The organism is Lactobacillus sp. B4015, from assembly GCF_026536055.1.
GTDB lineage: Bacteria > Bacillota > Bacilli > Lactobacillales > Lactobacillaceae > Lactobacillus > Lactobacillus panisapium.
The window spans coordinates 90,372-148,042 of record NZ_JAFNOY010000001.1 but is presented as its reverse complement, the minus strand read 5'-3'; the positions used below and the strand labels follow the sequence as shown (position 1 = coordinate 148,042).

Here is a 57,671-nt window from a genome sequence, read left to right as displayed (position 1 = left end):
CCGATGATGTTGTTGGACGTGTTAAGGCTTATGAGGCAATTGTTAAGGGCGATAGAATTCCTAAGCCAGGTGTGCCAGAGTCATTCCGCGTTTTAGTCAAGGAATTGCAATCTTTAGGATTAGATATTCGTGTTCTTGACATGGACCACAAGGAAATTGAATTGCGCGACATGGATGATGATTCAAATGAACATTTGAATATTGATACTTTGTCGAAGATGGCCGAAGAACAACAAAAGAAGAAGTTAGCCGAAGAAACCACAAAATCTGAAGATGAAGAAACTGAGGAATCAACACCGGTTGATACTCCTGTGGATGAATCTGATGACGATAATAAGATTTCTAAATAAGTAGGGGGTTAAACTTTTGATCGACGTAAATAAATTTGAAAGCATGCAAATTGGTCTTGCTTCGCCAAACAAAATTCGGAGCTGGTCGTATGGTGAAGTTAAGAAGCCAGAAACGATTAACTACCGTACTTTAAAGCCAGAAAAGGATGGTCTGTTTGACGAAAGAATCTTTGGACCAACCAAGGATTGGGCCTGTGCATGTGGCAAATACAAGGGTGTAAGATACCGCGGGATCGTTTGTGATCGCTGTGGGGTCGAAGTTACTTCCTCTAAAGTTAGACGGGAACGGATGGGTCACATTGAGTTGGCCGCTCCAGTTACTCATATTTGGTACTTTAAGGGTATTCCATCACGGATGGGATTAATTCTTGATATGTCACCAAGATTGCTGGAAGAAGTTATCTACTTTGCAGCATATATCGTGATTGATCCAGGCGATACAGACCTTGAATTTAAACAATTGCTGACGGAAGCTGAATACCGTGAGCAAAAAGCTAAGTTTGGTAGTCGCTTTGAAGCAAAAATGGGTGCCGAAGCAATCCGTGACTTATTGCGCAAGGTTGACCTTGAAAAAGAAGTTAAAGATTTAAAGAAAGAATTGGAAACTGCTACAGGTCAAAAACGGACTCGTGCAATCAGAAGATTAGATATCTTGGATGCGTTTAAAGATTCTGGCAATAAGCCTGAATGGATGGTGATTGACGCTGTTCCAGTCATCCCACCAGACTTGCGTCCAATGGTACAACTTGAAGGTGGCCGTTTTGCCACTTCAGACCTAAACGACTTGTACCGTCGGGTTATTAACCGTAATAACCGTTTGAAGAGATTACTTGACCTGAATGCACCAAACATTATCGTTCAAAACGAAAAGCGGATGTTGCAAGAAGCAGTCGACGCTTTAATTGATAACGGTCGTCGTGGTCGTTCAGTTGTTGGGCCTGGTAACCGTCCACTTAAGTCACTTTCACACATGCTTAAGGGTAAGCAAGGACGTTTCCGTCAAAACTTGCTTGGTAAGCGTGTTGACTACTCTGGTCGTTCAGTTATCGATGTTTCACCAAAATTGAAGTTCTATCAATGTGGTGTTCCTCGTCCAATGGCACTAGAATTATTCAAGCCATTCGTTATGCATGAATTGGTTAAACGCAAGATTGCTTCTAACATTAAGAGCGCTAAGCGTAAGATTGATCGTGAAGACGATGATGTCTGGGATGTACTTGAAGATGTAATTAAGGAAAGAACGGTTTTACTAAACCGTGCGCCAACATTACACCGTTTGAGTATCCAAGCCTTTGAACCAGTTTTAGTTCCTGGTAAATCAATTCGTTTGCATCCACTTGCCTGTGAAGCTTACAACGCTGACTTCGATGGTGACCAGATGGCCATTCACGTACCTTTGTCAGATGAAGCTGTTGCAGAATCACGCTTGTTAATGCTTGCAGCTCATCATATTCTTGCTCCAAAAGATGGTAAGCCAATCGTTACTCCTTCTCAGGATATCGTTTTAGGTAACTACTGGTTGACTCAAGCTGAAAAGGGTCGTGAAGGTGAGGGAATGATCTTTAATTCACCTGACGAAGCAACTGTTGCATACAATAATGGTGATATTCACTATCACTCTATTATTGGAATGTCTGCGGACTCAATGCCAAAGAAAGCATGGCCTAAAGGTTACGAACACGGCATTTTCATTACTACCTATGGTCGTGTGATTTTCAACCAAATCTTCCCAGAAGATTACTTCTACGTTAACGAACCAACTGAAGAGAACCTGAATAATCCACTAGCTGCTAAGTACTTCTTGGAGCCAGGTGAGGATATTCATGAAAAAATTGATAATGTTGCTGGTGATCTAATTGCTACGCCATTTAAGAAATCATTCTTATCTGACTCAATTGCCACAATTTACAAGTACTACAAGGTTCAAAGAACTTCAGAATACCTTGATGACTTGAAGACACTTGGTTACACAAGTTCAACTACTTCTGGTATTACAATCGGAATGACCGATGTTCCAGAAATTGATGACAAAGATGAAAAAGTAGCTAAGGCCCACAAGCAAGTTGATGTCGTTTCTAAGCAGTTTAGACGTGGTTTAATTACTGAGCAAGAACGTCACGATCGAGTAATTAGTATTTGGAATGAGTGTAAGGACCAGGTTCAAAATGAGATTGCACAGATCTATGATCCACGTAATCCTATTACAATCATGGCTGACTCTGGTGCTCGTGGTAATATTTCTAACTTTACTCAGCTTGCCGGAATGCGTGGTTTGATGGCCACTCCTAACGGTGGTTTGTTCGAAATTCCAGTTACTTCAAACTTCAAGGAAGGTTTGTCAGTTCTAGAATTATTCATGTCCACTCACGGTGCACGTAAGGGAATGACTGATACGGCCTTGAAGACTGCTCAGTCAGGTTACTTAACTCGTCGTTTGGTTGATGTTGCTCAAGATGTTATTATCCGGGAAGATGACTGTGGAACTGATCGTGGTATCAATGTTCACTCAATCATGGAAGGTGACGAATTAATTGAGCCATTATACGATCGTTTACTTGGTCGGTTCACTGCTGAAACTGTTAAGGATCCACAAACCGGTGAGGCGATCGTTGGACCAAACGTAATGCTTGATGAAAATCTGTCACATAAAATTTGTGATGCCGGTGTTACAGACGTGAAGATTCGGTCAATTTTAACTTGTGATACCCCTCACGGTGTCTGCCGTAAATGTTATGGTATGAACCTGGCTACAGGTGAAGAAGTTGAAGTTGGTGAAGCAGTTGGTACTGTTGCCGCTCAATCCATTGGTGAACCTGGTACGCAGCTTACTTTACGTACTTTCCACAACGGTGGGGTTGCCGGTGCTGAAGATATTACTCAGGGTCTTCCTCGTGTGCAAGAATTGTTTGAAGCTCGTAACCCTAAGGGTCGTGCTATTATTTCTGAAGTTGATGGTGTTATTGACTCAATTCAGGAAAACCCAGCAGAACACACACGTGAAATTACTGTTAAGGGTAAGATTGATACTAGAAGCTACAGTGTTCCTTATACTGCTTCAGTTGCAGTCAGTGAAGGTGATGAAGTTCGCCGTGGTAACAAGCTGACTCTGGGTTCAATCGATCCTAAGGAATTAATTCAAGTAACTGATACGTTGACAACCGAAGAATACATCTTGGTTGAAGTACAAAAGGCTTACCGGATGCAGGGTGTTGACATTTCAGATAAGCACGTTGAGGTCTTAACTAGACAAATGTTGCAAAAAGTTCGTGTTCTTGATCCTGGTGAGACTAACTTGCTTCCAGGTGAAATCATGGATATTGGTGAATTCAAGGAACGCAACACTTCTGTAATTATTTCAGGTGGAATCCCTGCAACTGCTCAAAGTGTAATTCTTGGTATTACTAAGGCTGCCCTTGAAACTAATAGTTTCTTGTCAGCTGCTTCATTCCAGGAAACTACTCGTGTGCTGACTGATGCTTCAATCAGAGGCAAGAACGATCCACTTCTTGGTTTGAAAGAAAATGTTATTATCGGTAAGATTATTCCAGCCGGTACAGGTCTTCCAATTTACCGTGATATGGAACCTGAAGCTGATGTGAAGAAGCCTAAGTCTGTTTACTCAATAGCTGATATTGAGAAAAAGATGAAGGAAGCTGAACAAGCTGGGGAACCACAAGGATAAGTAAAATTTATTAATAAAAATAGCTTTTCTACTAATTAAAGTAGGAAAGCTATTTTTTTGCTATTGCAGAAGTAATTGAATGATTAGTCCAACAAAAATATATGGTACAAAGGCAATTTGCTTTTGCAAGGACCAAGTTTTTCTTTTTAGAAAGAATTGAAAGAGAAGTAGAAAAGAGCCAAAAAGAAAAACCAGGTTAGCAAAGTGAGGGGTAAAGAAAAAGGCTAAAATTAAGTAGATAATTAAATCACCCGAACCCAACTTCTTTTGCATAGTATAAAAAAGCAAGACTAGCAAAATGGGAATTAGTTCAATTAAATCGCCTAATTGCAACTTAAAGAGATGTTTGAACCTAAGTAGTGTTAATAAAAGTGCGGGAAGAATCATTGTTAGGTGAAATTCTAGCCTGTCATAATCGCAGATTGCGGCCAATAGTAAACAAAAAATGACAATCGCAGTGGCAATTCCGGTCATCTGACTAAAATCAATCTTAAGATATGCTAAACCACCCAAAAATTCGATTAACGGTAATTTAATGGGGATACTGCGCTGGCAGTAGCGACATTTTCCGTGTAAAAAACAATAGGACAAAATTGGCAACTCGTCCACCAAAGTAAGTTTAGTCAAACAGAAATCACAGCGAGAACGTCCCCAAATGAAGTCATCAGTATCAAAGCGGTCGCAAACAACACAGGCGTGGGATGCTAAGCAGGTTCCAATTAAAAAGTTAGTAAGTTGATAAATCCAAGCCATTTTTTACCTCCCATAATTAGTTACGCTAAAAATAAAAAACTTTTTTGCCAAAATAATTTTGCTTTTTGGTAAAAAGGGAGTACAATGTCAATTGTGCATTTTGAAGATAGATTCAGGACTAAAAAAGAAACTCCTGGATGTGTGAACAAGATAATCAAATTTTAGGAGGAACAATTTAATGCCAACCATTAACCAATTGGTAAGAAAAGGCCGTCACTCAAAGACGACTAAATCAAAATCACCAGCCTTAAGCTACGGCTACAACAGTATGAAGAAAGAATTAGTATCAAACCCAGCACCACAAATGCGTGGAGTTGCAACTCGTGTTGGTACTATGACTCCAAAGAAGCCAAACTCAGCTTTACGTAAGTATGCTCGTGTTCGTCTTTCAAACTTAATTGAAGTTACTGCTTATATTCCAGGTGAAGGCCACAACTTACAAGAACACTCCGTTGTTTTAATTCGTGGTGGTCGTGTAAAGGACCTTCCTGGTGTACGTTACCACATCATCCGTGGTGCACTTGATACTGCCGGTGTTGACGGCAGAAAGCAAGGCCGTTCTAAGTACGGTGCCAAGAAAGATTAAGGAGGAGATAAATAATGCCTAGAAAAGGACACGTAACTAAAAGAGATATTTTAGCGGATCCAGTTTACAATTCAAAGCTTGTTACTAAGTTGATCAACCACTTGATGATTGATGGTAAGAGAGCTAAGGCATCTTCAATCCTTTATGATGCTTTTGACATTGTGAAAGAAAAGACTGATAAGGAGCCACTTGAAGTCTTTGAAGAAGCTATGAACAACATTATGCCAGTTTTGGAAGTTAGAGCTCGCCGTATCGGTGGTTCAAACTACCAAATTCCAGTTGAAGTTCGTCCAGAAAGAAGAACTACTTTGGGCTTAAGATGGCTTGTTTCATATGCTCGTTTACGTAATGAGCACACAATGGATGAGCGTTTAGCTAACGAAATCATTGATGCTTCTAACAACACCGGTTCAGCAGTTAAGAAGCGTGAAGATGTACACCGTATGGCTGAAGCTAACCGTGCATTTGCTCACTATCGTTTCTAATTTTTTAAGGAGAGAAATAATTTATGGCTAATAAGCGTGAATTTCCATTAGAAAAAACACGTAATATTGGTATCATGGCCCACATTGATGCGGGTAAGACTACCACTACTGAGCGTATTCTTTACTATACTGGTAAGATTCATAAAATCGGTGAAACCCACGAGGGTGACTCACAGATGGACTGGATGGACGAAGAAAAAGAACGTGGTATTACCATTACGTCAGCTGCTACTACAGCTCAATGGAATGACTACAGAATTAATATCATTGATACACCTGGACACGTTGACTTCACAATCGAAGTTGAACGTTCACTCCGTGTTCTTGATGGTGCCGTAACTGTTCTTGATGCTCAAGCAGGTGTAGAGCCACAGACTGAAAATGTTTGGCGCCAAGCTGAAACTTACGGTGTTCCTCGAATTGTTTTTGTTAACAAGATGGACAAGATTGGTGCAGATTTTGATAAGTCTGTTAAATCTTTACATGAACGTTTAAACGCCAATGCTTTAGCTGTTCAAATGCCAATTGGTTCTGCTGATACCTTTGAAGGTGTTATCGACTTGATCAACATGGTTGCCGATGTTTATGATGAAGACAAGCTTGGTTCAAAATGGGATACTATACCAGTTCCTGACGAATATAAAGAAGAAGCAGAAAAGCGTCGTAACGACTTAATTGAACAAGTTGCAGACGTTAACGATGACATTATGGAAAAATACCTAAACGGTGATGAAATTTCCATTGATGAATTAAAAGCTGCTATCCGTAAAGCAACTTTGGAATTGAAGGCATTCCCAGTATTTGCTGGTTCTGCTTTCAAGAACAAAGGTGTTCAAATGATGCTTGATGGTGTTGTTGATTACCTACCATCACCATTAGATGTTAAGCCTTACGTTGCTCATGATCCTAAAACTGGCGAAGAAGTTGAATTGATTGCCGGTGACGACAAGCCATTCTCAGCTTTAGCATTTAAGATCGCAACTGACCCATTCGTTGGTCGTTTAACTTATATCCGTGTTTATACTGGTTCTCTTGAATCAGGTTCATACGTATTGAATGCTTCTAAGAACAGTCGTGAACGTGTTGGTCGTTTGCTTCAAATGCACGCTAACTCAAGAAGCGAAATTTCAGAAGTATTTTCAGGTGATATCGCTGGTGCGATTGGTTTGAAAAACACTACAACTGGTGACTCATTAACTGATCCAGATCACCCATTAATTTTGGAAAGTTTGGAAGTTCCAGATCCAGTTATTCAAGTTTCAATTGAGCCAGAATCAAAGGCTGACCGTGACAAACTTGATGTTGCTTTGCAGAAGTTAACTGAAGAAGACCCAACTTTCAGAGCTGAAACTAATGCTGAAACAGGTCAAACTTTGATTTCCGGAATGGGTGAATTACACCTTCAAATCATGGTTGAACGTATGAAACGTGAATTCCACGTTGAAGCTAAGATCGGTGAACCACAAGTTGCTTACCGTGAAACCTTCACTAAAACTGCTAAGGCACAAGGTAAATTTGTTCGTCAATCAGGTGGTAAGGGTCAATACGGTGACGTTTGGATTGAATTCACACCAAACGAAAGAGGTAAAGGTTACGAATTTGAAGATGCCATCGTCGGTGGTGTTGTTCCTCGTGAATTTATCCCTTCAGTAGATGCTGGTTTGCAAGAATCAATGAAGAACGGTATCCTTGCTGGCTACCCATTGATCGATGTTAAGGCTAAGCTTTACGATGGTAGTTACCACGAGGTCGACTCTTCAGAAGCTGCCTTCAAGGTTGCTGCTTCACTTGCTTTGAGGAATGCAGCTCCTAAAGCTGGTGCTGTTATTCTTGAACCAATTATGAAGGTACAAGTTATCACACCTGAAGAATACTTGGGTGATGTAATGGGTTCAATTACCGCTCGTCGTGGTACAATGGACAACATGGTTGACCGTTCAGGTGCTAAGGTCTTGAACTCAATGGTTCCACTTGCTGAAATGTTTGGTTACGCAACTACTTTGCGTTCATCAACTCAGGGACGTGGTACTTTCACAATGGTATTTGACCACTATGAAGCAACTCCTAAGTCAATTCAAGAAGAAATTATTAAGAGCCGTGGCGGCAACAACGCTGACTAGTTTTTAATAACTGACAATAAAAATTAACAACAATTTTAATCGAGCTATTGGTAAATCCGATAGCTCTTTTTTATTTAAAAATGAGTCTATTAGCGACCATAAAAAATTAAGAATGGCATTGCTCAAATTCTAAGCAAAAAAATTTACAAAATATATTTGGTAGAGTAAATTTTTATTTTGCCATTGCTTGTTTTCAGAAAATCATGAAAAAATTAAAGAAAAAGTCCTAAAACCCTTGATATTTAGGCTTAAAGTAAGTATACTAGTTTTTGTGCGCTTAGGGCATAGTATGCTCTATTGCACATATTTGTTGTAAAGCGTTGATGCAAAAGGTTGCGGCACACCAGGCTGCATTGCCACAGAGGTGGCGCCGGGAATTTTTGCGGAAGCTAGTCATCTTTTAAAAGAAGACGTTGAGGAGGTAATTCAATGGCAAGTCAATCAATTCGTATCAGACTTAAGTCTTACGAACATGGTATTCTCGATGAATCGGCTGCTAAAATTGTAGAAACAGCTAAGAGAACTGGTGCTGAAATTTCAGGTCCAGTTCCTCTACCAACAGAACGGGTATTATTCACTGTTCTTCGTTCACCACACAAGAACAAGGACTCACGTGAACAGTTTGAAATGCGTACGCACAAGCGTTTAATCGATATTTTAAGCCCTACACCTAAAACTGTTGATTCTTTAATGAAGCTTGATCTACCAAGCGGCGTTGACATCGAAATCAAATTATAATTTTTAAAGAGAAAGAGGTGTAATCATGACCAAAGGAATCTTAGGAAGAAAAGTCGGTATGACTCAAGTCTTCACCAAAGATGGCATCCTTGTTCCTGTAACTGTTGTCGAAGCAACTCCTAACGTTGTTATGCAAGTTAAGACTGTTGAATCAGACGGTTACGAAGCAGTTCAATTGGGATACCAAGACAAGCGTGAAGTTTTGAGCAACAAACCAGAAAAAGGTCATGCTGCAAAAGCAAAGACTTCGCCTAAGCGCTTCATACGTGAAATCCGCGGAGTTGAGCTTAAGGACTACGAAGTCGGCTCAGAAGTTACTGTGGACACATTTAAGGAAGGTGACGTCGTAGACGTTACTGGTACTACAAGAGGTCATGGATACCAAGGTAACATTAAGCGTTGGGGCCAATCACGTGGACCTGAAACTCACGGATCAAGATACCACAGAGTTCCTGGCTCAATGGGTTCCATCATTAACCGTGTACCAAAGGGCAAGCGTTTGCCAGGTCACATGGGTATGAAGAAAGTTACCATTGAAAACTTAGTAATTGAAAAGGTTGTAGCTGACAAGAACGTATTACTTATCAAAGGTAATGTTCCAGGTGCTAAGAACTCATTAATTACTGTTAAATCTGCTGTTAAGAATAATAAATAGGAAGGAGGACTAGAATGGCTAATTTAAAAGTTATCGATCAAAAAGGTAAAGATGCTGGTGAAGTTACTTTAAAAGATGAAGTATTTGGTATTGAACCAAACGAGAGCGTTGTTTTCGATGCAATCATCAGACAAAGAGCTGGCAAGCGTCAAGGTACCTCAAAGGTTAAAAATAGATCTGCTGTTCGTGGTGGTGGTAAGAAGCCTTGGAAGCAAAAGGGTACAGGACGTGCTCGTCAAGGTTCAATCAGATCACCTCAATGGCGCGGCGGTGGTGTAGTCTTTGGACCAACTCCACGTTCTTACGCATACTCAATGCCAAGAAAGCAACGTCGTTTGGCTATCAAGTCAGTTCTTTCCCAAAAATTGATTGATCAAGATTTAATCGTTTTAGACCAGTTGACATTGTCAGCTCCTAAGACTAAAGAATTTAAGTCAATATTAGACAGCTTAAATATTGAAGGTAAAGTACTTGTTGTTTCAGAAGACAAGAATGTACAACTTTCAGCAAGAAACTTGCCAAAAGTTAAGGTTATTACAATTAACGGCTTAAACGTTGAAGATGTAGTAAACTATGACAAGTTAATCTTGACTAAAGACGCTATTGAGAAGATTGAAGAGAATGTTGAGGGGGCTTCGAAGAAATGAGTGCACATGATATCATTTTAAGACCTATCATTACTGAAAAGTCAACGAACTTAATGGATGATAAGAAGTACACTTTCAACGTGCTTTTAACTGCAACCAAGACTCAAGTTCGTAACGCTGTTGAGGAAATCTTTGATGTCAAAGTTAAAAAAGTTAATATCATGAATGTTCGTGGTAAAGACAAGCGTGTTGGCCGTTACACTGGTAAAACAGCTCGTAGCCGTAAAGCAATTGTCACTTTAACTGATGATTCAAACGACATTAAGATTTTCAAAGACGAAAATCAAGAAGAAAATAAGTAATAGGAGGTCAGTCAATTGGCTATTAAGATTTATAAGCCAACCACAAATGGTCGCCGTAATATGACTTCTTCCGACTTTGCTGAGATTACTAAGAGCAAGCCAGAACGTACCTTGCTTGAATCACAATCACACACTGCAGGTCGTAACTCATATGGTCATATTACAAGTAGACACCGTGGTGGTGGTCATAAGCAAAAGTACCGTATCATCGATTTCAAGCGTAACAAGGACAATGCAAAAGCTGTTGTTAAGGCTATCGAATACGATCCAAACAGAACTGCTAACATTGCACTTCTTCACTACACTGATGGTATCAAAGCTTACATTTTAGCTCCCAAAGGATTAAAAGTTGGCGATGTGGTTGAATCTGGTCCTAATGCAGACATTAAACCAGGTAATGCTTTACCATTAAAGAACATTCCTACTGGTACTTCAATTCACAACATTGAATTAAGACCTGGTAAGGGTGGACAACTTGTCAGAAGTGCTGGTGCCAATGCTCAAGTTTTGGGTAGTGACGGTAAGTACACTTTAGTTAGACTTCAAAGTGGCGAAGTTCGTAAGATTTTGTCAACTTGTCGTGCAACTATTGGTGTTGTTGGTAACGAACAACACTCATTGATTCAATTAGGTAAGGCTGGCCGTAGTCGCTGGTTAGGCAGACGTCCACAATCACGTGGTTCTGTAATGAACCCTAACGATCACCCACATGGTGGTGGTGAAGGTAAGGCTCCAGTTGGTCGTCCACAACCTATGACTCCTTGGGGTAAGAAAGCTCGCGGTATCAAGACTAGAAATAGTAAGAGAGCTAGCGAGAAGTTAATTATTCGTCACCGTAAGGGTAACAAGTAATAGAAGGAGGGTTAATTAATGAGCCGTAGTATTAAAAAAGGGCCTTTTGCAGACGCATCTTTGCTAAAGAAAGTTGATGCACAAGCAGACACAGAGAAAAAACAGGTTATTAAAACCTGGTCACGTCGTTCAACTATTTTCCCTTCCTTCGTTGGTTTGACTATAGCTGTTTACGATGGTAGAAAACATGTTCCAGTTTACATTACTGAAGACATGGTTGGTCACAAGTTAGGTGAATTTGTTCCAACAAGAACTTTCCATGGACACAAGACATCTGACGATAAGGCAACTAAATAGAGGAAGGAGAAACACTTAAATGGCAGAACAAATTAGTTCAGCTAGGGCTGAAGCAAGAACTGTTCGTATTGCTCCAAGAAAAGCACGTTTAGTCGTTGACTTAATTCGCGGTAAAGACGTTGCTGAAGCATTGGCAATCTTGCAATTTACGCCTAGAGCTGCTTCCCCAATCGTTGAAAAAGTTTTACGCTCAGCAATCGCTAATGCGGAACACAACTACGATCTCGAAAGTGCTAACCTTTACGTATCAGAAGCATACGTAAATGAAGGTGCAACTTTAAAGAGATTTAGACCACGTGCCAAAGGTATGGCTTCTCCAATTAACAAGAGAACAAGTCATGTAGTTGTAGTAGTTTCAGAAAAGAACGATTAAGGGAGGTATATTAATGGGTCAGAAAATTAACCCAAATGGTTTTCGTCTCGGCGTAATTCGTGACTGGGAATCTAAATGGTATGCTGACAGAGGATATAAAGAAACCTTAAATGAAGACCTGAAGATCAGAAAATTCATTTCTAAGAAATTAAAGGATGCCTCTGTTTCTACTGTTGAAATTGAACGTGCAGCAAACAGAATCAACGTATCAATTAATACCTCAAAGCCAGGTATGGTAATTGGTAAAGGTGGTTCTGAAGTTGAATCTTTAAGAAAAGAATTAAATGCGTTGACTAACAAGCAAGTTCACGTTAACATTGTCGAAATTAAGAAACCAGATCTTGATGCTAAATTGGTAGCAGATAGTATTGCAAGTCAACTTGAAGCTCGTATTGCTTTTAGACGTGCAATGCGCCAAGCTACTCAAAGAACTATGCGTGCTGGTGCTAAAGGAATCAGAGTTCAAACTTCTGGTCGTTTAAACGGTGCTGACATGGCGAGAAGAGAATGGCATACTGAAGGTCGTGTTCCATTACAAACTTTAAGAGCAGACATTGACTATGCTTGGGTAAATGCCTTCACTACTTATGGTGAAATTGGTGTTCAAGTATGGATCAACCGTGGCGAAGTCTTACCTTCAAAGAGTAAGCAACCTGAAAAAGCTGTGAAGGGAGGAAACAAATAATGCCTCTAGTACCAAAAAGGGTAAAGCACCGTCGTGAATTCCGTGGTAAGATGCGTGGTGCTGCTAAGGGTGGCAAAACCATTGCCTTTGGTGAATATGGTTTACAAGCTCTTGAATCACACTGGATTACTACCCAACAAATCGAAGCTGCTCGTGTTGCGATGACTCGTTACATGAAGCGTGGTGGTAAAGTTTGGATTAGAATTTTCCCTCAAAAATCATATACTGCTAAAGGTGTAGGTGTACGTATGGGTTCCGGTAAAGGTGCACCAGCCGGCTGGGTAGCTGTTGTTAAGAGAGAAAAAATTATGTTTGAAATTGGTGGCGTTAGCGAAGCAACTGCTCGTGAAGCTTTAAGACTTGCTTCAACTAAGTTACCAATTAAATGTAAGTTTGTGACTAAAAGTTCGGAAGTAGGTGGCAATTCTAATGAAGGCTAAAGATATCAGAGCACTAACCACTGATCAGATGTTGGACAAGGAAAAGCAATACAAAGAAGAACTCTTTAATTTGCGTTTTCAACAAGCAACGGGTCAATTAGAAAATACCGCTCGCCTAAGCAAAGTCCGCAAGAACATCGCTAGAATTAAAACAATTCTAAGTGAAGATGCATTGAAGAAAGATTAGTGGAAGGGAGTTATTAACTTGAGCGAATCAATCGAAAGAAATCGTCGTCACGTATATCAAGGTCGAGTAATTTCTGATAAGAATGACAAAACTATCACTGTTGTTGTTGATACTTACAAGAATCACCCTGTTTACAAGAAGCGTATCAAATATTCTAAGAAATATTACGCACAAGACGAAAATAATGAAGCTAAAGTTGGCGATACTGTTCGTATCATGGAAACCCGTCCATTATCTCGTACAAAGCGCTTCCGTTTAGTAAAAATTGTCAAGAAATCTGTATAGTTTTGCGGATTTAGTGAGGGGAGGATTAAATAGTGATTCAAAATGAATCCCGTTTAAAGGTTGCTGATAACTCAGGTGCCAGAGAACTATTAGTTATTAGAGTCTTAGGTGGTTCAAGACGTAAGACTGGTAACATTGGTGACATCGTGGTTGCAACTGTTAAACAAGCAACACCAGGTGGCGTTGTCAAAAAAGGTGACGTTGTCAAAGCTGTCATTGTTAGAACAAAATCAGGCGCACGTCGTGAAGATGGTTCATACATCAAGTTTGATGAAAATGCCGGTGTAGTAATTAATGCAGATAAGAGCCCACGTGGTACTCGTATCTTTGGGCCTGTTGCACGTGAGCTGCGTGAGCACGACTTTATGAAGATCGTCTCTCTTGCTCCTGAAGTCTTATAATTAAGTGAGGTGCACTGATGTTTGTTAAAACTGGTGACAAAGTAAAAGTTATTGCCGGAAAAGACAAAGGTAAAGAAGGTACTGTTCTTTCTGTTAACGTTAAGAAAAACCGTGTGGTTGTTAAGGGCGTTAACACAATTAAGAAACACCAAAAGCCTTCGCAAACTAATGCAAATGGTGGTGTAGTTGAATCAGAAGGTTCAATTCACGCATCAAACGTAAAAGTTATTGCTAAGTCTGAAAGCAAAAAAGAAGAAACTAAGAAATAGGAAGGAGGACACAAATGGCAAATTATTTAGCTGAAGAATATAAAGAAAAAATTGTTCCTGCATTGCAAGAAAAGTTTGAATACAGCTCAGTTATGCAAGTACCTAAGATCGAAAAGATCGTTTTGAACATGGGTGTTGGTGACGCAGTTACTAACGCAAAGAACTTGGATGAAGCAGTCGAAGAATTAACTTTGATCTCAGGTCAAAAGCCTTTAGTAACAAAGGCTAAGAAATCAATCGCTAACTTCCGTTTACGTGAAGGTATGTCTATCGGTGCTAAGGTAACACTTAGAGGAGACAGAATGTATGATTTCTTGTACAAGTTAATTAGTGTTTCGCTTCCTCGGGTTCGTGACTTCCGCGGTGTTTCAAGCCGTTCATTCGATGGTCGTGGTAACTACACTTTAGGTATTAAGGAACAACTTATTTTCCCAGAAATTGACTTTGATAAGGTTAATCGGACAAGAGGTTTAGATGTTGTTATCGTTACTACTGCCAACACTGATGAAGAAGCTCGTGAGCTTTTAAGTCAATTTGGTATGCCGTTTGCAAAATAATGGAGGACACTAATGGCTAAAACATCACAAATAATTAGAAATCATCGTCCTGCTAAATTCTCTTCACGTGAATATACTCGTTGCGAGAGATGTGGTCGTCCACACTCCGTTTACCGTAAATTTGGTTTATGCCGTATTTGCTTGAAGGATTTAGCTCACAAAGGTCAAATCCCAGGTCTTAAAAAGGCTAGTTGGTAATACGGTTAGGAGGATAGCATAAATGGTCATGACAGATCCGATCGCAGATTACTTGACTAGAATTAGAAATGCCAATATGGCAAAGCATAGTTCAGTTGAAATTCCTGCATCAAACATTAAAAAATCTATTTCAGAAATTTTGAAACGCGAAGGTTTCATCCGTGATTACGAAGTTACTGATGACAACAAACAGGGCATTATCAAGATTTTCTTGAAATATGGTCCAGACGGAGAACGTGTCATTTCAGGCTTAAAGCGTATTTCTAAGCCAGGTCTTAGAAATTACGTTAGTGCTGAAAACTTACCTAAAGTTCTTAATGGTTTAGGTATCGCCATCGTTTCAACTTCTGCTGGTGTAATTACCGATAAAGAAGCTCGACAAAAAGACGTCGGCGGCGAAGTTATCGCTTACGTTTGGTAATTCTGACAGAAAGGAGAACAATCAATGAGCCGTATTGGTTTAAAAACAATTGAAGTCCCAGATAGTGTCACAGTTACCAAGGATGGTGACAACATCACCGTTAAGGGACCAAAGGGTGAATTAACTAGATACTTCGATCCAAAGATTACTTTCAAGCAAGAAGATGGCAAGATTAACTTTTCACGTTCAAGTGAAAGTGATAAAGCACTTCACGGTACTGAAAGAGCTAACTTGGCATCAATGGTTGAAGGTGTAGTTAATGGCTACAAGAAGACTTTGAAGTTAATCGGTGTTGGTTACCGTGCAACAGCACAAGGCAACAAATTAACATTAAATGTTGGTTACTCACACCCAGTTGAAATGACTGCACCAGAAGGTGTTTCCGTAAAAGCTACTTCAGCAACTGATATTGAAGTAGAAGGGATTTCTAAGCAAAATGTTGGACAATTTGCTGCTGAAATCCGCGATGTACGTCCACCAGAGCCTTACAAGGGTAAAGGTATTCGTTACACTGACGAATATGTACGTCGTAAGGAAGGTAAGACAGGTAAGTAATAAATAAATTTTTGAGGTGAAATTGTGATTTCAAAACCAGATAAAAATAAGTTACGCTTAAAGCGTCACAAACGTATTCGTGGCAAGATTTCTGGTACTGCTGAGCGCCCACGCTTAAGCGTTTTCCGTTCAAACAAAAACATCTACGCTCAATTAATTGATGACGTAGCGGGTGTAACGCTAGCAAGTGCCTCAACTTTGGATGATTCCGTAGCTAAGGATTCAACTAAGGTAGAACAAGCTCAAGCTGTAGGTAAGGCAATTGCCGAAGCAGCTAAAGCTAAGAACATTTCAAATGTTGTGTTCGATAGAAGTGGTTACCTATACCATGGCCGTATTTCAGCTTTGGCAGATGCCGCTCGTGAAAACGGATTAGATTTCTAGGGAAGGAGAATAATACATGGCAAACCGCAACGATTCTCGCAATAATCGCAGAAATAAAGACGACATCGAAGATCAGTTAGTAGCAATTAATCGTGTCACCAAGGTTGTCAAGGGTGGTCAACGAATGAGATTTGCTGCCTTGGTAATCGTTGGCGACAAAAAAGGTCGTGTAGGCTTTGGTACTGGTAAAGCTCAAGAAGTTCCAGAAGCAATCCGTAAGGCCGTTGAAGCCGGTAAGAAGAACATGATTACTGTTCCTAAGGTTGGTACTACCATTCCTCACGAAGTAATCGGTCACTACGGCTCGGGTAGCATCTTAATTAAACCTGCTCCTGCTGGTTCCGGAGTTGCTGCCGGTGGTGCTGTTCGTATCGTTATGGATATGGCTGGTATCGCTGATGTTACTTCTAAGTCACTTGGTTCAAACACTCCAATCAATGTTGTTCGTGCAACTATTGATGGATTGAAAAAACTTAAGACCAGTGAGCAAGTTGAAAAACTACGTCACGCTGATTTAGATTAGGGAGACAAAATAAATGACTGAATTAAAAGTTACTTTAATTAGAAGTGCTGCGCACCGTCTACCTAACCAACGAAAAGTTGTTAAAGCCTTAGGCTTAGGTAGAATTAATAGTACAGCTACTCTACCAGACAACGCCGCTACTCGTGGTGCACTGTTGAAAATTGCACATTTAATCTCTGTTGAAGAGATCAATAAATAATTAATTAAGGAGGTGCCGAATTAATGAAGCTTCATGAATTACATGCTGCTGAGGGTTCACGCAATACTAGAAAACGTGTTGGACGTGGTACTTCAAGTGGTTACGGAAAGACTTCTGGCCGTGGACAAAAGGGTCAATTAGCCCGTCAAGGTGGACACACTCGTTTAGGTTTTGAAGGTGGCCAAATGCCATTATTCAGAACTATGCCTAAGCGTGGTTTTAAGAACATTAACCGTAAAGAATATGCAATTATTAATTTAGACGACTTAAACAAGTTTAAAGACAACGACGAAGTTACTGTTGCTAGTCTTAAAGAAAACGGCTTGGTAAAGAAAGAACTATCAGGCGTTAAGCTGCTTGCTAAGGGTGAGCTAAAAGTTAAGTTAAACGTAAAGGTTAACAAGGTTTCCGCCGCTGCTAAAAAAGCAGTTGAAGCTGCCGGCGGATCTGTTGAGGTGATCTAATGTTTTCGACTTTGAAGAACGCCTTTAAGGATAAAGAAATTCGAAATAAGATTTATTTCACACTCTTTATTCTTTTGCTGTATCGCATTGGAGCTAACATTACTGTTCCAGGTGTCAATGCAAAAGCGATTACTCAAGTTGCACAAACTGGTTTAGTTCCAATGCTGGACACTGTTTCCGGTGGTGGGCTAGATAATTACTCAATTTTTTCACTTGGTGTTTCGCCCTTCATTACTGCGCAAATTGTTATCCAATTGTTGCAAATGGACATTGTTCCTACTTTAGTGGAATGGGGCAAGCAAGGTGAAGTTGGCCGCCGTAAGACAAACCAAGTTACAAGATGGCTTGCACTATTTGTCGCATTTTTTCAAAGTCTTGGAATCACGCTTGGATTTAACGCTTTGACTGAAATGGGACTAGTTAAATCCCAAACTTGGCAAACTTACTGTGAAATTGCAATCATCATGACTGCGGGCACGATGCTTTTGACCTGGCTTGGTGATGAAATTACCGATAAAGGTTTGGGTAACGGCGTTTCAGTAATTATTTTTGCCGGTATTATTGCTCGACTTCCACGCGGTCTTTGGCAGTTATATAAAGATGAAGTGATCAATAATAGTGCGAGTGATCGTTGGCAAGGAATTGTGTTCTTCATTGCGATTCTCATTGCAATACTCATCGTAACGCAGATAGTTACTTGGGTTGAACAGGCTGATCGCCGTATTCCAATCCAATACACTAGACGAGCAACTACTAGTGGCTCAGAAAGTTTCTTACCATTAAAAGTTAATGTCTCAGGTGTGATTCCAGTAATTTTCGCTAGTTCGTTTATTGTTACACCAGCTACAATTTTAATGGCCTTTCAAAGAACTCAAGGCGACCAACAATGGTATAAAGTAATGACTAACATTTTTAGTATGCAGACTACAACCGGTGTTATCATTTACACTCTTTTGATTGTACTGTTTACCTTCTTTTATGCTTTTGTTCAGGTTAATCCTGAGAAACTTGCAAAGAATTTGCAAAAACAAGGTGCTTACATTCCTAGTGTATGGCCAGGTAAGGATACGCAAGATTATGTTTCAAAGTTGTTAATTAGATTATCAACTGTTGGTTCAGTATTCTTGGGTTTGGTGGCTTTACTACCACAACTTGCTACTAATATTTGGGACTTACCGAGTTCAATTGGACTAGGTGGTACTAGTCTTTTGATCGTAATCGGAGTTGTCTTGGAGTTATCTCGTCAAATTAACGGTTTGTTAATGAAGAGAGAATATGTAGGATTCATCAGATAGGAACGAATAAATGATTAATTTATTTCTTTTAGGTTTGCCGGGTGCTGGTAAAGGAACAGTATCAGAGCAAATTGTTGATAAATATCATCTAACTCATATTTCAACTGGGGATATGTTTAGAGAAGCAATGGCTAATGAGACCAAAGTTGGTCTTGAAGCTAAAAGTTACATTGACAAAGGTGATTTGGTACCGGACGAAGTTACTGCTAGATTAGTAGAAGAACGTTTGGGTCAACCAGATATTAAAGAAGGCTACATTTTAGATGGCTTTCCTAGGACGATTGTTCAAGCTGAACTTTTGGAAGATATCACTAAGAAGTTGAACGAACCTTTAACTAACGTAATCTCTTTAGAGGTTAAGGAAGATACTTTAGTCAAACGTTTATCAGCACGCTTTATGTGTAAAAAGTGTGGTGCCACTTATAACAAAATTACTAAGATGCCTAAGGTAGAAGGTACTTGTGACCGTTGTGGCAGTCATGAATTTTATCAACGTGAAGATGACAAGCCAGAAGTAGTTAAGAATCGTTTACAAGTTAATGAAAAGATGAATACACCTTTGAAAGACTACTATCAAAAGAATGGGTTGTTAACCTGTGTAGATGGTGAACAATCTCCTGAGAAAGTCTTTGAAAGTGTTGATGCGGTTTTAAGTAAAAAGCAATAATTTGTATATTTACTTTTCCGTGTTATAATTTCAAAGTATGACTGTTTAAATGCGGAGGAACAGCTTTGGCAAAAGATGATGTCATTGAAGTAAAGGGTAAAGTTATTGATACTTTGCCTAATGCTATGTTTAAGGTTGAATTGGAAAATGGAGCAAAAATATTAGCACATGTTTCTGGGAAAATCAGAATGCACTATATTCGTATTTTACCCGGAGACCGTGTTACTGTAGAACTTTCTCCTTACGATTTAACAAAAGGTAGAATTACTTATCGGTTTATAAAATAATAACGGAGGGAAACATGAAGGTTAGACCATCTGTTAAACCAATGTGTGAACATTGTAAGATTATTAAAAGACATGGTCGTGTGATGGTTATTTGTTCTGCAAATCCAAAACACAAACAGCGTCAAGGTTAAAAATAAAATAGGAGGTGCAATTTATGGCACGTATTGCTGGTGTTGACTTACCAAGAGATAAAAGAATAGTTGTTGCATTAACATACATTTATGGCATTGGTGAACCAACAGCTCAGAAAATTTGTGCGGATGCTGGTGTTTCTGAAGACATACGTTCAAAAGATTTGACTCCAGATGATCAAGAAAAGCTTCGCGCAGAAGTTGATAAATACCGTGTTGAAGGTGACTTGCGTAGAGAAGTCAGCATGAATATCAAACGGTTAATTGATATTGGTTCTTACCGTGGTATGCGTCACCGCCGTGGACTTCCAGTTCGTGGACAAAATACCAAGAATAATGCCCGTACTCGTAAGGGTAGTAAGAAGAGATAAACAAAAATATAAGGAGGTTTATTGATGCCTAAAACAGCACGTAAGCGTCGTGTGAAGAAGCACGTTGAAAAAGGCGTTGCTCACATTCATTCTACGTTTAATAATACTTTAGTCATGATTACTGACGTTCAAGGCAATGCAATTGCTTGGTCTTCAGCTGGTGCATTGGGCTTTAAAGGTAGTCGTAAGTCTACCCCATTTGCAGCTCAAATGGCAGCCGAAGCAGCAGCTAAGAGCGCAATGGACCAAGGCATGAAACATGTAGAAGTTTCTGTTAAGGGTCCTGGTGCTGGTCGTGAATCTGCTATAAGATCACTTCAAGCTACTGGACTTGAGATCACTGCAATCCGTGATGTCACTCCAGTTCCCCACAATGGTTCTAGACCACCAAAACGTCGTCGTGTTTAATTTTGTTCTTAATGAAGGACGTTGCGTTTTGAAAGGGGCCTAGTAATGATTGAATTTGAAAAACCAAATATTACCGTTGTGGACCAAGAGAAGGCTTATGGTAAATTTGTTATTGAACCACTTGAACGAGGCTTTGGTACTACTTTAGGTAACTCATTACGTAGAGTTTTACTTACATCTATTCCAGGTACTGGACTTGTTTATGTTCAAATTGATGATGTTTTACACGAATTCTCCACTGTTCCAGGTGTTAGAGAAGATGTTGCTAAGATTATCTTGAACCTGAAGAAGCTTGAATTAAAATCTTTTTCAGATGAGCAAAAGACCATCGAAGTAGATGTTGAGGGTCCAGCTACTGTTACCGCCGATGATCTGAAAGCCGATTCAGATATTCAAATTCTGAATCCAGATCAATATATTTGTACCATTGCTGACGGTGGTCACTTGCATATGCAGATTGCAGTCAAAAATGGCCGTGGTTACGTTGCCGCAAGTGAGAATAAGAGTGAAGATATGCCAATTGGTGTTATTCCGGTTGATTCTCTCTTTTCACCAATTAAAAAAGTTAATTACCAGGTTGAGTCAACTCGTGTTGGTAAAAGAGACGATTTTGACAAGCTCACTTTAGAGATTTGGACTGATGGTTCAATCAAGCCTAATGACGCCCTTAGTTTTGCTGCCAAAATTTTGGTGGCGCACTTTAAAGTGTTTGAAACTGCTGATGCAAATACCCAATTCAATGATGTTATGGTTGAAAAAGAGGACGATACTGCAGAGAAGAAGCTCGAAATGACAATTGAAGAGCTTGATTTATCTGTTCGTTCCTACAACTGTCTTAAGCGTGCCGGCATTAATACTCTGCAAGAACTGACTGATAAGACAGAAGCAGATATGATGCGTGTACGTAATTTAGGACGTAAATCATTAGAAGAAGTTAAAAATAAATTAACTGATTTGGGACTTTCACTTCGTCAAGAAGATTAACTAACAAATAAAAGGAGGTAAACTGATGGCATACCGTAAATTAGGTCGCGATAGTGCACATAGAAAAGCAATGCTTAGAGAAATGACTACTCAATTGATCATGAACGAACGCATTGTTACTACTGAAACACGTGCTAAAGAAGTCCGCAAAACTGCCGAAAAGATGATTACTTTAGGCAAGCGTGGTGATTTAGCTGCAAGAAGAAAAGCTGCTGCTTACGTTCGTAATGAAGTTGCTGACATTCAAGAAGAAAAAGATGCAGTTGTTGTAAAATCAGCATTGCAAAAACTCTTCAGTGATATTGCACCCCGTTACAAAGACCGTAATGGTGGTTACACCCGTATTTTGAAGTTAGCAAAAGCTCGTCGAGGCGATGCTGCTCCAATGGTTATTCTAGAATTGGTTTAAGTTAGAATAACCAAAACTTAATAGCTATTAAGAATTACCCGTGAGAGTGAGAATAAGCGTTAAGATGATGACGAAAGTTTAGTCTAGCTTAGATAATTCATTTTATCCCTCCTCAGGGTGATTTTTTTTTTCTGAATTCAATTGAAATGTAAAGTTTCAGCCTGAATTTAATATTTGTTTTTGAATGAATCCTAATTTTAGTGTAGCAACCAACGGATATATCTATCTAAGTGAAAGTCACGAATTTGCTCATATAAAGAGATGCAACTTTAGTTGAAACAAAAAAGTTTTGATTTAAGATCTTCTGATTGAACTCTTTTTAAAAATATTAAAATAATTGGAGTAGGTAAAAAGCTAATACGTTTCTTTTAATAGAAGTAAATTGTTATGTTTCAAATTGATTTTTTTATTTGAAACAAGTATAGTCTGACTATAATTCGATAAGTAACTGGTAAATAAAAAATGATTTTTTCAGTATGTTTCTTTAAAATTGTAATTAAAGAATAAATTTAATAATTATTTATGAGGTAAACAAGGGAATTCATTTTGGCATTCATTAAAGTTCACATTCTACTCAAAAGAGTCAGAAATTAAAAATTTAAACTAACTGTTTTCTCTTCAAACCGATTTTAAAAAATAAGTACCAAGACTTATTTGACTAAAAAATTGAAGAATGTGAGCCAAGAAAAGGTAATAAATTTTCCTTAAAAAGTAAACTCAAAATCATCAATACTGTTAAATTTGGATTGACTTAATTAAGGCTTATTCTGATAAAGCTTTTTATTACATCCATTTAGATCATTATATAAGCAAGGGACCAAATTAAAAGACTAAACTCTGATAAACAATCGGAATTTAGTCCAAAGATAGAAATTATTAAGATTTATTACTCCTAACTTTATATCAATAAAGTTAATATTTGTTTAATTACTTTTCTGCTACGATTTAATGGGAATCCAGTCTATTAAAACTTCGCTTTATTTTGTTATTGTTGGCACATCTGAAACCTTTTTAACAATAATTACCTTATCTTTCAAATTTGGATAATATAAATACGAATCTCTACTTGTTAAAATCAAGGTTCCATTAGTACCTTTTTTACTTTTTAAAATATATGCATATTCACTAGATTTTTCTATAATACCTCGATCAAATTCAGTTCCTTTAAAATACAGTCGATATATGCTCTTTTGATGTATACCTAAAGCGATTCTCACATTATTTCCTGGATTTAAATTGTTAGAAAAATCTCCAAAAACGGAAGGCGGTTTTCTAATTGCTTTCAATAAAAAAAACAATGATAAAGTAAGTAAAAAAGTAAGCAGAAAAGTAGTGATTTTATAGAAGTTTTTCTTCATAATATATATTTCCTAATGCTATTGTGCTACTGCCCAAGCTGTTTGAGAGTACCAATGTTTTCTGTAACCATAATACAAAAATTGTTTTGGTCCACTTTGATGATTAATCGGGTGACCATAGAAAGCTAGTCTTTCAGCTTTATATGTTTTCTGAGCGTAAACCTTGAAATAGTCTCTTGTATTAGGAGCCTTTACCCAAACTCCTGAGGGACCAACTGTACCAAGACTTATCGAAAAGCTAAAACCGGGAAAACCGGATCCAACGGAAATTGAAGGGCCTCCAGATGTAGACCAAAAAAAGCCGCCTGACGAATTTTTAATCCTTGTTCCATGTGAAGGCTGATTGCCAACATATCCTTTAGCACTAGGATATTTTGTTCCATCGATTTTATAGGTAATATTAACATAGTTTGGTGTCCTAGTTCGGCTATTTTCCTCAATAATTGCAGCAGCTTGCTGCTCCATATCCTTTTTTAGAACTTTATCAGGCACTTTATAGTTAACTACTAGTGAAGACAAATCCTTATTTACATTTGAATTGATAGCAAAATTGTTCTCGGACTCGATATTCTCTTTTGCCGAAACATGTTGAGATACACCAATAGAAACGCAGGATAATAATAATGCTACTGTAGATTTTATTGAGCTTCTGGTTAGTATTTTCATAACCTTTCTTCTTTAAAATAATAAAAATATTATATTACAACTATTATTATAAAGCATAAATTAACTTTATACAACAATAAAATTAAATAAATATTAAATTGATTTAATGAGGTTAAGCACATGTGATACTAACTCTTAAAGTTTACTAAATTAGGAAATATCACTGATCAACTTATTTGTATTATCACTAAATAGCAAGTCTTTAAGCCTGTTTTGCTTTGAAATAAAAAACCAGTTCGTTGAAAAATTGATGTTGTTTAAAATCTATAAGGTTTTTAGAACAACGTAAAAATTTTATTTTTGTTGATAATTTATTATATGAGTCTTTTTTTGGTACAATTGAGTAAGACTTTGTAAGAAGGTGAGAGCATGGCAAAAGATAGTATTATTAAAGTTCATAATATCAGTTTTACATATCCTGAGACCGACTCACCTGCGATTGATCACGTCAGTTTTGAAATTAAACGGGGTTCGTGGACTTCGATTATTGGTCATAATGGCAGTGGCAAGTCGACCATTATTCGCTTACTTAACGGCTTGCTGGTGGCCGATGAAAACAGTGACTCAGCCATTGAAATCGATGGCACTAAGCTAGATGATGACAGTGTGTGGGACATTAGAGATAAAATTGGCGTTGTATTTCAAAATCCGGACAACCAATTTGTTGGTGCGACGGTTGCTGATGATGTGGCTTTTGGTTTGGAAAATCGTGGTGTGCCACGTCCTGAAATGCTTAAAATTGTGCCAGAAGCGATTGAAGCGGTGGGAATGAGTGAATATGCCAATACTGAGCCGGCTAATCTCTCCGGCGGTCAAAAACAGCGTGTTGCAATTGCCGGAATTTTGGCAATCAGACCCAAAATTATCGTCTTGGACGAAGCAACATCAATGTTAGATCCAGAGGGCCGCGACAAGATTTTAAGTATTGTACGGCAAATGAAAGACGAATACGACTTGACGGTCTTGGCAATTACTCATGACCTTGATGAAGCCAATCAAGCGGATAACGTTTTGGTAATGAACGATGGCAAGCTGTTAACTCAGGGCACGACGACGGAGGTTTTCGGTCAGGTAAAGCTTTTGCGGGAGATTGGCCTTGATGTGCCTTTTTTCCAACAAGTAATGGATGATTTACGCAGCGATTCGCTTAAACTGCCTCAAAAGATTAATTCAGAAAAAGAGTTGGTGAATTACTTATGTCAATTAAATTCGAACAAGTAGGTTACACATACTCAATCGGCTCGCCGCTTGAAAAAAAAGGTCTAGAAGATGTGAGTTTTGAACTAGCAGATGGCTCCTTTACAGCGATTATTGGGCACACTGGCAGCGGCAAATCGACTTTAATGCAGCATTTTAATGCCTTATTGAAACCCACTGCTGGGCGTATTGAGCTTGCTAATACAGTCATCACACCAGCTACAACGAACAAAAATTTAAAAGAATTGCGGCGCCATGTTAGTTTAGTGTTTCAATTCCCAGAGACCCAATTATTTGAAACTACGGTTCTAGATGATATTGCCTTTGGCCCGAAAAACTTTGGCTATAGCAAAGAAGAAGCATTGGCAAGCGCACGTAATTGGTTGGAAAAAGTGGGTTTACCACCTGAAATCGGGCAGCGCTCGCCTTTTGAACTTTCTGGTGGACAAATGAGGCGAGTAGCCATTGCCGGAGTTTTAGCTTATGAGCCCGATATTCTTTGCTTGGACGAACCAGCTGCCGGTCTTGATCCCCGAGCACGGCGCCAAATGATGCACTTGTTTAAGCAATACCAGCAAGAGGGACACACGGTTATTCTAGTTACCCACAACATGGATGATGTAGCCAATTATGCAGACGATGTGTTGGTAATGGAATACGGCAGGCTGATTAAGCACGACACGCCAGCAAACGTGTTTCAGGATCGCGACTGGCTAAAAAAGCATCATCTTGAGGAGCCTAAGGCGTCCCTATTTGCCAATCAACTGACCAATTTCAACTTTGCTGACGGTCGGCCGTTAACTGAAAAGCAACTAATTAGCGCAATTGAGCAAAATTTAAAGGGGTGAGTGTGTGAGTAAAATTTTAATTGGCCGCTATATTGCTGGCGATTCGCTTGTTTACCGGATGGATCCCCGCGGCAAGTTGCTAGCCACTATCGGCTTTATTTTGTTGATTTTCTTAGCAAATAATCCAGTTACCTACGCCATTGTGACGCTCTTTAGCTTTGTCGGCGTTGCGGCTACCAAGTTGAAGCCCAAGGTTTTTTGGGATGGGGTCAAACCAATGATTTGGTTAATCCTATTTACCTCGCTATTGCAATTGTTTTTTACGGTCGGTGGAAAAATATATTGGCAGTGGTCGATTTTTGCGCTGTCAAGCTACGGTATTACAAACTCAATCTTTATTTTTATCCGGTTCACAGTGATTATTCTGGCATCAACGGTGATGACGGTCACGACCATGCCATTAGAAATTGCGGATGCGATCGAGTGGTTACTGATCCCGCTTAAGCTGTTTCGCGTTCCGGTGGATAAGATTGCCCTAGTAATGTCGATTGCATTGCGCTTTGTGCCCACTTTATTCGATGAAACGGTTAAAATCATGAACGCCCAACGTTCACGAGGTGCCGATTTTAACGATGGCGGTTTGATTGAACGCGCCAAGGCGGTCACGCCACTCTTAGTACCGTTATTTATCAGCTCACTTGAAACCGCAATTGACTTATCCACAGCAATGGAATCAAGAGGATATCGGGGTGATCACGGTCGAACCAAGTTCCGAGTTTTAAAATGGTCAAAATATGATTTAGTGAACTTAGGTTATTTCGTCGTCTTAACAGCTCTATTATTAATTTTTAGGACACATTAATGAATTACACAAGGTATAAAATGACACTTGCCTATGATGGGCACCTTTTTCATGGCTTTCAATCGCAACCTCGTCAGCGGACAGTCCAGGGAACAATTGAAGCCGCGTTAAAGAAAATGACTAAGGGTCGCGAAGTCGCTGTTGAAGGTTCAGGAAGAACGGATGCAGGCGTGCATGCTTTCGGTCAAGTTATTCATTTTGATTATCCGGGGACAACAATTCCGCCTGAACGCATGATTTGTGCGCTTAATTCAATCATGCCGCTTGATATTGTCTTCAAAGAATGTGAAATTGTTGATGAAAACTTTCATGTTCGTTATAGTGCCAAGGGAAAATGGTATCGTTACCGAGTTAGCCTAGATCGCTTTGTTGATCCCTTCAAGCGCTTTTATACGGGCCATTATCCATATCCGGTTGACTTGGAAAAAATGCAGCTGGCAGCAAAAGATTTATTAGGAACACATGATTTTACTAGTTTTGCTGCTAGTGGAGGCCAGATAAAAAACAAAGTTCGCACAATGTATTATGTCAATGTGCAAAAAGATGAAGAGGAAAATGAAATAATTTTTGACTTCATTTGTTCCGGTTTTTTATACAATATGGTCAGAATTTTGGTGGCAACTTTACTGGAAATCGGTAATGGTAAAAGACCGCTCAATGATATACCCCGAGTAATTAAAGCGAAGAACAGGGAAGAAGTCAGAGAAACGGCACAAGCCAACGGCCTGTTTTTATATCACGTCTTTTATGAAGATATTCCGAAAAAATATCGCCTAGATAGCGAATTATATTGACAATTAAGCAAAAAGGACGTATTCTATTTAGGTATGTTTGTCCACGATAGGCCCCGGAATCTTATTGTATTCAAACAACGTATAAACGGAGGAAATTAAATTGCGTACTACACAATTAGCAAAACCTAATGAAATTGAACGTAAGTGGTATGTTATTGACGCAACAGATGTATCTTTAGGTCGTCTGTCTACTGCAGTAGCAACTATTTTAAGAGGTAAGAACAAACCTCAATACACACCAAATGTTGACACTGGCGACAACGTTATTATTATTAACGCTGCTAAGTTAAAGTTAACTGGTAAAAAGGCTACTGACAAGATTTACTATCACCACTCTTCTTACCGTGGCGGTTTAAAGGCTACCCCAGCAGGTGACTTACTTGCCAACAACCCAGTTAGATTAGTTGAATTGTCAGTTAAAGGTATGCTTCCAAAGAACACTCTTGGTCACCAAGAATTCATGAAGATGCATGTTTATGCTGGTGAAGACCACAAGCATGAAGCACAAAAGCCTGAAAAATTGGACATTAATAAATTAATCTAGGAGGTTATTATAAATGGCACAACAAGTTGCATATGCTGGTACTGGCCGGCGTAAAGATGCTGTCGCTCGTGTACGTTTAGTACCAGGCAGTGGAAAAATTACAGTTAATAACAAAGATGTTGATCAATACATCCCATTCCCTAACTTAGTTAAGGATTTAAAACAACCTTTGACTTTAACCGAAACTGACAGTCAATACGACGTTAAGGTTAACGTTAATGGTGGTGGTTTCTCAGGTCAAGCTGGAGCAATTCGTTTAGGTATTGCACGTGCTCTTCTTGAAGTAGACCCAGATTTCCGTGGCCCATTAAAGAAGGCTGGCTTCTTAACTCGTGACCCAAGAATGGTTGAACGTAAAAAGCCAGGTCTCAAGAAGGCCCGTAAGGCATCACAATTCAGTAAGCGTTAATTTATTTACGTCTATTGAACAGATCAATAAAACTATTTGGTTATTGGATTACTCATCCTTTTTCCAGACAGGTTTTCAAGGCATCAGTGTTAAACTGATGTCTTTTTTTATAAGGTAGTAAAAAATGGCAAATATCGAATTAACACGTTTTCGGATTAAAAAGGGCAAAGAACAAACGGCACAAGAATGGATGGATTTCTTAAACCGGCATCACCAAGATACTGTCGCCACCATGGCAGGTGAAAAAATGTACGTTGAAACGGTTTTTAAGGAAAGCAATCCGGACAGTTATACATATTTCTACTGGTATTCAATTCAGGGGATAGGTGGAAATGCGGTTGAAGATTCCACCAGTTATATTGATCAAAAGCATTTAGAATATTGGGAAGAATGCATTGATGAAACCTATCGTCCGGTTGATATGGTGGTTGAACAAAGTTTATTAGCACCACTAATTGAGCAGACAATCAAGCAATCCGAACAATAATTGTGAGTTGCTTATACTAAGCAGCTGTCGATTTTAGTTCTGTTAGGGGAGAATATCTGTTATTTTACCTAATTACTAGTTTTTAATTGAATCAAAAAAGTGCGAGAGTAATTTCTCGCACTTTTTGTTTGATTTAGAATTTGTTATTCATATCGTAGGGCTGTAATTGGATCGAGTTTAGCTGCCCGTCGTGCTGGTAGTGTTCCTGCCAAGAAGGTAATTAAACAGATGATGCCAATGATTATCAAACTACTTGACCAATTGAATTGTACCAATGTAAAGCCATCTAGTCCCTTTAGGAAACTTGTAGTTGCAACCTTATTAATGGCTTGTCCGATACCCATTGCCGCTAACAAGCCAAGTAGGGATCCGATCAGGCCAATTAGAATTGCTTCACAACTAAAGATTGAGAAGACTTTTCCGCCGCCTAATCCAAGAGCCTTCATCAAGCCAATTTCACGCGTACGATCACGCACTGACATGTAAAGAGTGTTGATAACGCCAAAACTAGCAGCAATCAGTGCAATCGCACCGAATAAAATCAGTACTCCAGTCACAGCATTAAAGACTTGGAATAATTGTTTAACCGATTCCTTGAGTGTCATTGCATCAAAGCCTTTTTTGTTGAGCCTGTCCTCAATTTCCGTAATCTTTTGATCATCCTTACTTGTTGGTGTGGCTACAACTTCAACGTAACGTGCTTTTAGTGCTTTAGGTAAACCGGCTTGATTGGCAGCAATAATCTTATCACTTAAACCGGTGCTATAAACCGATTGACCACTGCTGACCATGCTTTCGTTACGAACGCCCACGACCTTAGCTGAAATCTTTTCCTTTTTCTTAGTCACAGGTGAAATTGCTGTCAAATTAATTTGTTGACCAATCGCGTGCCGTGGATTTTTGTAGCCAAACGCCTTAGCCATCTCTTTAGTCAACAGAATTTCGCTTGCCTGACCTTGAGTAGCAACTTGACGTCCGGCCAACAAGTCATATTTAATTCCTAAGGTTACCTGAGCGTCAATTAGGTATTTGGTTTTGCTTTTACCCTGAGCATACTCAACGTTACTATCTTTAAGAGCCTTAACGTCTTTTAACCCTTTGACAGACTTGATTTTGGCGACATCTTTTTTACTAATCATGCCATCGGCATTGTGGCTGCTCTTATTTGAGTTGTATTTTTGTGGTCCTGAACCATCGCTGCTAGAATATTGCGGGCTGATAATCATTTGTTCAGTATTGCCAACATTGCCAATTTGCTTATGCAAATAATCGTTAACACCGGTATTGATTCCAAGCGTAATACTAATTGTCAAAGCACCGATTAACACCGCGATTATGGTTAAAAAAGTGCGTCCTTTGTTATGCCATAAATTAGTTGCGGCGGAATTTAAAATATCACGAAATTTCATTCTTTGCCTCCTTCAACTAACTGGCCATCTTTAATTTGAATTTGTCGTTCACACTTTTTTGCTAAATCTGGATCGTGGGTGACGATAATCAAGGTGATTCCTTTTTCTTTATTTAAATTGAATAAAATATTTTCAACCATTTCACCAGTGCCAGAGTCAAGATTACCGGTTGGTTCGTCAGCAAAAATTATTTGCGGATCATTGACTAAAGCACGTGCGATGCAGACCCGCTGCTTTTGACCACCAGAAAGTGCGTTAGCCTTATTATTAGCCTTGTTTTCAAGGCCCACGGCTTTAATTGCCTTTAAGGCAGCTTCACGCCTTTTCTTCCCTGTGATACCAGCTATTTTCATTGGCAACATGACATTTTCGAGTACACTGTCTTGAGCATTAAGAAAAAATTGTTGGAATACAAAGCCAAAAGTCTTGTTACGCAACTTATTCAAGTCTCGCGCCTTGATTTTAGCTGTTGGTTCGTCATTAAGCCAAACGCTACCCGAAGTGGGGTGGTCAAGTAAGGCCATGATATGCATTAAGGTTGATTTACCCGAGCCACTTTTACCGATGATGGCAACTGATTCGCCCTGATTAATTTGTAAACTGATTCCACGCAGCGCATCGAACTTAGAGGCACCTTTGCCATAAGTTCGTGTGACTTCGCGCGTTTCTAGTAAACTCATCTAGTCTTCCTCCTTGGATCACTGTATTATTGATATAATACAGCTCAGTATATTAATAGTCAATACTTTTTTAATAAAAATCACAGATTAGCGTAGATAGCTGTTATTATCAGATTTACAAGTGCTTTCTTACTTTTTACTTAAATAGTATGAGTAGATAATGGGCACAATAAGATCGATAAGAATAATGATGATAAAAAGGGACATTGTTTGATCAAGTGCGGTTACTAATAAAAATAGCCCACTAAGCAGCATGAGCCAACCAGCTAGACGGTGTGTTTTTTGCCAGTTAACATTATTGTTCAATGTCCAAGGAAGACGAAAACCGATTTGACCATTCGGTCTAGTTTTTGGCAGGTAATTGCCGAAAATAACCAGTATTAATCCAAACAAAATATTGAAAACGAATGACATTTTAAGTGGGTAGCCGAGTGCAAAAGCGTAAATTGAATAACTGGTTACGTTAACAATGATGGGAATAAACCATAAGGTAATGTTAACGATCTTAAAATTTAAACTACCGGTCTTTGACTCATGCGCAATGAGATAAAAAACTAACAATTGCAACAGCAACATTAAGATTGGAATAGCACAAATTGCCCAAATTTTAGCAGCAAAACCGTTTGGACTATCATTTAGGCCAAAGTGAATTGCCATTCGCGCAGGTAATTTATTATATAGCAGTAAACCAACTAAAATTGGTAAAAGCGTTAGTAAACAGGTAATCACAAACGTTTTTTGGTATCTTTTTTTATTCATCTTGATCTCCTTTCAAATCAACGAGCCAAGTCATGATTTCTTCAATGATGGAAGTATTTAAAGAGTAATAAATATAGTTTTTTTCTTTTTCTTCACTAATTAAATCAGCTTTTTTAAGAACGTTTAGATGATAAGAAATTGTTGCTTGTGTCATATCAAAGTGACTAGCAATTTCACCGGCAGACATCTGTCCAGCTTTTAATAACTGCAAAATCTTACGTCTGACAGGATCTGCTAACGCTTTAAAACTGGTTTCAAAAGCCATTTTTTCTCCTTTCTATTTAGAAAAACATCTAATTAGGTAGTTTTCTAAATAGTACCACCTTTTTTACTGAAAGCAAGTTATTGCGGCAGTAAAAGTTTTAAACTGAAACTTTTAAAAAAATAAGGTACTTGCATTAATAGGCCTTTCATTCTAGAATATTATATATAATATAATATCGGAGGAAATAAAAGTATGCAAATGCAAATTCAAACTCGTTTCCTTGATGGCGCAGTTTTAGCTCTGATTAGTCAAAATCACTTGTACGGTTATGCTCTGACCCAAGAAGTTAAACAGATTTTTGCTATTTCTGATTCAACTGTTTATCCCGTCTTGAAACGATTAAGAAAGGAAAACTTAGTTATTACTTATGATGAGCCCTTTCAGGGCCGTAATCGGCGGTATTATCAAATTACCGCATCTGGAAAAAAGGAATTAGAGACTATTGAACAGGAATGGTGGGCTTTTAGCACCAAATTAAACAATCTGATGGGGGAGAGAAAATGAGTAAAATAATTGAGAATTACATTAAGGAACTAAATCAAAAGCTAGAGGATCTTCCTGAATCTGACCGTCAAGATGTCATTGATTATTACCATGAATTTTTACTTGACGGTGATTTTCAAACTGAACAAGCAATTATAGAGGATTTAGGCACACCTAAAATGCTGGCACGCAAAGTATTAGCTGATTACTCTGCTTCGGCTGATTCACAGTCAACTAAGCAAAGTAGGAAATCTTCACATTCTAATTTGAAAACTATCTGGCTAATTCTATTGGGCGTTCTTGCAGCACCGATTGGCATCCCGTTAGCAATAGTTTTTGCTTTTGTTATGATTGCTGTTCTCGTAATCTTTTGTGCTGTTTTCATTGCTTTTGTTGCCTTTGTCCTGGCACTCATTACTGGTGGAATTTTTGTACTAGTCAAAACCTTTGGACTGTTGTGTAGTAGTAACTGGGCAACAGGAATGTTCTATGTTGGCCTCAGCCTAGCCCTAACAACTATTGGCATCATGCTGTTACCAATAATTGGCAAATTTGTTCAGTTTTTGCTTGCCAGGTGTGCCACTCTTTTTCGCTATCTGGGTGGAAAAATATTTAAAAGACATTACTTTAAAACGAGATCAACATCAGGAATCGAGGAATAAAAATGAAGAAGTTTTATCGAACTAGTTTGGTAGTTGTCATTATTGGTTTAATTACGGCAATTATTGGAGGAATCAATCATGGCGTGAAGCCAGTGATTGATAATGGCAAAACGTTTACCTACACGGCAATTAATGATCGTTTACAGACAACGACTCTGACTAATCGAACAGATTTTAATATTGTAGAAATAAATTTAGATCAAGCAAATGTGCAAATAACCCAAGGAAAGCAAAATAAAATTGTGTTTAAGTCAAATAACCCATACGCACTTAGGGCTCATGTCGCTGGCAGAAAGTTGATTGTTGGAGAACCACCATTAAAGGGGATTGTTTGGAAGAAAATTAATAACAATGTTCAAGTTATTATCCCTAAAAAGCTGAAATTACGCGCACTTGTCGTGGGAAGTGCGTCAGGCAATGCTGAGATCAATAATTATTCTGGTGACTTTGTCAGCATGATTACTGCTAATGGGCGATTGGTTGCTAACCAGCTGACTACTAATAGTGCGAATTTAGCCGCTACCCAAAGGGGTAAAATTGACATTGATCGTTCTAAAATAACTAATAGCGATATTGACATTAATTCTGGTAATCTTTCTATTGCTAATAGTATTATTAATACTAATGCTAGGACTGTTGGTGGTAATGCAACAATCACAAATACCGAGTTACTTGGTAATAACTCCATTGAAATGAAAAAAGGTGGTGATATAGTCGTCAAGAATGCCTCTAAATTATCTTATAAACTAATTTCAAATTCGGAGGGAATTTATTATCATAACTTAAAGCCACGTAATCATTTTGCTAAAAGAGTAGCTGGTAAAAACTCGCTTTATGTTAAAAATCTTGATGGAACGATAGCGATTAAGTAACAAGAATTAAAAAAAGCATATTTTATATAGCTAGCCAATTTGAGTATTTTAACTAATCAAGCAAATCGAAATTTACTAGGATTTTTAACTCAATTAAATTGGACTATGATTTATTCGCTCAGCTATTAAAACGAGACCCTGAATTAGAAATAACTAGATGCACGGTAATTCTTGTGGTTACCTTATTCAATAATTATTGTAGTTTAGTTCTATTGCTTATGCTTGGTCTGTTAGTTAACCAACAGGAGATACTAGATGTTAAAAAAACCGCACCGTCTAAACCAAGGAGACCAAATTGCTATTGTTAGCCTATCAATGGGAACGCTAGGAGAGGATTTTGCCGCACACCAACTTAAGTTGGGCAAGAGGCGAATTGAAGAACTCGGCTTAAAACCAGTTTTTATGCCACACGCTCTTAAGGGAATTGATTATGTAAGAAATCATCCGGAAAAAAGGGCAGCGGATCTGAAAGAGGCCTTTCTAACTCCTAGCGTTAAAGGCATTGTTGCTGCAATTGGGGGCGATGACACTTACCGAATTCTACCTTATTTGCTGGAAGACGAAGAATTTAAACAAGCGGTAGTAGATCATCCGAAGCTGTTTACCGGTTATTCGGACACTACTAATGATCATCTGCTGTTTTATCGGTTAGGGATGCAGAGCTTTTATGGCATTAGCTTTTTAAACGATTTTGCTGAACTAGATAATGACATGTTGCCGTATACTGCAAAAACGATTGCCCACTTTTTTACTAATTCGCCAGTAACGGACATCCCTACTAGCACAACTTTGTATGAAGAGCGAACGGATTTTTCTCCGACCCAATTGGGTCAAGCTCGTGTGAGTCATCCTGATACAGGCTACAAAGTTTTACGCGGCAAAGGCAAGATACAAGGCCAACTTTGGGGTGGCTGTCTTGGCAGCCTAGCCGATGATTTAGGTGATGATCGCTATCCTGATGAACCTGAAGTTATTTCCCACTACCATCTATTGCTTTCGCCCGAGGAATCCAAGGGAAAGCTGCTGTTTATCGAAACATGCGAAGAACAACCTGAGCCCGCTCTTTTCCGCGAAAAATTAGCTAAACTTGATAAGGTGGGAATTTTACCCAATGTCAGTGGTATTTTAGTCGGTAAGCCGCAGAATAAAAAATATTTTGCAGAATATCAGCAAGAATTACTGGCTGCAACCGCGGACTACCAAACACCGAATTTATATAACGTCAACTTTGGTCATGCCTATCCGCATACGGTCCTGCCATACGGTGCTACTGCCGAAATTGATTGCGAGCAAGCGGGCTTACGGATTCTAGAATCGTGGTTTGCTTAGTATAATTTTTTTTTGCTAGGTCATTAAATGAAGGTTCACATGTTTTAACCTTCATTTATATAAAAATCGTGCCACAGCTGCTGTAGAAAATCCGGTAACTCCACCAACATAAATTATTTTCCATCTGCGACTTCAAATCTTTGTGAAAGCGATCGCTTAATGCTAGGCTATTCATATAGGTAGGAGGTAAAGTTGATGAAAATTGATAAATTTATGAATACGCTAGGATGGATTGCTTCGATTACGGCAATCATTATGTATGTCGCATATATACCGCAAATTTTTAACAATATCAGAGGAATGAAAGGTAGTCCAATACAACCTTTAGCAACGGCCATCAACACTTTTTTATGGGTAATCTATGCTCTTTTTAAAAAAGATCGTGACCTTCCTTTAGCTCTGTGCAATGCCGCTGGTGTAATTTTTGGTTTAATTGCATTTTTCACCGCTTTGTAAGTCACAAATCATTAAAACGAAAGGAAAGCTATGGTTAAAGTTAAAATTTTTAATCCTCAAAATGGCAGCAAAATTCCGCTACCTGTTAAATTTAAATTACCTGCTGAAATTAAGGGCGATTATTGGGTAACGAAAAATAGTAAGGGAGAAACAATAGTAGCGCAGCGGTTATATCATGATGAAAAAAATAATTTTGTAGCAGTAGTTACGTTTGCGGGCGCTCAAGAAGAATTAACCTTTGACCACGAAATAAGCGTGGATCAAGTCAAAGGAATCAAAGAAATAAAAACTACTCAGGAAAAAGATGCGTATGTGCATCTGAATACGGGTAAATTTGACTTTGAGCTTTGCCGTGGAACCGCTATGGGAGAGGGCTCATCAAAATGGGGCTTGCGACATTTCATGGCAGTTGATGAAAAGAAAGATTTACTTCCTTCTGGTAACAATGCCATCGGTGGCTTTTATGGGCCCTTCTTTACGCCGGATAACGGCTTAATTAATCCTGCCGAGCATATCATAGTTGATATTGAGCCAATCGAAGATGGTCCGGTAATGAAGAAGTATCGTTTATCTGGACGCATACCGGATGGGCTAAAACCTGAACTTCATGGTAAGCGTTTTGCTTTGGACTGGTCTTTTTACTATAATGTTCCTTTCTTTTCGAGAACATATCAGGTTGATCATTTTCAGACCACTGTTAATAACCGGTCAATCGTTGATAAGATTACCGTTGGTGATGAATTTGAAAGTGGCATTGGTCAACTAGTTTTTGATCGGTTTGCCGCATATGACGGTGTTTGGTACCGTGAAGGTGATCCATATTCCGGCCAATTGGCGAAAAAAGTGCAAGAGTTAGTGCATGACAGTCAAAAAAGATCTACCAGGTTTGAAAATTTCCGTAAGCAACTGACTGATAACATGGAAAATGCTCATTGGGATTTATATTGGCGGTTGTTTTCTGTATGGGAAAACGCATTGACACCAGATGAAATTGAAACTAACCTGCAAGATGTGCGTCAAAAGGCCTTTGTGTTGGCGGAGCTAAATAATCGGCCCTGGTTGTATAGCTCTGATCCGGTTAACGTCAGTTCCGTTTCTGACCAAACGATTTTTGCTGGTCCGGCTACTAAGAGTGCCGAAATTAATACCAAAACTGGCCAAGCAATGATCTGGCAAACAGATCAGGCTGCAAGCGCATTTCAAATCGTTCAACGGCCGCAATCTGGTTGGCAAAATTGGGGCACAAATGCTGAAAATGAATGTCCTTCATTGCCAGTAGGCAGTTTAATTCATACAGCTTATGGTCCTTATCAAGATAATTGGCGTGAAATAGCTGATAGTTTGGCGGCAATCGTTAAGATTAAGACAGAAATACATGCATAATTTTTCTTGAAGAGTTTCAATTGAATAGAAAGTAAAAACTGGTTATTTAAGTTAATACACGATCCCGCTAAATGTATCGGAATCGTGTATTTTGTATATTTTTTCTCTTATTTGATTACAGATATATTGTTGCTGGATAAATCTAAAATTTGTTCAGTTTAACTTAAACTTTATAATATCAAAAAAGCAGCAAAACTATTCGTGTAATGTTATAATATCATTAATAGTTTTACTTATTCTTCATTTTTAATATTATTTATGTATCTAATGAGGCAATGGCTGTTATAATATAAACAACTTACAAAAATTGATTTATCGAATTAATTTTAAAGCGTAAGTAGCAATTAAAATCTAGTTAGATATTTCTAGCTGAATATCTAAGGAAGAATAATTTTAATTAGTTAATATTGATATTTTTAATAAAAAGTTAAGGTAATAGTTATGAGTAGTAAATTTAATTTGTCTTTTGTAAGAAATTTAACGCTTACTGAAAAAGCAGCATTAGTAACGGGCAAAAATTATTGGTATACTGCAGATAATAAAAAGCGTGAAATACCTTCAATAATGATGACTGACGGGCCATCAGGTTTAAGAAAACAGGCTGAAGGTGCGGATGCTTTAGGTTTAAATGGAAGTGTTGAAGCTGTATGCTTTCCCACAGCTGCTTTAACGGCTTGCTCGTTTGATAAGTCTATGTTATTTAAATTAGGACAAAACTTGGGTCAAGCGGCTAAAGCAGAAAATATTAGTATTTTATTGGGCCCTGGAGTTAATATTAAGCGTTCTCCTTTAGCTGGCAGAAATTTTGAATATTTTTCTGAGGATCCATATTTAGCTGGAGAATTAGGCAGTAGCTATGTTCAAGGAGTGCAAAGTCAAAAAGTAGGCGTTAGTGTTAAACACTTTGCTGCTAATAACCGTGAAAATCAACGATTTACAGCGTCTTCCAATATTGATGAGCGAACATTGCGTGAGATATATTTGAAAGCGTTTGAAAAAATTGTCAAAACAGCGCAGCCTGCAACTCTGATGTGTTCTTATAACGAACTTAATGGTGTTTTAAACTCTCAAAACCATCGTTTACTGACGCAAATTCTACGTAATGAATGGGGCTTCCAAGGTGCAGTGATGTCTGACTGGGGAGCGGTAGCCGATCATGTAGCTGCTCTTAATGCTGGCTTAGACTTAGAAATGCCCGGAAATGGAAAGGATTCTGTTCACCAAATTGTGACAGCAGTGCAAAATGGTCAATTAGAAGAATCAGTCTTAGATACAGCAGCTTTGCGTGTATTGCATCTAGTCGAAAAATATGTAAACTCACAAACCGTTCATTCAAGTTCCTATGATAAAGCTGAGCAGCACGATTTTGCGCGACAGGCTGCTGAGGATAGTCTGGTTTTATTGAAAAATGAGCATCAAATTTTGCCACTACAAAATAATGATCATATTGCACTAATTGGCGCTTTGGCAAAAACTCCACGGTATCAGGGTGGTGGTAGTTCACACGTTAACTCTTATCGTGTTGTAACCCCGTTAGATGCTGCACAACAAAGTGATTACGACTTTGATTATGCTCCAGGTTATAGTTTAAATACGAATAAACCCGATAAGGAATTAGTTAATGCCGCTATTAAGTTGGCTCAGGAAAATGATAAAGTAATTTTCTTTGCTGGAGTGCCTGAGCAAGATGAATCAGAAGGCTTCGATAAAGAAACACTTGATTTGCCCGATAATCAAGTGGCATTAATTAAGCAATTGGCGCAAGTTAATCCTAATTTAATTGTCGTTTTACAAAACGGTTCCGTCGTAACAATGCCTTGGCGTGATTCAGCACTTGCAATTTTGGAGACTTATCTAGCTGGAGAGGCTGTTGGTGAGGCAACCTGGAATATTTTGACAGGTGCTACTAATCCTTCTGGTAAATTAGCTGAGACTTTTCCGATTCGATTAGAAGATAATCCAACTTATGGTACTTTTAACGCTAGCAAAACCCAGGAAAATTATCATGAAGGTATTTTTGTCGGTTATCGATATTACGATTTAAAGAATAAAGCAGTTAATTATCCATTTGGCTATGGGTTAAGCTACACAACCTTCAAATATAGTAATTTGGTGATTCAAAATACTACCGATCATGTGATTGTAGAATTTGACATTCAAAATACCGGTCAAGTTGCAGGTCAGGAAATTGCGCAATTATATGTGCGTAATTTAGTAAGTGCTGTCGAAATGCCTGTTCAAGAATTACAAGGCATTTCTAAAGTTTACTTGCAACCAGGTGAAAGTAAAACGGTTCAACTAAAGCTTACACGGCCTAATTTTGCTTGGTATAATAAACAAAACTCTGCTTGGCAGACAGACCAAGGAGAATATGAAATTCGAGTAGGAAAATCTTCTCGCCAAATTGAATTGCGTCAAAGAATCCAATTAGCGATTGGGACTAAACCTTCGAAAACAGTAAATTTAAATACTTACTTGAAGGATATAATTCACCGTTCTGATTTAAAAAACGCTTTGGCAAAAGCTGGCCTGCAGAGTAGTATTAATCAAATTTTACAGTCAGATAGTAATGCTGAATTGTTAGAAAACATGCCACTACGAGCTTTGGTAATGCTGGGAGCCAGTATGCAGCAGATTGAAACATTTTTAAAACTGGTTCAAAACAAAAATAGTTAGTACATAATTTATTCATCTAAAAAACACATCCTGAGATCTTATCAGAATGTGTTTTTTTAGTATATGTCGAAATTTTATTTTGGAAGGCAGTCCATATGATGCCCGAGTATGATAAATTAGCCAAATATTACTTATTTACTTTACCGCGATGGACTGACCCAGGTGCCAGACCCGTGACCCATAATCGTTTTAACCGCGGGGATGAAGGTGGTAATAATCGTTATGGTGTTGATAACCCATAGACATAATAAATAGATTGGTGCAAATAGCAGGTACTCAATCTTATTTCCGCGTTTATCAATTACCAATGCCGTTACTAATTGCATAATTCCGGCAAGCATTTCAAAGCTAATTAAGATCAAGGCCGAGAAACATAAATAAGCTAAAGAGGACCAATTTTGCGTAAGTAAAGCGCTAGTTGCTAAAACTGCAAAGATGGCGGTAGAAATCCAGAAGAAGAATGCCCAGCAAATACTCAGGGTTTGGTCAAAAAGCATTAGCACTTCACCTAAATTTTTAAGTGGGTGGCGCAAAACTCGTAAGAGATTGGTCAACCAAACTTCAGTCCCACCTTTGGCCCAGCGCTTACGCTGATGGTATAAATCACGCAAATTTTCTGGCACTAAGGTGTAGGAGATTATATCAGGTGCAAAAACTGCGAGCCAGTTGTTGAGCTGATGATCCCACGCAATGCTAATGTCTTCGGTTGCCCGATCTTGCCGAAAAAGCCCGACATCCATCAAAGCACTCTTTCGGTACATCGTGTTAGCACCACTATAAGCAAAGATACTGCCAAACACGCCCATTTCCGCGCGTTTAATGATACCGACGATACTGGAAAATTCAACCGTGATTGACTTGGTAATCAGCTTGGTCCGATTGCGCACCTCTACGTTAGAAGTTACTGCGGCAATATTTTGCCCCTCGGGACTATTAAAATAATTGACATAACGTTTCAGCGCATCTGGTTCAGGAATCGTATCTGCATCGTTACTGAGAACCAAATCTCCTCGAGCAAATGCTAATCCAACGTTAAATGCATGAGCCTTACCATGATTTTGTTCTAGCCGAATGACGCGCAGCTTAGCGTATTGCTTTTGCAATTTGGCGAGAATGGTCGGCGTCTGGTCAGTTGAGCCGTCATCAATCACCAATAATTCGTAGTTGGTGTAGTTAAGCTGGGTTAGGAGGTAATGAATGGTTTCTGCCAGCGAAACTTCTTCGTTATGGGCGGGAATCATGATTGTAATCATCGGTTCTTTTTCCGGTGGAATCATGGCAAATTTCTTTCTTTTGTTTTGAAAAACATATTTATAGCATAAACCACCGATAAACCAGGCTAGGCCCCCTAAAATTGGGTAGGAAACTAAAATCAAAAACAAAAATTGCGGAACAATTTTGAAATTAAGCCATGTTAAGTACACTGATGATCGTCTCCTTTGACAAATAATAGCTGGGCAAAGTAGGGCTCAAGATTCTGTTGCTTTTTTACGGTATAAAAACTGTCTTGCTGCCGTTTTTGTAAATTACCAAATTTATCTGTCCAGGCATTTTCAATTAACTCTTTTCGAACATCACATCTGTGAGTATTAATCGCGACTCGGCGGGTCCAAGTTGACGAAAACCGGTAGTTGTTCCACTCAGTCAGACTAAAGTATAAAAGAGCGATAATGACAAAGTATTCGTCAAAAAAGCGCGCGAGAAATTTTAGTGGAATGATAATCCGATGGTAATAGTTAAATGGCAGTGCATGTCTTGCCTGCGGGAGCCATAAGGGCAACATCAAAAAGAAAAATGGCAAAATAACGCCAAGCCAGCCAACTAACGCAATAGCAGTTTGCTTTGCTTTAAGCTGCCAATTAGATGAATTAAAATAGTCATCTTCGACCAATTCAATTTTGTTTTTGTGATTCAATGCTTTCTCCTCCGTCAAAACAATTATTAGGCCTGAAAAGCGCGTTTTCTACTTTATTAGCTTGCCCAATATAATTCAAATTAGGAACCTTACCTTAAGATATTCTCAATAAAGGTTGTTATTTGGTAAAGGACTTTAGTTTACCTTAATCATGTGAGTAGCCAAATGACCTTTATGGCAAAAAGCAAGCCAAACTTCTTTTTAGCATTAATTGATTTTGCCCCTGTGCTTTTAAGCAGGGGCTTTTTGGTGTGTCTAAAAGCCAATAATTGTTTAACAAGTAAGAATCAGCCGATATATATGCTGGTTTTTTAAGCGCTCAACTATCAAAAATAATTCGGGCTAAAAGCCGCACTAGCAAGCATTTTGCGACTTAAAGGCATTATGGTAAATATTATTTTTCCATTTTAAATGGAAATAAGCAGTAATTACAAAGTAAGCGTTTCAGTTTAGTATTAATCATTGTAAAGGGTTACAAAGAATGGAAGTGAAAAATAGTAATGAAATTTACCGCCACTGACGTGTTTTTGGATGTCGATGAACAAAGCGTTGCTTCTTTTTTAGAGTTTGCCGCCAAAGCAGCTAAAGATGCTGGCTTTACTGATGATGTCAGTGAATTAAAACGCAGTTTTTTAGAACGGGAAAAGGAATTTTCAACGGGATTAGAAGATGGCTTTGCCATTCCTCATGCCAAAACAGCGGATGTGTTAAAACCTGGGTTCTTATATTTTAGGTTGACGCAGCCAATTGACTGGCAGACCTATGATGATCAACCAGTCAGCGATATTTTTACCTTAATGGTCCCACCTGAAAATGCGGGTGATGAGCATTTAAAGATGTTGGCCAACCTGTCGACAGCATTGCTTGAAGATGACTTTAAGGTCAAATTACGGGAGTTAACTTCCAAGAAAGCAATAGCAGATTTTATTAACCAAAAGATTGGAGAATAGCAAGATGAATGTAGTAGGAGTTTCCGCTTGTCCTGCAGGACTAGCACATACACCAATGGCTGCTAAGGCATTGGAAAAAGCCGGTACTGAACTCGGCTGGAATGTCAGAATTGAACAACAAGGAATGATGGGCCCAGTTAACCCAATCACGCAAGATGAGGCTAATGCAGCAGACTTTGTCTTAATTGCTTCTGATCAAAAGATTACTAGCATGGAGCGTTTTGAGGGGAAGCCAGTTATTCGAGTTGACATTAATACTTGTATTAAAGCGCCAAAGGCCGTTTTGAAGAAGTGTGCGGCTGCAGTTCAAAAGGAGAACTAAAATGAAACGGATTTTGAAGGAATGGGAAGGAGCCATCATGAGTGGGATCTCCTACATGATCCCTACGGTCATTGGTGGTGCTCTCGTTGTTGGTGTCCCGCAGTTAATTGGGATGTGTTTTGGCTATGGTGACTTATCGAAGTTTGCGAAAACACAAGGCTTTTTCCATTTTTTGTATCAAATCAACCAAGTGGGTTGGATTGGAATTGGCTTAGTTAACTTGGTTATCGGAGGTTATATTGCCTATGCCTTAGGTGATAAGCCTGCCCTAGGTGCAGGATTTATCGGCGGACAGCTCGCAACCAATAACCAATTAGGTTTTATTGGTGCGATTGCAGCCGGCTTAATTGCAGGTTATGTAGCACGTTGGTGCCGCAAGATTAAGGTTCCTGACAAATGGAATTCAGCAATCGAATTGATTGTAATGCCACTTTTAACAGTGGGGTCGGTCGCGTTCTTTGTCGGCGTGGTCTTAACGCCGCCACTAGCGTGGATTAATAACGGACTGACCTCATGGGTTAAGTTTATGGTAGAACAAAAGACCAATGCCATTTTGTTAGCTGCTATTATGGGCGGCATGATTGGCGTCGACCTTGGTGGCCCAGTTAACAAGGCTGCTTGGGGCGTGGGTAATTTCTTCTTCATTGAGGGAATTTACCAACCTTGTCTTTACACTAATATTGCAATTTGTGCGATTCCAATGGGCTACGCAATCATGAGTTTTATTTGGCCAAAGAAGCGTTTTTCACCAGAATTACTTGAAATGGGCCACAACAACCTCATTATGGGAACATTCGGCATTACCGAAGGAGCGATTCCTTTCATGATGAAGGCACCACAATTGATTATTGTTAATGTTATTGGGGGCGCACTTGGCTCTGCTACCGGTGCATTTTTAGGAGTAAAATCACACATTCCTCCTCTAGGCGGTTTGCCAGGCATTTTAACAGCTGATAACATTATTGCCTACTTAGCCGGAATTTTGGTTTGTGCATTGTTTATCGCAATTGTTGCACCATTAATTGCTGACTTTACCGATCAAGACTCAACTGGTGAGGAATCAATGAGTGATGACGATATTGAATTAAATATCCAATAATATGAAACCAAAAACTATAGTTTGGAATGAATTAAGCAATTTCTAGCTATAGTTTTTTCTTTAGGAGAGAAAATGACTAAAAAAGTTTACGTAGTCCCGCATACCCACTGGGATCGGGAGTGGTTTTTTACCGCGTCTAAAGCAAAAGTCTACCTATTAAAAGACGTAAAGGATGTCCTAGATTATTTAGAACAAGGTGGGGTGTTTAAGTTCTTTTTGCTAGACGGGCAATCGTCACTAATTACTGATTACCTTAAATGGCGCCCGCAAGATACCGAACGCGTTAAGCGCTTAGTGCAAGAAGGGAAATTAGCGTTAGGTCCGTGGTATACGCAAACCGACCAGTTTTTACCTTCGGGTGAAAGTATTATTAATAACTTACGCATTGGGATTAAGCAAAGTGATCGTCTCGGCGGTCATATGCCGGTTGCTTATGTACCCGATTCTTTCGGGCAAGAATCCAGCATGCCGCAAATCTATCGCGGCTTTGGCATCAAGGATGCGGTTTTGTACCGTGGCTTTTGCCGGGACACTGCTGCTAAATCTGAATTTATCTGGCGCGGTGAAGATGGCACGGAAGTTACTGTTTTTCGGATGGCCTGTGGCTACTTTGTCGGTGGCGTGATTGATGAAACGAAACTAGCGCAATTAATGACGGAAGAACCATTTAAGACGATCGTTGATGAGGCAACAACAGCCAATATTTTATTCCCGAATGGTTCAGATATGGCGCCACTACGCTTTGATCTGCCCGTGTTACTCGAAAAGATAACTGCGGCGAATCAGGGCAAATATACCTTCGAAGTTGCTTCTTTAACCGATTATGTTAACGCCGTCAAAAAGGAGCAGCCCCACTTTTTACGTCTAACGGGTGAGCAGGACAGCGGAAAAGATATGCGGGTGCATAAGTCGATTTCCTCTTCTCGGGCAGACTTGAAGAAGTTAAATACGGAATTGCAAAATTACTTGAGTAATGTGATGGAGCCGGTTCTAGCTTTAGGAGATTATTACGGTTTGCCATATCCCTCCGAAGCAGTCGATGATATCTGGGAAAAGATGTGTCAAAATGCGGCACATGATTCAATGGGCAACTGCGTTTCTGACCGGGTTAATGAGGATATTAAAGCCCGCTATCTAACCGTGCAAGAGATTGCCACTAGCCTAGTCGATGTTACTTTGCGTCAACTGGCTACCCGCATAAAAAAGCAGGAGCAGCCGATAACCCTAACTGTTTTTAATTTGCTGCCACATCCGCGTAAGGGCATAGTTAGTCAAACAATTTATTCGCCTAGCCGTAATTTCGTACTTCAAGACGAAACGGGTAAAAAGGTCCCGTATGAGATTACTGCAGTTACGGAGGTAACGGAATTAATTAAGGGAGCAACAATTCAGCTTGATCCTGGCAAGAAGATTTACCAACCGGATAAGGTTTACCGCTTAGAAGTTAACTTAGAGTTTGAGCAAATTCCGGCCATGGGCTACCAGCAATTTTACCTTATTCCGCTAGCTGATAAGGAAATCGAATTGGCTAACCGGCAGCAAGATTCGACAATTGAGAACGAATTTTACCGAATTACGGTAAACGATGACGGCAGTTTAGCGATTTTGGATAAGCGCAGCCAGCACTTATACCAGCACCAGGCCGTGATTGAGGAAAATGGGGACGACGGTGATTCCTATAATTATTCTCCTGCTAAAAAGGATTTGGTGATTTATTCCACCAGTCAGCCGCACCATGCACAGGTTATCCACGGGCAATTAGTCAGTAAATTAATACTTGATTTTGACTTCATGGTACCTGGTGATTTGACTAAGCGGGCTCAAGGAATTACAGATACACCAATGCCGGTTCAGCTGGAAATTACGTTGAAGAAAAACGAGTCGGCAATTAATTGCGTACTCAACATTGATAACACCAAGCCTAAGAGCCACCGAGTATGCATTGATTTTGCCGGTGATATTGCCGCCAAGACCAGCATTGCAGATATCCAGTTTGGCGCAATTAAGCGCCCATTTGTTAAAGAAAAAGAACTGCAAGATTGGGAGCAAAATCAGGCTAATTGGGAAGAAAAACCAATTGCAATTAACACGATGCAGAGCTTTGTTGCCTTATCAGATGAGCAGCGTTTGCTAGCCTTGGCACCGCAAGGAGTACGGGAATATGAATGTTGCGGAAAAAAGCACAATACAATCAGGTTAACAATTTTTCGTACCTACGGGATGCTGGGCAAGCGCGATTTATTGTACCGTCCTGGACGTGCCTCAGGAGACGAGACTGTTCCAACACCGCAGGCTCAGCTTAACCAGCAACTCAGTTTTGACTTTAGTTTAATTACGGGGCAAACCAGTTACGAAAACAGTAATTTAGCAAATAAGGTAAAAGAACTCGAAACGCCACTACAAGTGTACGAATATGCCGAGTTCTTGAACGGCCGGCTGATATTTCCGTTTAATCCTGCAACCAGAGTCTATGAACCAGCTTTTAGTTGGCTGACAACAACTAATCAGTTGAGCATCAGTACAATTCAAAAAGATCATGAGCGTCCGGGATACATCATCAGGATGTATAACCCCAAGGAGCACCCCATCCAGGAGCGCATCACTTTTACTAAATTGCCGCAAAAAATCGAAATCGTAGATTTACGTGGTAAAAAAATAAGGTCATTGACGCCGGTTAAAAAGCAGGTTGTTTTACCTGAATTGACGCATGCTAAGTTAATAACAGTTTATTTTGAATATTAGGAGAAATTATGGTTAAAGCATATTTTGTAAATCACACTCATTGGGACAGAGAATGGTATTTCACAACGCAGGATGCCCAAGTACTGAGTGATCAGCTCTTTACCGAGGTTCTTGATGAACTCGAGCAGCATCCAGAAGCCAATTTCACGCTCGATGGCCAAATGTCAATTGTAGATGAATATGTAGAAATTCACCCTGAAGCCAAGAGCCGGATTCATGACCTAGTTGAGCGTAAGCAGTTGTTCATTGGCCCCTGGTACACACAGACAGATGCGCTGGTGCCTAATGCCGAATCACTCTTACGCAACTTGATTATCGGCATCTTGGATGCTCGCAAAAATTACGGTGAGCCAATGATGCTGGGATATTTACCCGATACGTTTGGTTTTAATGCTAATTTGCCAATGATTTTGCGCCAAGTTGGAATTCATGATTTTTTATCGTGGCGCGGGACTAACTTTAAGCGCCAGACTAATTCTGTTTACTTTAAGTGGAAAGCTCTTGGCGGTAAGGCCGTCTTTGCGGCCAACTTCCCTTTGGGCTATTACACTGGTCAAATTGATTTAGAATCAAAACAAAATTTAGCGGACTTTGTCAAAAACAGGCTGGATCAGGGGATTGAATTTGAAGCGTTAAACGGCAATAACCAAGAGGTTCTGATCCCCTCGGGCATTGACCAGATGAATATTATTCATGACCTCGCGCACACACTCAAGCAGGTGAATAAATATTCTAAGCATGACGTAGTTATTGGGACTTATCCGGAATTTATGGCCAAATTACGTGGACAAAAATTACCAGAATATCAGGGTGAATTACGCTACCCAACTTATTCACGCGTTCACCGCACAATTGGCTCTGTTCGTTCACGCAATAAGCGGAGCAACTTTAAGCTTGAACAGCTTATTACCAAGAGGGTTGAACCATTAATGTTAATTGCTAAGTATGCTGGTATCCCTATTTCAAACGGCATTGTGATCAAATTGTGGAAACTGCTGTTTGAATTACAGCCGCATGATACATTGGGTGGCAGCGTGACCGACAATGTTGCGCTTGATATCAATCAACGCATTAAGCAGGCAACTGAAATTGCGGAAGGAGTGGAAAATTACGTTAAAAAGCGCTTGGCTCAGCGACTAAAATTAAATGACCATGATGTTCTTATTTTTAACCTGGACCCAACTGAATTTGATGGCCGTAAGACCGTGACCATCATTAGCCCAACTTCCCAGATTGAATTTCCAGCAGAAAATGAAGCAGTGATTGTTGCTAAAGAAGAAATTAAAGCGCGGCCACATATTATGCAGTTAACACCCAACGGTTATGAATTTAAGGATGAACCAGGTTACTTTAAACTTAAAGTTAGCCTGCACGTTAAGATGGCTGGTTTGGGCTATCAGGTGCTGCATTTTAATGACAGCAAGCATGCTGCTCCGGAGCTGCAAGAAGAAAGTGGCAGCTCAATTGGCAATAAACACGTTGAATTAGTCTTTGAAGAAGGCAAGTTCTATTTGATTACCAAGAATAAAACCTTCAGTGATGTCATCAGCATTTATGACCAGGCCAATGATGGCGATACCTACGATTTTTCACCATTAAGGGGTGATAGCGAGGTGCGCTTACCGTGGAATGGCATTATCCATAAACAGGCGGCACCAGGAATCGAAAGCTTGACTTTGAAGGGTAAGTGGCAATTACCGTACGACCTGGCAGATCGGGTGTCCACCGCCAAGAGCAAAATAAAGGATGTCAATTACCAGTTGGTGCTGTCAATCACCGACGAGGCAAAGGTGATTACGGCTAAACTAATTATCGATAACCAAGTACTGGCACATCGCTTACGGTTGCGGCTGAAGACTGATATTGAAACTGACTATGCGCACGCACAAATTCAGGGCGGTTTTCGCGAAACTAAAAATGAACCAATTGCAGCCAACTGGAATGATGAGTTTGTCGAAAAGCCCGTTAATATTTACTTGTTTGACCGCATGGTTGGTCTAAGAAATCAAAATCAAGGGTTGTATTTCCTAGGGACAGGGCAAAAGGAATACGAAAAAGTAGGGGATGCACTCTACATTACGTTAATGGCAACAACTGGCCAGTTGGGTAAACCCGACTTATTGTGGCGCCCTGGACGTGCTTCGGGTGATACCACTTCGGTAGGCCACATTATGATGCCAACGCCAATGGCACAAGAACAGAGCCTTAACGAATTTACTTTTGGACTATATGCCACTAGTTCCCAGCTGGTGACTGAAGAAAGTTTATCAAAGCAATTAACTAAGTGGTATTCACCGTCTGTTAGTTACCAGTTGCAAAAATACAATTTATTCGTCAATCGCCTGGATAACAAACTGTGGGATATTGAGTTTGCACCAGATTTGCCAAAACTTGCACGCACGCAATCCTGGCTTAACCTTAAGCCCGATCTGGAAGTGGCTGCTTTGTACCCAGCTTACACCGTTAAAGATAACCTGGTTTTACGCTTATCAAATCTTACCGGTGAAACACAGGATGTCTCTTACCTAAAAGATGAAGGTTTCATTGTGGTTAATGGCTTGGAAGAAACAATCGCGCAAGACTACCAAGTTGCGCCATACGACCTGATTACCTTAATTAAGCCAATCTAGCAAGAATCACCTGCAGGTAACCAATTTTACAAAATCAAAATGAGAAGAAGTGAAAGTATGAAACTATCTTATAAACGATTGGGAACAATCCTTGAATTCTTATTAAACAATTCAGCCAACCGCTACGTTTCTGCCTCCTTTTTAGCTCAAAAATGCAACGTTAGTACTAGAACAATTAGATCCGATATTAAGGAATTAAATAAGGAACTTTCTAGTGACCACGTTAAAATCCAAAATAAACGAGGTGAGGGCTTTTATCTTAATGAGATTAGTGATGCAACAAGGCAAAAGCTGAGTGAGATTGCTAAAAGCGATTTGCCAGCTTCCAGTTCTGGCGAGCGCATCATCGAGGTAGAACAATATTTACTGGTTAATGACCGAGTTCGCCTTAGTCAATTGACAGATAAGCTATTCATCAGTGACAACACCTTTTTTACTTATCTGGTGACCATTAAGAAAGAATTTAGCCAATTCAATTTACGGGTTGTTAAGAAAGGCGATTATTATTTGGTGGCTGGTACTGAGTCAGCCAAGCGCAAATTCATTATTGCTAAGTTAATTAATAAGAAGTCCAACAGCTACATCGTTGACTTCACCGAGCAGGAAAAAATCATCTTTGCCAATATTGATTTAGACAAGCTCAAGCAGCTAATTCACGGCTTTTTACGCCATTATAGTTATCATATTTCAGATATTAATACGAAAAATATTATCTTACATGCGGCTTTAACTATTTCCCGAATCAAACTGGGTTTTCACTTGGAGAATAGTAATACGGTCAAGATTAAGCCTGAAGTACTAGCAACTTTAACAAAATTGTGCCAGAAGCTGGAAAAGGTATTTAACGTTAAGTTTAATCGCCATGAGGTTAATGATTTAGTGTATCATTTTGCCTTGAATTATCCGGAATGTGTTCGTAGCAGCAATAAGATTAATACTAAGGAAAAAATTACTAGGGCCGTGACGATTTTTTTGCAAAATATCAAGAAAGAATTTGCGATTGATCTTCTGGACGATAATGAGTTGCGGATTAACTTAGTTCAGCATCTGGAAAACTTGGTGAAGATTAAGACAGTTAACGGCAACCGAAAGAACCCACTGTTAAATGTTATTCTGTCGACTTTTCCTTATGCCTATGAGATTACGGCTTATTCCGCGCCGATTTTAGAACACATGCTTGACTTGAAGCTCAATGATGATGAACTGTCATTTATTACGCTGCATGTGGGTGCGTCAATCGAGCGGCAGGGCAATCGTTCTTACCAAAAGAATGCGGCCTTAATTTGCGGGACGGGGATGTCGACGGCTTCACTAGTGCGGGCCAAGCTAGAGACGCAGTTTGCTTCATTTTTAAATATCACGGGGACTTATACTTATGATGAATATCTTGAAGGCAAGGCAGCGGGTAACGACTTTCTAATTTCCATGGTGCCGCTAAATGATGCCGCGATTCCAGTAATTCAGATTGACTTAGCTAACTTCCATAATGATATTTTGCAATTGTCTGAGTATCTAAAGTCGCTTAATAATCCTTACCGGGCAATTAATAAATTATTTGATGAGGAAAATATTTACCTGATAAAAGACAAGATGTCTAAAACGCAGTTGTTAAATATGCTAATCCATAATCTGGAACAGAAAAAAATTGTCAGTAAGGACTTTATGCCGAAGGTCTATGAACGAGAGCAAATGTACTCAACTGCAATCGGTGGCAAAATTGCGATACCGCACTCGTTGGGCTATGCAACTAAGAAGTCGAAGGTTTCCTTTGCTAGACTTGATCAGCCAATCAAATGGGATCAAAAAAACGAGGTAAAGTATGTCTTTTTGCTAGCAATTGCTCGACCGGATTATCTCAGTGTGCAAAAGTTGTTCGATTTTATTGTTGATTTGCAAACCAATTCTACTTTTAGAAAAATTATCGATAAAAGCTCTAAACCAGCTGAAATAAAGAATGCAATCAGCTCGTTAATTAAAAGCAGTTATTAAAGAAAGGGCAAAAATGTTATTTGGATCAATTGAGGCAGGGGGAACCAAGTTTGTCTGTGCCGTTGGTAATGAGAACTACCAAGTTAAAGAGCGGTGCGTAATTCCCACTACGAATCCGCAAGAAACTATTGCAAGGGTCATTAATTATTTAAAGCAATTCGATGTGGCGGCAATTAGTGTCGCATCATTTGGCCCAATTGAAATTAAAAAGACGGCACCTAATTATGGGTATATTACAACAACACCCAAGAAGGGCTGGGCTAATACGGATATTGTTGGCATGATTAAAGCAGCAATTAAGGTGCCAATCTTTTTTACCACCGATGTCAATGGCTCGGCATATGGGGAATATGTGATGTCACGCTTATCTAACGAGGATATCAGTTCACTCGTATATTACACAATTGGTACCGGCGTTGGCGGTGGTGCGATTATCGATGGCAAGGTGTTAGGCGGAATCGGTCATCCAGAAATGGGGCACGTCTTGGTCAAGCGTCATCCTGCAGATAGCAATTTTTCAGGTATTTGCCCGTACCACCGAGATTGTTTGGAAGGGCTAGTCTCAGGGCCAACTTTTGCAAAACGGCTAGGTAAGAAAGGGGAGGATGTGCCGTTAACCGATCCAGTTTGGGCAATTTTAAGTTATTATGTTGCTCAGGCTGCCTTACAGGCCACGCTCATCCTGCGGCCTGATAAAATTGTGTTTGGCGGCGGCGTTGTTAGTGAATTGTTTTTGAAAAAGGTGCGGCGAGAATTCGCTCAGCTTTTAAATGACTATGTTCAAGTTCCAGATTTAACTCAGTATATTACGATGCCAGCAATTGCGGAAAATGGTTCGGCTACTGTCGGAAACTTTGCTCTTGCCAAGAGGCTACTTCGGTCATTTGATTAAATTGTTGAATAAAAAGATATGTAAGTAATCAAACCAAGGTGCAAAATAAGCTCCTTGGTTTTTGTGTTTATTTAAAAAAATTACTTAAACTCAAGAATTAACTTTTTTGGTAATTTAGCAGCCGTAGCATAGACACGAGTAAGGTAGTTATTATTCTTTTGGTAGTATCAATGACTTGTTTATGGTAATCAATAATTTATATTTTCACTATATACGTCTAGGATACTTAAATACAATAATATTTTATATATTATTGTATTTAAGCACTTATAATATAAAAAGCAATTGCGTGCTACATTATTAAAGCACATTGTTCCTTTCAGTTTCTCAAGATTACTATATAAATTTTAAAAAAATTGTAATAAGTTAAATATTTATCTTTAATTCACTATGACCAATCTACTGTTTTCTCAAGTATAAAATTGTCTCCTTGAATTGACCAGTGTAATTATAAGAAAAATGATGTCTAATTAAGCTTTCTTGTTGAAAGTGCTTGTGAAATTAGACATTCAGAATAATTTTTGGCTAAGAATTTTAGATGTTTCAACTGAGAAACAAAATTTTAAAATATTATAGCTATCTAATATTTCTTTGCTAATTGTATATTTGACTACAAAAAAAGTTTAAATTTAGTTTTAGTGGAGTTTGAATAGTCAACTTGAAATTTTTTCTTGCCAGAAAATTTAAATAACATAAGTCGTTAAATAGATTAATAATACACATATTGGATCTTAAAAAATATTTTGCATATATAATTTAAGAATACGAAATAATCTGATAAATAAAGATTTAATGTTTGTAAAATGTAATTTAATTTCTTTTTTCTTTAAAAGACACAGCCTAAAAATTTCTTTTATTTGGTTTGAAAAACCCTTTTAAAGTAGCTAAACTAAAGCATTTTATTAATAAAATAATCAAAAAAGCCTTTATACAATTTTGAGATTATGCTAGACTAAGTTTGTTATATATTAATGATTTATATTATTGGAAGAATGGTGAGTATAATTTGAAAAGTAAATCAAACTTAATTGGCGAGACCAAAAATACAAATTATAAAATGCATAAAAGTAAAAAGGGATGGCTAGTTAGCTATTCTTTATTAACATTTATGCTTGGTGGGATATATCTAGGAAGTAGTAACTCAACCTTTCAGGTAAATGCTGCTTCAGATACTGATAAGCAAGAAGAACAGGGAAAGAAGGGTGAAAGTGAAGATTTACAAAAAACTGTAGAATCAAAATCGTTAGAGGACGCAAAACAAAATGCTTTAACCAACATTGATGCTGAAGCTACTATAATTAAGGAAAAAATTAACTCAGATTTAAACTTGACTAGTACCGAAAAAGCGCAGCAAGTTTCTAATGTTGATGCCTTAGTTACAGCTGCAAAAACCAAGTTAAATGAGGCTGCTGACCTAGCAGGTGTAAAGGCTATCATTGAAGACACCGTGTCCAATATTGATAATACTTATCATCCTGGTTCAGTTATTTCTAAGGCTAAGTCTACCGTTAAGAAAGATACTAAAAAAGCCCCTGTAGTCAATAAGAAGTTACAACCTGCTAATAATGGAAAAAGCATTGATAATTATAAAGGCTTGAGCGTATTCTTCAGATCTAAGGCAAGTTCTAACAACGCCATTGCTACAAATGATAATTCGGTTGCAGTTACGAAAAGCAAGTCTGGAAATACTGAAAGCACTAGTTCGCTAGTGGCTAAGTCAAGTGAAAATTCAGCGACAGATTCTGCTAAGATTGTAACGGAAAATCCTGCTTCTGAGAAAGTAGAAAACTCTTCTGATAATGCAGCAATTGATAAGAAAAGTATCAATGATGTTACTATTCAAGACAATGATGATTTTATTGCGGGAAAAGCAGCTGATACAGATTTAGGAAAGAGCGTAACTGTTGCAAATGATCCTGATAATGGACGTCAGGATTTTAACAATTCGGTTGGTGTAGCTAAAGAAACGCAAACTTCTGTAAATATTCCAGTTCCTGATCAAGTAACTAATCCTACTAAATATATGCAGAATGCTGTTAATGTTTCAACTTTTGCCGAATTAGCAAATGCTTGGGTATCATCCAGTGTCACTTATATTAACATTACAAGTGACTTGGCTAATACTGATAGGACTAATATTGGAAATCGTCCACGTGGTTCTGCAAACGTTATAATTAATGGTAATGGTCATACGATTGATTTAACTGATCAGGTTTTCAGATTGCAAAATGTTACAAGCTCAAATCCAATGACGGTTACCATTACTAATGCAAACTTTAAGCAAGGATTTGGTGTCAACGATTGGGATTACGATGCTTTAGTAGTTGTTGGAGCTGGTGCTTGGGATGCTGGTGGGCTGACCGTTAATATTGATAATGTTAACATGTCTCCATCTGGTAACAGAAATCCCATTCACGTTGTTGTGGCTGGTGGAGCCAAGGTTACATTTTCCGGCAAAAATGTATTTAATATTTCTAATGAAGTTACGCGTAATGTTGGTACTATTATTTTTGCAAATAATAGTAGTGTTGAGATGTACAGAACCTCCAACGATAGACATTTCTCCGAATTCTATTTTGCTAGCAGAATAGATAAAAACTCTGTTGGTTATGGTAATAAAATTATTATGGGAAATGGCTCTACTAATATTGCTAAAACCTATAATAATACTTATGCGGATTTCCCTGCCATGTATCTATTTATCGATGAATTTACGGCTGGAGATAACGTTACCTGGGAGCAAACAGGATTTCAGTTCTTTTTAAATGGTACTCAATTAGCTAAAGATGATGCTAAGTATACTTTTGGTCAAGGCTTTACGTTAAAGTCACCAGTTACTACTTCTTCTGGTGCTATTAAGCTTCGAGCTAGGCAAACAGCCACTTTTGCTGCTGGTGCAAGTTTAGATATTAGTCAAACTGATAACAGTGCTGTAATTCAGGCTAATGATTCATCAAATATTGTATTTACTTCACCAAGGCAACTTCATTTGGCCATTATAAATAGGGATGGAACAGCGGTAAATAGAACTTCTTCAGGGGTTATATCTGGATCAGGAACTGTTACTTTGAACAATTCCAAAATTAGTACTTGGTTAGGTGGAAAGTCACAAGGGGGTAAAGACCCTGCAAATAATACAGCTCAATTTGCACAAATGTATATTAAAGGTGGCAAAGCTTATTTAACGCCTTTAGGTGGTGATCCATCAAAAGATGCTCAATTTTCTGATATCGCTACTTCTAATACTCGTGAATTGCAGACGATTGCTCTTCCGGTTGGAAAGATGGCTGTCCAGTTTATCGATCAATTTGGAAATCCAGTTAAAGTAGGGAATAATGCCAATGGCTTGCTAAATATACCTCTTTTGGATAAGGGCGAAAATGTAGATAATTATAACTATATTGGTCAATATATACCATTAAACAGTAAATACGTTATTCAAAATATCCCTAAAAACTATATGTGGGCATTAGATAACCAAGTATTTACTGGAGCCAAATCTGATAAGCAAAGTGGTGGTAATACGGCTACTACTGCAGATGATGGCGATCCAATTACTGGGCAAGCAAACGTTGGTATTGTCCCTATGCGTACAGCTGCTGATGATGACCCTAATCACTATGACTACATTTACAAGGTTTATGTATATGGCACGCCACAAAAAGTTACTTACCAATATGTTGATAAAGATCACCCTGATCGAATCTTAACATCTCCACTATCTGGTAAAACAGGTACTGAAGCTGAGAAGGGATTAGTAACAGCTAATTATGGTAACACTATTGATTGGGATAATAATTCTTACTATACTACAGATAATGTTCCAGTCGGTTATCATTATGCCAAGGGATATGGTTTACAACCTAAGCCAACCGTGGTTTCAGATAATAATCCTGTAGTTACATTATATGTAGAAGGCAATGATCAAAGCATAACTCCTGAATATCAAGAAGTAGACGAAAAAGGTAATAAAACGGGCACATATCTTGTTCCTAATATTGGTTCTGCTTCTAATATAACTGGGAGAACTGGTTCTTTAGTAGTAGTCCCTGATGCTCCTGATGTAAATAATTATGCTTTAGATCATGTTGAAATTGATGGCAAACAGATTTCAGTAGGTGCTACTTTTGAAATGTCATCAGGTGGAACAGAAAAAGTAATATACTATTATCACTCCTTAGACAAGGAAAAAAATGCAGCATTGACGGATATTAATCAAAAAGCTGAAAATAAGAAAAAAGAAATTCAAAATGATTCGACTTTGACTCAATCTCAAAAGGATGCTCAAGTTCAAGTGGTTGAAGATGCAGTTGCAAACGCTAAAAAAGAAATTGGTGATGCGAAACTTCCTAAAGAGGTAGATACTGCACATACAAATGCCATAGAAAAGATTGATGCTGCACACCAACCAGGTGATACTGTAGATAAGCAAAAAGCTGATGCGATAGATTATTTAAAACAAAAAGCAGCAGAAGCAAACAGCAGAATCGATGAAAGTAAAGTCTTGACTATTGATGAAAAGAATAGTCAACAGACTGAGGTTGGAAATAAATTAACTGAAGCAACTAATGCCATTAATTCTGCCGAAGTTACAACTGCTCAACAAATCGCCGATTTGCGTGGAAAATACGAAGAAATTTTTAACGGTTATCCTAAAGCTGTTAAGTCAATTTCGGAGCGTCAACAGGATGCATTAAACGATTTGCTTGACACTAAGAACACTGTTTCATCTGCAATTAAGAATGATGCTACTTTAACTCAGAAAGAAAAGAATGATCAGCTAAATGCAGTTGAAGATGATTATAATAAAGGAACAGCGGCAATTAAAGCTGCTAGCAGCGCACAGGAAGTAAAGGATCAGTTTAATAAATACGATACTGCAATCAAGAATGATTACATTCCTGGCAAAGACTTGTCATTGCAAAAGCAAACGGCAAAGGAAGCTGTAAATAATGCGGCAACAGCTGCTAATAATCAAATAAACGGTGATAAAGCTTTAACAACTAACGAAAAGAACAAGCAGCTAGGACAAGTAAGCGGCTATCAAGATCCAGCGTTAGCAGCGATAGATAAAGCAACAAGTGCGGATGAGA

Annotated in this window: 65 protein-coding genes (1 of these 65 only partly in view); 56 read left to right on the top strand and 9 right to left on the bottom strand. The window is 38.8% G+C overall.

Annotated elements, in window-relative coordinates; all coding sequences use genetic code 11:
• Both rpoB and rpoC read left to right on the top strand, forming a co-directional pair.
• Positions 1–350 carry the final stretch of a DNA-directed RNA polymerase subunit beta gene (gene rpoB / locus J3U71_RS00785; RefSeq protein WP_220232231.1) on the top strand. Its footprint begins 3,292 nt before the window's first position, so the window shows 350 of its 3,642 coding nt (coding positions 3,293–3,642); its start codon lies off the left edge, out of view; the stop codon is at positions 348–350.
• 16 nt (positions 351–366) lie between these two features.
• Positions 367–4,032, top strand: coding sequence for a DNA-directed RNA polymerase subunit beta' (gene rpoC, locus J3U71_RS00780; protein WP_267392328.1), 3,666 nt, complete (start codon positions 367–369; stop codon positions 4,030–4,032).
• 60 nt (positions 4,033–4,092) lie between these two features.
• Here rpoC and J3U71_RS00775 read toward each other — a convergent pair whose 3' ends face one another.
• Positions 4,093–4,785 (bottom strand): A24 family peptidase, encoded by a 693-nt coding sequence (locus tag J3U71_RS00775; protein ID WP_220268378.1) that lies wholly within the window; start codon positions 4,783–4,785, stop codon positions 4,093–4,095.
• A gap of 178 nt (positions 4,786–4,963) precedes the next feature.
• Between J3U71_RS00775 and rpsL the strand changes: the two genes are divergently transcribed.
• The 32 genes from rpsL to rplQ all read left to right on the top strand — a co-directional run bounded on the left by rpsL (position 4,964) and on the right by rplQ (position 21,960).
• Entirely contained in the window at positions 4,964–5,371 is a 408-nt protein-coding gene (gene rpsL, locus J3U71_RS00770; RefSeq protein ID WP_103752371.1) for a 30S ribosomal protein S12, read from the top strand.
• Positions 5,372–5,385: 14 nt separating this feature from the next.
• Positions 5,386–5,856, top strand: a complete 471-nt coding sequence (rpsG, locus tag J3U71_RS00765) for a 30S ribosomal protein S7 (RefSeq protein WP_220268377.1) — start codon at positions 5,386–5,388, stop codon at positions 5,854–5,856.
• Positions 5,857–5,879: 23 nt separating this feature from the next.
• Positions 5,880–7,976 (top strand): elongation factor G, encoded by a 2,097-nt coding sequence (gene fusA / locus J3U71_RS00760; RefSeq protein WP_267392327.1) that lies wholly within the window; start codon positions 5,880–5,882, stop codon positions 7,974–7,976.
• A 429-nt stretch (positions 7,977–8,405) separates the two neighbouring features.
• The gene (gene rpsJ, locus J3U71_RS00755; RefSeq protein ID WP_046307586.1) at positions 8,406–8,714 is read left to right on the top strand and encodes a 30S ribosomal protein S10; all 309 of its coding nucleotides are present in this window, start codon (positions 8,406–8,408) and stop codon (positions 8,712–8,714) included.
• Between the two features lie 25 nt (positions 8,715–8,739).
• Positions 8,740–9,369: a 50S ribosomal protein L3 gene (rplC, locus tag J3U71_RS00750; RefSeq protein ID WP_103752374.1), complete on the top strand. Its 630-nt coding sequence runs from the start codon at positions 8,740–8,742 to the stop codon at positions 9,367–9,369.
• A gap of 14 nt (positions 9,370–9,383) precedes the next feature.
• Positions 9,384–10,016 carry a 50S ribosomal protein L4 gene (gene rplD, locus J3U71_RS00745; protein ID WP_103752375.1) on the top strand — a complete coding sequence of 211 codons (633 nt, stop codon included), beginning with the start codon at positions 9,384–9,386 and terminating at the stop codon, positions 10,014–10,016.
• Positions 10,013–10,318, top strand: a complete 306-nt coding sequence (gene rplW, locus J3U71_RS00740) for a 50S ribosomal protein L23 (protein WP_103752376.1) — start codon at positions 10,013–10,015, stop codon at positions 10,316–10,318. Before rplD ends, rplW begins: the two co-directional genes overlap by 4 nt.
• A gap of 15 nt (positions 10,319–10,333) precedes the next feature.
• A complete protein-coding gene (gene rplB / locus J3U71_RS00735; protein ID WP_103752377.1) occupies positions 10,334–11,170 on the top strand; it encodes a 50S ribosomal protein L2 in 837 nt (278 codons plus the stop codon).
• A gap of 18 nt (positions 11,171–11,188) precedes the next feature.
• On the top strand, positions 11,189–11,467 hold the full coding sequence (rpsS, locus tag J3U71_RS00730) for a 30S ribosomal protein S19 (protein WP_103752378.1): 279 nt from the start codon (positions 11,189–11,191) through the stop codon (positions 11,465–11,467).
• Positions 11,468–11,486: 19 nt separating this feature from the next.
• On the top strand, positions 11,487–11,840 hold the full coding sequence (gene rplV, locus J3U71_RS00725) for a 50S ribosomal protein L22 (RefSeq protein WP_038523752.1): 354 nt from the start codon (positions 11,487–11,489) through the stop codon (positions 11,838–11,840).
• 13 nt (positions 11,841–11,853) lie between these two features.
• Positions 11,854–12,525 carry a 30S ribosomal protein S3 gene (gene rpsC / locus J3U71_RS00720; protein WP_220268375.1) on the top strand — a complete coding sequence of 224 codons (672 nt, stop codon included), beginning with the start codon at positions 11,854–11,856 and terminating at the stop codon, positions 12,523–12,525.
• On the top strand, positions 12,525–12,965 hold the full coding sequence (gene rplP, locus J3U71_RS00715) for a 50S ribosomal protein L16 (RefSeq protein WP_220268374.1): 441 nt from the start codon (positions 12,525–12,527) through the stop codon (positions 12,963–12,965). The genes rpsC and rplP overlap by 1 nt, the downstream gene beginning before the upstream one ends.
• Positions 12,955–13,152, top strand: a complete 198-nt coding sequence (gene rpmC / locus J3U71_RS00710; RefSeq protein WP_103752381.1) for a 50S ribosomal protein L29 — start codon at positions 12,955–12,957, stop codon at positions 13,150–13,152. Before rplP ends, rpmC begins: the two co-directional genes overlap by 11 nt.
• Before the next feature lie 18 nt (positions 13,153–13,170).
• Entirely contained in the window at positions 13,171–13,437 is a 267-nt protein-coding gene (gene rpsQ, locus J3U71_RS00705) for a 30S ribosomal protein S17 (RefSeq protein ID WP_220268373.1), read from the top strand.
• A 32-nt stretch (positions 13,438–13,469) separates the two neighbouring features.
• Complete coding sequence (gene rplN / locus J3U71_RS00700) at positions 13,470–13,838, top strand: 50S ribosomal protein L14 (protein WP_034980437.1); 369 nt, start codon at positions 13,470–13,472, stop codon at positions 13,836–13,838.
• A gap of 17 nt (positions 13,839–13,855) precedes the next feature.
• Positions 13,856–14,107, top strand: coding sequence for a 50S ribosomal protein L24 (rplX, locus tag J3U71_RS00695; RefSeq protein ID WP_046307564.1), 252 nt, complete (start codon positions 13,856–13,858; stop codon positions 14,105–14,107).
• Positions 14,108–14,121: 14 nt separating this feature from the next.
• Positions 14,122–14,664, top strand: coding sequence for a 50S ribosomal protein L5 (gene rplE, locus J3U71_RS00690; protein WP_103752383.1), 543 nt, complete (start codon positions 14,122–14,124; stop codon positions 14,662–14,664).
• Positions 14,665–14,676: 12 nt separating this feature from the next.
• On the top strand, positions 14,677–14,862 hold the full coding sequence (locus J3U71_RS00685) for a type Z 30S ribosomal protein S14 (protein WP_103752384.1): 186 nt from the start codon (positions 14,677–14,679) through the stop codon (positions 14,860–14,862).
• Positions 14,863–14,884: 22 nt separating this feature from the next.
• Positions 14,885–15,283 carry a 30S ribosomal protein S8 gene (rpsH, locus tag J3U71_RS00680; protein ID WP_090092302.1) on the top strand — a complete coding sequence of 133 codons (399 nt, stop codon included), beginning with the start codon at positions 14,885–14,887 and terminating at the stop codon, positions 15,281–15,283.
• 24 nt (positions 15,284–15,307) lie between these two features.
• A complete protein-coding gene (rplF, locus tag J3U71_RS00675; protein ID WP_103752385.1) occupies positions 15,308–15,838 on the top strand; it encodes a 50S ribosomal protein L6 in 531 nt (176 codons plus the stop codon).
• 24 nt (positions 15,839–15,862) lie between these two features.
• Positions 15,863–16,222, top strand: coding sequence for a 50S ribosomal protein L18 (gene rplR / locus J3U71_RS00670; RefSeq protein ID WP_103752386.1), 360 nt, complete (start codon positions 15,863–15,865; stop codon positions 16,220–16,222).
• 16 nt (positions 16,223–16,238) lie between these two features.
• On the top strand, positions 16,239–16,745 hold the full coding sequence (gene rpsE, locus J3U71_RS00665; RefSeq protein ID WP_103752387.1) for a 30S ribosomal protein S5: 507 nt from the start codon (positions 16,239–16,241) through the stop codon (positions 16,743–16,745).
• A 13-nt stretch (positions 16,746–16,758) separates the two neighbouring features.
• Entirely contained in the window at positions 16,759–16,944 is a 186-nt protein-coding gene (rpmD, locus tag J3U71_RS00660) for a 50S ribosomal protein L30 (protein WP_220268372.1), read from the top strand.
• Positions 16,945–16,967: 23 nt separating this feature from the next.
• Positions 16,968–17,408 (top strand): 50S ribosomal protein L15, encoded by a 441-nt coding sequence (rplO, locus tag J3U71_RS00655; protein ID WP_220268371.1) that lies wholly within the window; start codon positions 16,968–16,970, stop codon positions 17,406–17,408.
• A complete protein-coding gene (secY, locus tag J3U71_RS00650; RefSeq protein WP_220268370.1) occupies positions 17,408–18,703 on the top strand; it encodes a preprotein translocase subunit SecY in 1,296 nt (431 codons plus the stop codon). The genes rplO and secY overlap by 1 nt, the downstream gene beginning before the upstream one ends.
• A gap of 10 nt (positions 18,704–18,713) precedes the next feature.
• Positions 18,714–19,370, top strand: coding sequence for an adenylate kinase (locus J3U71_RS00645; protein ID WP_267392326.1), 657 nt, complete (start codon positions 18,714–18,716; stop codon positions 19,368–19,370).
• Between the two features lie 65 nt (positions 19,371–19,435).
• Complete coding sequence (infA, locus tag J3U71_RS00640; protein ID WP_220268368.1) at positions 19,436–19,657, top strand: translation initiation factor IF-1; 222 nt, start codon at positions 19,436–19,438, stop codon at positions 19,655–19,657.
• A gap of 14 nt (positions 19,658–19,671) precedes the next feature.
• A complete protein-coding gene (rpmJ, locus tag J3U71_RS00635) occupies positions 19,672–19,788 on the top strand; it encodes a 50S ribosomal protein L36 (protein ID WP_003647815.1) in 117 nt (38 codons plus the stop codon).
• A gap of 23 nt (positions 19,789–19,811) precedes the next feature.
• A complete protein-coding gene (gene rpsM / locus J3U71_RS00630) occupies positions 19,812–20,159 on the top strand; it encodes a 30S ribosomal protein S13 (RefSeq protein WP_046307546.1) in 348 nt (115 codons plus the stop codon).
• Positions 20,160–20,183: 24 nt separating this feature from the next.
• Positions 20,184–20,567 (top strand): 30S ribosomal protein S11, encoded by a 384-nt coding sequence (gene rpsK, locus J3U71_RS00625; RefSeq protein ID WP_034980403.1) that lies wholly within the window; start codon positions 20,184–20,186, stop codon positions 20,565–20,567.
• Between the two features lie 45 nt (positions 20,568–20,612).
• Positions 20,613–21,551 (top strand): DNA-directed RNA polymerase subunit alpha, encoded by a 939-nt coding sequence (locus tag J3U71_RS00620; RefSeq protein WP_103752393.1) that lies wholly within the window; start codon positions 20,613–20,615, stop codon positions 21,549–21,551.
• Positions 21,552–21,576: 25 nt separating this feature from the next.
• On the top strand, positions 21,577–21,960 hold the full coding sequence (gene rplQ / locus J3U71_RS00615; RefSeq protein ID WP_103752394.1) for a 50S ribosomal protein L17: 384 nt from the start codon (positions 21,577–21,579) through the stop codon (positions 21,958–21,960).
• A 977-nt stretch (positions 21,961–22,937) separates the two neighbouring features.
• On the opposite strand, the gene J3U71_RS00610 is transcribed toward rplQ, so the two are convergent.
• Complete coding sequence (locus J3U71_RS00610) at positions 22,938–23,318, bottom strand: hypothetical protein (protein ID WP_267384393.1); 381 nt, start codon at positions 23,316–23,318, stop codon at positions 22,938–22,940.
• A gap of 18 nt (positions 23,319–23,336) precedes the next feature.
• A complete protein-coding gene (locus tag J3U71_RS00605) occupies positions 23,337–23,984 on the bottom strand; it encodes a hypothetical protein (RefSeq protein ID WP_267384391.1) in 648 nt (215 codons plus the stop codon).
• 369 nt (positions 23,985–24,353) lie between these two features.
• Between J3U71_RS00605 and J3U71_RS00600 the strand changes: the two genes are divergently transcribed.
• The 7 genes from J3U71_RS00600 to J3U71_RS00570 all read left to right on the top strand — a co-directional run bounded on the left by J3U71_RS00600 (position 24,354) and on the right by J3U71_RS00570 (position 29,065).
• Positions 24,354–25,205: an energy-coupling factor ABC transporter ATP-binding protein gene (locus J3U71_RS00600; protein WP_267384389.1), complete on the top strand. Its 852-nt coding sequence runs from the start codon at positions 24,354–24,356 to the stop codon at positions 25,203–25,205.
• Entirely contained in the window at positions 25,181–26,029 is an 849-nt protein-coding gene (locus J3U71_RS00595) for an energy-coupling factor transporter ATPase (protein WP_267384387.1), read from the top strand. The genes J3U71_RS00600 and J3U71_RS00595 overlap by 25 nt, the downstream gene beginning before the upstream one ends.
• Positions 26,030–26,033: 4 nt before the next feature.
• Positions 26,034–26,831: an energy-coupling factor transporter transmembrane component T family protein gene (locus J3U71_RS00590; RefSeq protein WP_267392325.1), complete on the top strand. Its 798-nt coding sequence runs from the start codon at positions 26,034–26,036 to the stop codon at positions 26,829–26,831.
• Entirely contained in the window at positions 26,831–27,625 is a 795-nt protein-coding gene (gene truA, locus J3U71_RS00585) for a tRNA pseudouridine(38-40) synthase TruA (RefSeq protein WP_103752398.1), read from the top strand. The genes J3U71_RS00590 and truA overlap by 1 nt, the downstream gene beginning before the upstream one ends.
• A gap of 100 nt (positions 27,626–27,725) precedes the next feature.
• Positions 27,726–28,169: a 50S ribosomal protein L13 gene (gene rplM, locus J3U71_RS00580; RefSeq protein WP_103752399.1), complete on the top strand. Its 444-nt coding sequence runs from the start codon at positions 27,726–27,728 to the stop codon at positions 28,167–28,169.
• A 13-nt stretch (positions 28,170–28,182) separates the two neighbouring features.
• A complete protein-coding gene (rpsI, locus tag J3U71_RS00575) occupies positions 28,183–28,578 on the top strand; it encodes a 30S ribosomal protein S9 (RefSeq protein ID WP_103752400.1) in 396 nt (131 codons plus the stop codon).
• 124 nt (positions 28,579–28,702) lie between these two features.
• Entirely contained in the window at positions 28,703–29,065 is a 363-nt protein-coding gene (locus J3U71_RS00570) for a DUF6176 family protein (protein ID WP_267392324.1), read from the top strand.
• A 143-nt stretch (positions 29,066–29,208) separates the two neighbouring features.
• On the opposite strand, the gene J3U71_RS00565 is transcribed toward J3U71_RS00570, so the two are convergent.
• From J3U71_RS00565 to J3U71_RS00550, 4 genes are all read right to left on the bottom strand, one after another.
• On the bottom strand, positions 29,209–30,474 hold the full coding sequence (locus J3U71_RS00565) for an ABC transporter permease (RefSeq protein WP_267392323.1): 1,266 nt from the start codon (positions 30,472–30,474) through the stop codon (positions 29,209–29,211).
• Positions 30,471–31,154, bottom strand: coding sequence for an ABC transporter ATP-binding protein (locus tag J3U71_RS00560; RefSeq protein ID WP_267392322.1), 684 nt, complete (start codon positions 31,152–31,154; stop codon positions 30,471–30,473). Before J3U71_RS00560 ends, J3U71_RS00565 begins: the two co-directional genes overlap by 4 nt.
• A gap of 129 nt (positions 31,155–31,283) precedes the next feature.
• Complete coding sequence (locus J3U71_RS00555; protein WP_220220052.1) at positions 31,284–31,913, bottom strand: SdpI family protein; 630 nt, start codon at positions 31,911–31,913, stop codon at positions 31,284–31,286.
• On the bottom strand, positions 31,906–32,178 hold the full coding sequence (locus tag J3U71_RS00550) for an autorepressor SdpR family transcription factor (RefSeq protein ID WP_103752405.1): 273 nt from the start codon (positions 32,176–32,178) through the stop codon (positions 31,906–31,908). The genes J3U71_RS00555 and J3U71_RS00550 overlap by 8 nt, the downstream gene beginning before the upstream one ends.
• 192 nt (positions 32,179–32,370) lie before the next feature.
• Between J3U71_RS00550 and J3U71_RS00545 the strand changes: the two genes are divergently transcribed.
• The 7 genes from J3U71_RS00545 (at position 32,371) to J3U71_RS00515 (ending at position 40,039) form a co-directional block, all read left to right on the top strand.
• Positions 32,371–32,682, top strand: a complete 312-nt coding sequence (locus J3U71_RS00545) for a PadR family transcriptional regulator (RefSeq protein WP_220268363.1) — start codon at positions 32,371–32,373, stop codon at positions 32,680–32,682.
• Positions 32,679–33,323: a DUF1700 domain-containing protein gene (locus J3U71_RS00540; protein ID WP_220268362.1), complete on the top strand. Its 645-nt coding sequence runs from the start codon at positions 32,679–32,681 to the stop codon at positions 33,321–33,323. Before J3U71_RS00545 ends, J3U71_RS00540 begins: the two co-directional genes overlap by 4 nt.
• A 2-nt stretch (positions 33,324–33,325) precedes the next feature.
• Complete coding sequence (locus J3U71_RS00535; protein WP_267392321.1) at positions 33,326–34,195, top strand: DUF4097 family beta strand repeat-containing protein; 870 nt, start codon at positions 33,326–33,328, stop codon at positions 34,193–34,195.
• A gap of 255 nt (positions 34,196–34,450) precedes the next feature.
• The gene (locus tag J3U71_RS00530; RefSeq protein WP_267392320.1) at positions 34,451–35,524 is read left to right on the top strand and encodes a S66 family peptidase; all 1,074 of its coding nucleotides are present in this window, start codon (positions 34,451–34,453) and stop codon (positions 35,522–35,524) included.
• A 195-nt stretch (positions 35,525–35,719) separates the two neighbouring features.
• On the top strand, positions 35,720–35,980 hold the full coding sequence (locus J3U71_RS00525; RefSeq protein ID WP_220232219.1) for a SemiSWEET family transporter: 261 nt from the start codon (positions 35,720–35,722) through the stop codon (positions 35,978–35,980).
• A 30-nt stretch (positions 35,981–36,010) separates the two neighbouring features.
• The gene (locus J3U71_RS00520; RefSeq protein ID WP_267392319.1) at positions 36,011–37,363 is read left to right on the top strand and encodes a hypothetical protein; all 1,353 of its coding nucleotides are present in this window, start codon (positions 36,011–36,013) and stop codon (positions 37,361–37,363) included.
• A gap of 441 nt (positions 37,364–37,804) precedes the next feature.
• Positions 37,805–40,039, top strand: coding sequence for a glycoside hydrolase family 3 C-terminal domain-containing protein (locus tag J3U71_RS00515; protein WP_267392318.1), 2,235 nt, complete (start codon positions 37,805–37,807; stop codon positions 40,037–40,039).
• A gap of 140 nt (positions 40,040–40,179) precedes the next feature.
• On the opposite strand, the gene J3U71_RS00510 is transcribed toward J3U71_RS00515, so the two are convergent.
• Together J3U71_RS00510 and J3U71_RS00505 are read right to left on the bottom strand one after the other, a co-directional pair.
• A complete protein-coding gene (locus tag J3U71_RS00510; RefSeq protein ID WP_267392317.1) occupies positions 40,180–41,463 on the bottom strand; it encodes a glycosyltransferase family 2 protein in 1,284 nt (427 codons plus the stop codon).
• Positions 41,454–41,954 carry a hypothetical protein gene (locus J3U71_RS00505; RefSeq protein WP_220268356.1) on the bottom strand — a complete coding sequence of 167 codons (501 nt, stop codon included), beginning with the start codon at positions 41,952–41,954 and terminating at the stop codon, positions 41,454–41,456. Before J3U71_RS00505 ends, J3U71_RS00510 begins: the two co-directional genes overlap by 10 nt.
• Before the next feature lie 500 nt (positions 41,955–42,454).
• Here J3U71_RS00505 and J3U71_RS00500 point away from each other — a divergent pair, with 500 nt between their 5' ends.
• From J3U71_RS00500 to J3U71_RS00465, 8 genes are all read left to right on the top strand, one after another.
• Positions 42,455–42,904 (top strand): PTS sugar transporter subunit IIA, encoded by a 450-nt coding sequence (locus J3U71_RS00500; RefSeq protein WP_267392316.1) that lies wholly within the window; start codon positions 42,455–42,457, stop codon positions 42,902–42,904.
• Between the two features lie 4 nt (positions 42,905–42,908).
• Complete coding sequence (locus J3U71_RS00495; protein WP_220220043.1) at positions 42,909–43,226, top strand: PTS fructose transporter subunit IIB; 318 nt, start codon at positions 42,909–42,911, stop codon at positions 43,224–43,226.
• Between the two features lies 1 nt (position 43,227).
• Entirely contained in the window at positions 43,228–44,325 is a 1,098-nt protein-coding gene (locus tag J3U71_RS00490) for a PTS fructose transporter subunit IIC (RefSeq protein ID WP_267392315.1), read from the top strand.
• A gap of 72 nt (positions 44,326–44,397) precedes the next feature.
• Positions 44,398–47,067 carry a glycoside hydrolase family 38 C-terminal domain-containing protein gene (locus tag J3U71_RS00485; protein WP_267392314.1) on the top strand — a complete coding sequence of 890 codons (2,670 nt, stop codon included), beginning with the start codon at positions 44,398–44,400 and terminating at the stop codon, positions 47,065–47,067.
• Positions 47,068–47,075: 8 nt separating this feature from the next.
• Positions 47,076–49,697 carry a glycoside hydrolase family 38 C-terminal domain-containing protein gene (locus tag J3U71_RS00480; protein ID WP_267392313.1) on the top strand — a complete coding sequence of 874 codons (2,622 nt, stop codon included), beginning with the start codon at positions 47,076–47,078 and terminating at the stop codon, positions 49,695–49,697.
• A gap of 57 nt (positions 49,698–49,754) precedes the next feature.
• Positions 49,755–51,686, top strand: coding sequence for a BglG family transcription antiterminator (locus J3U71_RS00475; protein WP_267392312.1), 1,932 nt, complete (start codon positions 49,755–49,757; stop codon positions 51,684–51,686).
• A 13-nt stretch (positions 51,687–51,699) separates the two neighbouring features.
• Positions 51,700–52,578 (top strand): fructokinase ScrK, encoded by an 879-nt coding sequence (scrK, locus tag J3U71_RS00470; RefSeq protein WP_267392311.1) that lies wholly within the window; start codon positions 51,700–51,702, stop codon positions 52,576–52,578.
• Positions 52,579–53,584: 1,006 nt separating this feature from the next.
• Positions 53,585–57,671: DUF1542 domain-containing protein (locus tag J3U71_RS00465; RefSeq protein ID WP_267392310.1), on the top strand; the 4,087-nt coding region annotated here is incomplete at its 3' end.

Bases quoted from the DNA above. Each gene is read 5' to 3' on its own strand.
- J3U71_RS00775 (WP_220268378.1), bottom strand. From the start codon at position 4,785: ATGGCTTGGATTTATCAACTTACTAACTTTTTAATTGGAACCTGCTTA.
- rpsL (WP_103752371.1), top strand. From the start codon at position 4,964: ATGCCAACCATTAACCAATTGGTAAGAAAAGGCCGTCACTCAAAGACG.
- rpsG (WP_220268377.1), top strand. From the start codon at position 5,386: ATGCCTAGAAAAGGACACGTAACTAAAAGAGATATTTTAGCGGATCCA.
- fusA (WP_267392327.1), top strand. From the start codon at position 5,880: ATGGCTAATAAGCGTGAATTTCCATTAGAAAAAACACGTAATATTGGT.
- rpsJ (WP_046307586.1), top strand. From the start codon at position 8,406: ATGGCAAGTCAATCAATTCGTATCAGACTTAAGTCTTACGAACATGGT.
- rplC (WP_103752374.1), top strand. From the start codon at position 8,740: ATGACCAAAGGAATCTTAGGAAGAAAAGTCGGTATGACTCAAGTCTTC.
- rplD (WP_103752375.1), top strand. From the start codon at position 9,384: ATGGCTAATTTAAAAGTTATCGATCAAAAAGGTAAAGATGCTGGTGAA.
- rplW (WP_103752376.1), top strand. From the start codon at position 10,013: ATGAGTGCACATGATATCATTTTAAGACCTATCATTACTGAAAAGTCA.
- rpsS (WP_103752378.1), top strand. From the start codon at position 11,189: ATGAGCCGTAGTATTAAAAAAGGGCCTTTTGCAGACGCATCTTTGCTA.
- rplV (WP_038523752.1), top strand. From the start codon at position 11,487: ATGGCAGAACAAATTAGTTCAGCTAGGGCTGAAGCAAGAACTGTTCGT.
- rpsC (WP_220268375.1), top strand. From the start codon at position 11,854: ATGGGTCAGAAAATTAACCCAAATGGTTTTCGTCTCGGCGTAATTCGT.
- rplP (WP_220268374.1), top strand. From the start codon at position 12,525: ATGCCTCTAGTACCAAAAAGGGTAAAGCACCGTCGTGAATTCCGTGGT.
- rpmC (WP_103752381.1), top strand. From the start codon at position 12,955: ATGAAGGCTAAAGATATCAGAGCACTAACCACTGATCAGATGTTGGAC.
- rplX (WP_046307564.1), top strand. From the start codon at position 13,856: ATGTTTGTTAAAACTGGTGACAAAGTAAAAGTTATTGCCGGAAAAGAC.
- rplE (WP_103752383.1), top strand. From the start codon at position 14,122: ATGGCAAATTATTTAGCTGAAGAATATAAAGAAAAAATTGTTCCTGCA.
- J3U71_RS00685 (WP_103752384.1), top strand. From the start codon at position 14,677: ATGGCTAAAACATCACAAATAATTAGAAATCATCGTCCTGCTAAATTC.
- rpsH (WP_090092302.1), top strand. From the start codon at position 14,885: ATGGTCATGACAGATCCGATCGCAGATTACTTGACTAGAATTAGAAAT.
- rplF (WP_103752385.1), top strand. From the start codon at position 15,308: ATGAGCCGTATTGGTTTAAAAACAATTGAAGTCCCAGATAGTGTCACA.
- rpsE (WP_103752387.1), top strand. From the start codon at position 16,239: ATGGCAAACCGCAACGATTCTCGCAATAATCGCAGAAATAAAGACGAC.
- rpmD (WP_220268372.1), top strand. From the start codon at position 16,759: ATGACTGAATTAAAAGTTACTTTAATTAGAAGTGCTGCGCACCGTCTA.
- rplO (WP_220268371.1), top strand. From the start codon at position 16,968: ATGAAGCTTCATGAATTACATGCTGCTGAGGGTTCACGCAATACTAGA.
- secY (WP_220268370.1), top strand. From the start codon at position 17,408: ATGTTTTCGACTTTGAAGAACGCCTTTAAGGATAAAGAAATTCGAAAT.
- J3U71_RS00645 (WP_267392326.1), top strand. From the start codon at position 18,714: ATGATTAATTTATTTCTTTTAGGTTTGCCGGGTGCTGGTAAAGGAACA.
- rpmJ (WP_003647815.1), top strand. From the start codon at position 19,672: ATGAAGGTTAGACCATCTGTTAAACCAATGTGTGAACATTGTAAGATT.
- rpsM (WP_046307546.1), top strand. From the start codon at position 19,812: ATGGCACGTATTGCTGGTGTTGACTTACCAAGAGATAAAAGAATAGTT.
- rpsK (WP_034980403.1), top strand. From the start codon at position 20,184: ATGCCTAAAACAGCACGTAAGCGTCGTGTGAAGAAGCACGTTGAAAAA.
- J3U71_RS00620 (WP_103752393.1), top strand. From the start codon at position 20,613: ATGATTGAATTTGAAAAACCAAATATTACCGTTGTGGACCAAGAGAAG.
- rplQ (WP_103752394.1), top strand. From the start codon at position 21,577: ATGGCATACCGTAAATTAGGTCGCGATAGTGCACATAGAAAAGCAATG.
- J3U71_RS00610 (WP_267384393.1), bottom strand. From the start codon at position 23,318: ATGAAGAAAAACTTCTATAAAATCACTACTTTTCTGCTTACTTTTTTA.
- J3U71_RS00605 (WP_267384391.1), bottom strand. From the start codon at position 23,984: ATGAAAATACTAACCAGAAGCTCAATAAAATCTACAGTAGCATTATTA.
- J3U71_RS00600 (WP_267384389.1), top strand. From the start codon at position 24,354: ATGGCAAAAGATAGTATTATTAAAGTTCATAATATCAGTTTTACATAT.
- J3U71_RS00595 (WP_267384387.1), top strand. From the start codon at position 25,181: ATGTCAATTAAATTCGAACAAGTAGGTTACACATACTCAATCGGCTCG.
- truA (WP_103752398.1), top strand. From the start codon at position 26,831: ATGAATTACACAAGGTATAAAATGACACTTGCCTATGATGGGCACCTT.
- rpsI (WP_103752400.1), top strand. From the start codon at position 28,183: ATGGCACAACAAGTTGCATATGCTGGTACTGGCCGGCGTAAAGATGCT.
- J3U71_RS00570 (WP_267392324.1), top strand. From the start codon at position 28,703: ATGGCAAATATCGAATTAACACGTTTTCGGATTAAAAAGGGCAAAGAA.
- J3U71_RS00565 (WP_267392323.1), bottom strand. From the start codon at position 30,474: ATGAAATTTCGTGATATTTTAAATTCCGCCGCAACTAATTTATGGCAT.
- J3U71_RS00560 (WP_267392322.1), bottom strand. From the start codon at position 31,154: ATGAGTTTACTAGAAACGCGCGAAGTCACACGAACTTATGGCAAAGGT.
- J3U71_RS00555 (WP_220220052.1), bottom strand. From the start codon at position 31,913: ATGAATAAAAAAAGATACCAAAAAACGTTTGTGATTACCTGTTTACTA.
- J3U71_RS00550 (WP_103752405.1), bottom strand. From the start codon at position 32,178: ATGGCTTTTGAAACCAGTTTTAAAGCGTTAGCAGATCCTGTCAGACGT.
- J3U71_RS00545 (WP_220268363.1), top strand. From the start codon at position 32,371: ATGCAAATGCAAATTCAAACTCGTTTCCTTGATGGCGCAGTTTTAGCT.
- J3U71_RS00540 (WP_220268362.1), top strand. From the start codon at position 32,679: ATGAGTAAAATAATTGAGAATTACATTAAGGAACTAAATCAAAAGCTA.
- J3U71_RS00535 (WP_267392321.1), top strand. From the start codon at position 33,326: ATGAAGAAGTTTTATCGAACTAGTTTGGTAGTTGTCATTATTGGTTTA.
- J3U71_RS00530 (WP_267392320.1), top strand. From the start codon at position 34,451: ATGTTAAAAAAACCGCACCGTCTAAACCAAGGAGACCAAATTGCTATT.
- J3U71_RS00525 (WP_220232219.1), top strand. From the start codon at position 35,720: ATGAAAATTGATAAATTTATGAATACGCTAGGATGGATTGCTTCGATT.
- J3U71_RS00520 (WP_267392319.1), top strand. From the start codon at position 36,011: ATGGTTAAAGTTAAAATTTTTAATCCTCAAAATGGCAGCAAAATTCCG.
- J3U71_RS00515 (WP_267392318.1), top strand. From the start codon at position 37,805: ATGAGTAGTAAATTTAATTTGTCTTTTGTAAGAAATTTAACGCTTACT.
- J3U71_RS00500 (WP_267392316.1), top strand. From the start codon at position 42,455: ATGAAATTTACCGCCACTGACGTGTTTTTGGATGTCGATGAACAAAGC.
- J3U71_RS00495 (WP_220220043.1), top strand. From the start codon at position 42,909: ATGAATGTAGTAGGAGTTTCCGCTTGTCCTGCAGGACTAGCACATACA.
- J3U71_RS00490 (WP_267392315.1), top strand. From the start codon at position 43,228: ATGAAACGGATTTTGAAGGAATGGGAAGGAGCCATCATGAGTGGGATC.
- J3U71_RS00485 (WP_267392314.1), top strand. From the start codon at position 44,398: ATGACTAAAAAAGTTTACGTAGTCCCGCATACCCACTGGGATCGGGAG.
- J3U71_RS00480 (WP_267392313.1), top strand. From the start codon at position 47,076: ATGGTTAAAGCATATTTTGTAAATCACACTCATTGGGACAGAGAATGG.
- J3U71_RS00475 (WP_267392312.1), top strand. From the start codon at position 49,755: ATGAAACTATCTTATAAACGATTGGGAACAATCCTTGAATTCTTATTA.
- scrK (WP_267392311.1), top strand. From the start codon at position 51,700: ATGTTATTTGGATCAATTGAGGCAGGGGGAACCAAGTTTGTCTGTGCC.